Source organism: Bacillus sp. FJAT-26390, assembly GCF_001682865.1.
Lineage (GTDB): Bacteria > Bacillota > Bacilli > Paenibacillales > Paenibacillaceae > Pristimantibacillus.
In genome coordinates, this window is sequence record NZ_MAQX01000032.1 from 288,356 (window position 1) to 346,026 (window position 57,671).

A 57,671-nucleotide genomic window follows, 5' to 3' on the forward strand; every position below is an offset into this window, starting at 1 on the left:
TTCCGTCCCAATGGTGGCAGGCTTAAGGAAATAGCTGTCTGCCGACGAAAATGCCGCGTTTGTGCCATGCAAGGTTGAGAAGTAGCGTTCATACACGATGAGCGCTTTAAAAGCATCTGCTGCCAGATCCAGCTCTGCCTGTGCAGATGTAATTGCTGGCCGGGTAGCGGACAGATTGTCTGCTGTCTGCTTGGCTTTGTTGATGGCTGCAAGCAATGCTCCTTTTGCAGCTGCAAATGCGGCTAGATCAGCGCTATCAGCTTTGGTAGCCGTATCATGAAGTCGCTTGTACTGGGCAAGAGAAGACTGCAATCGTTCCAGCTTTTCAACATTAAAGCTAAGATACACATCGCGTGTTACGCCGTTGATGTCATAGCTGATATAGCTTAATCCCTGCCAATCCTCGTCACTCGAATCCGTACCCCGCGGGCTTAGCTGATAAACCTGGCCATCGGCATTGGAAAGCGCAGAAGAACGATTTGCGTAATGGGTATACGCTTCGGACTTAATAATTTGGAAGGTTCCATCCGCATTCGGCCAAGATTGAGCTACCTTCGCATTTGCAGGAGGACCTTTTAGCGCTACATTCGCTAGAAAGCCAGATAAGCTTTGTGCATTTATGCTGCTGACGATCGTCGTAACCGTATTGCTGATCTCATTTGCATATACCGATTGCGTATTAGTAGGCTCCAGCGTATCAAGCGCATAAATCTTCACCGGCTTGGCGGCTAGATATTGGCTATCTTTGGCTCTTTTATAATTATTGGCGAGCGTTGTCAATGAATTCGATAATTGCTGCGGCGTAGATGAAGGCGTGTTTACCGCAGTCTTTGCTTTGCCAAGGTTTTTGACTAAGGTGTTGATATCGGAATGATAATATTCCCCTGCCGCAATCGCGGCAGATGCCGAGCCTGGAGAGCCTTCCGCCGCTCCGTTTACAGCAATATTGTTCGTAAACTCGGTAATAATTTTAATGAAGCTCTCAAGCTCGGTTCGATCCGCCAGCTTTCTGCGCGATTCAAAAAGCTTCATAGCGCCTTTCAACGTGTTGTAAATATTGCCGTAGGCTTCCAGATCGCCAGTCGGCGTTAGGCCGAGCATCGTATCGGCATAGTCGATCACTGACCAAAGAGCGGCTTTACTACCGATCGGATAGTCGCCGTACGCCGTGCCTTCCGAGCTTGAATAATAGACAGAACGGGATACCGTAATAAACTCATCCAACTGGCTGTATGTAACCTTCGTGACTGTTGGCTCCTCCGGCTCTACTCCCCCATTCCCGCCGCCCGGAATGTCTGGAAGGGTGCTGGTATCGATGCTTAAGCGCACATTATACCAATGGTCATAGGAATATTCGGGAATGAAAATATGCATGAGGACATCCTGCTTCTGGGTAAGATCGGCAATGACGTATTGCAAGATATAACTGCCGTTCTCCCCAGGGACAGGTCTTGTGGAAACTGCTTGGTAACCCTCTATACCTGAAACGACTTCATTGTTGATTCCTGCTTTGGCTTTGCCTGCGAGGCGATAGCCTAAATAAGGAAAACGCGTATAATTAACTGCCGTAAGCTTATGTTCGAATTTCACGGTACCATTTTCAATAATCAACGACCCTTTTTCGCCGTTTGTTTTCATATAGTCATTTGCCACGGATGTGGAAGCATGCTCATCATGGAGAATCGTGTAATCGACGGCATACACGCCGTCGGGGACGTTAGCGGCAGCCGCGGCGACCGCGCTGGCACCTGTTTGCAGGGAGGATACGATTAGACCTATAGCTATCCAAAGGATAGCTGTTTTTTTTAGCCATCTACTCAATTTATTACGCTCCTTAAAAAATAATGGCGACAATCGTACGGGCTTAGCCGCCGATAATCGCGCAAACGAAGAGCGTGTCGGTAAATTACCGACCGCTCTTCGCCTGTCTGCCAACTGCTTACTCAGCAGCTCCTATCTAATTAAAGCCAATCGATGAACAGGCTGTACGTTGTGTTGTGGAATCCTCCAGCATTAACTTGCAGCTCAACCGGCAGGTTATCCGTGAGGTTGTTTACGCCGCTGAATACAAAGTAAGTGAAGCCGCCGGAAACCGATTTGGTTGCCGATACTTCGTATGTGCCATCGCCAGCAGGCGCACCGTTAACATCCACGTTCAGGAAGCCGTAGCTTACTGGAATCGTTGGGAACGGAGGGTATGTGTTTTTCAGCTTAATCGTAACGGTATAATTGCCAGCAGAGCCTGTCACATCAGCGCTGTCGATAAACGCGCTTGCATGGGTAGAATAAGCTCCATTCTCATCAAGGAATTGCAGGTTTTGAGCAGCAGCCGAAGCCGGTACCGCCATCGCTAGAGCAAATACGAAAGTGAGCAGCATAAGAAACATCGTTTTCTTGAAAGATTTTTGCGAACGCAACATAGTGATCAACACTCCCTATAATGGTTTTAGAATATGTTCTTGCAAATAAATACGATGATTGCTCCGTCCGATAAGAGTGACGCTATTCCTCCCTTCTACTTTGCGGATATCGTCCACAGAAAAAAGTATGCATGAAGACAATGATTATCATTATCATCTAAGTTGCAAAAAAATTTCTGTGGCAGAAGCCTATGCCAGCCTTTGCAAGCAGCACGCCTCTTCTCTTCAGAAAATCGATAACGTGTACATCGCCCATCGACAGCTTGATTTTATAGTTATACTCTAAATTATGTCAATCGTATAAACGGCATTATTTATTTTTTAAATAGTTGTTCTATCGTTTTTTGATTCTTTTATTTTTATAATTAAATACAATCACAATTGTTATTTTAGATTATATTCTCGATAATTTATTTTTTATTTACAAATAAACATTAATTACAGTTTCTTCTTAATTGCTTTATCAATTATTGATAACGATTATCATTATTATTAAAAGGTTTCTTATTATTGTTTTCTTAAAATAAATCCCTTTTGCGTCCGCTTGAGTTTCTTCGATATTTGTATCCAATTGTTTGTTATTGAGCGTTCAAAAAGCAAAAACAGGAGCCCCGAAATACTCGATTCGGCTGCTCCTGTCATACTAAGCTATTTATCAAAAAGCAATATGCTAGCTCTCATCACCATGCCAAAGCTTATGAAACGATTCGCTCGAAGCAAGCAAACTTTCAGCCGTTCCCTCCGCCTCGACGCGTCCATCCTTCATCACGATAATATGATCAGCCTGCGCGAGGGCTGTCTTGCGGTGTGAGACAACAAGGCATGTCGCATCGCCGCGTTCACGGAATAGGCGAGCCCATAGCTTCTGCTCCGTCTCTACATCCAGCGCACTAGAGAGGTCATCAAATACGTAAAGCTCGCTGTCACGGACCAGCATGCGCGCCGCAGCCGTTCGCTGTGCCTGACCGCCGGACAGCTTCACGCCGCGCGGACCGATAACCGTATCAAGTCCCTCTTGAAAATGCACGAGATCGTCCTCCAGCACCGCCGTATGGAGCGCTCTAGCCAGCTGACCCTCCTTATCCGAATGGCCTAGCAATATGTTTTCACGCAGCGTGTCGCTGTAAAGCCTAGGCACTTGTGCCGTATAAGCGCTCCGCGGCGGCACAAAAAACGATCCGGCATCCTTCACCTCAGCTCCGTTCCAGCGGACTGTCCCGCTATCTTGCGGAAGCAGCCCAAGCAACGCCCGCACCAGCGTCGTTTTGCCGGAGCCGATCGGACCTGTAATTACAGTGAATGAGCCGCGCTTCAGCATCAGATCGACAGAAGCAATCCCTCTGCCGGTCTCCGGGTACGTATACGACAGTCCGCTGACCTCCAGCTTTTCAAGCCGCTCGCTGGCAGGCGGAACAGAAGACGCTGCATCAGAGGCATCCTCACGCAGATGCAAGTCATTTGCAACCGTTAGCACATGGGCCGGAGCTCCTTGCAAAATGCCCGTCAGACGAAGCAGGGCAACGGTCATTTGTTTGAAATAGGTCAGAAACTTGCCGAAGTTCGAAATAAACTGCGTCACAAAGGTCAGGTAGTAGACAAATAAAGAGAAGTCGCCTACCGTAAATTCTCCGCCGCGCATTTTCTGGCCGGCAAGAAGCAGAATGAGTCCCGTGCCAAGATTCACCGAATTGGAGAAGATGGAATCCAGCACCTCGGTCATCAATTTATCCTTCAGCATCGTTTTGCGGCGATTGTCGTTCAGCTCTCTAAAGCGTGCCATTACGCGTTTCTCTGCGCCAGCTACTTGAATAGCCTGGACGCTGCCGAACATCTCGCTAATCGCCCCGGTCACCTTTGCCGTAGATTCACGGCTCTCCGAACGATACTTCTGCAGCCTGGTCGTCGCCAGCTGCGCCGCGATCACGACGATTACTAGCGGCAAAAAGACAAGCAGCGTCATTTGCGCATCAATTCGTATCAATATAAAACAGGATACGAGCGCGAAGCAGGTCATGCCGAATACATCGACGGACCAGCTAACCGCTTCCTCGGACTGGTCAACATCGTCTCGGAAATGGCTGATCGCCTCGCCCGGCGAGCAAGGGATTGCTCTTGCTCCCGGCTCCTTCAAAATATGCTCTAGCAGGTTCCGGCGCAGCAGCATGCCCATCCGGAACCGGAAGTTCACATCCGTTATAAATCCGATCAGCACCGTAGCGCTGCGGGCAAGTGCAGCTCCTATCAGCAGGGCAATCAGTCCCCATGTGCCATAGCCGGCAGCCGATTCGATCGTTAAAGAATCAAAAAAAGCTTTTGTAATAAGTCCCGGAAAAATCGGCATTAAATAAATAACCGTCCAGACGAGCGCATTGGTGATGTACCACGCGGGGCGGTAGCATATTAAACGCCACATATACGTAAACGTGCTCATGCCAGCACCTCCTCTAGTCCAGCCGCAAGCATTTGGCTAAACCTCGATCCCGGGTCGGAAGCCAGCTTGAGCCTCTGCCCGCTCTCCACGATGCGTCCTTGCTCCAAAATAACGATCTGGTCAGCACGCTGCACCGTAGTGAGACGATGTGCAATAATGATGCAGGAGCGATCGCTGAGCAGCTTGCTAATTGCCTGCTCCATCCGATACTCGGTAAGCGGATCAAGCCTAGATGAGGCTTCGTCGAGTATGACGAGGCCCGGATTCGTAAGGAATACCCTCGCAAAAGCAAGCAGCTGCGCTTCTCCCGCCGACAGGCTGCCGCCGCCCGAGGCGAGCGGCGTATCCAATCCTTCCGGCAGCGACTCGTACCAGCTGCGAAGCCCAAGCTCTCGCAGCACGAGGATGATGTCCTGATCAGCTATGCTCTCGTCATAGAAGGTCAGATTATCCCTTACGCTTCCTTGCAAAATCTCGATATTTTGCGTGACGAGCGCAACTCTCGAGCGAAGCTCCATAAGCTTGCACTCCTTAATATCCGTTCCGCTCAGCTTAATGCTGCCCTGCTGCGGATCATAGAAACGAAGCAGCAGACGAGCAAGCGTCGTCTTCCCGCTCCCTGTCCGCCCCAGCAGCCCCAGCACCTCTCCCGGCTTCAAATGAAGCTGCAGCTCCTCGAGTGTCGGATAGTCGTCATAGCCGAAGGTGACGCCGTCCAGCTCTACCGCCAGCGGTCCTGCCGGAAGCTTAGCGCCTGGCCCATCCTCAATTCTCGGCTTCGTAGCAAGCAGCTCCCGAATGCGCAGCAGGCTGGCGTCAGCCTTTTGCAAATCCTCGAATTGCGTCCGGATTTTTTCAATTGGCTTCGCTAACAGCTCCGTATAATAGAAGATTAGATAGACCGTTCCGATGGAGAGGCTGCCCGCCTTCCAAAGATACGCGCTAATGGCGAATGCCATCGCGTTGCCCAGCGCAAACACGATAATGGTCGTGATCCACATGGAGGAAAAACCGAGGAACGCCTTTCTCCGCAGCGGAAGCATCCGGCGCAGCAGCGAGTAGAACCGGTTCATGACAAAGCCGGTCGCACCGTTCGCCCTCGTGTCCTCCGTTCCTTCCAGATGCTCGCCGATAAAGCCATAAAACTCAGCATTGATTTGGCGCCATTTTGCCCATACCGGCACTGCGAATTTGCGAATCCATTGAATGACAAGCATCGCGAACACAACAAACAGCAGCATCCCTGCGCCGATAAGCGCATTTTCACGGAATAATAAAATGATGATGCCAAGCATCAGCAGCAGATTGCCTGCCAAATGAATAATGAAGCTGGAAAAAAAGTTGGCGAGGGCGTTAACATCCCCGTCGACACGCTCAATAATGGATCCCGATGTGTTCGATTTATGAAATGACATATCCAGCTTTAGACAATGCTCGGCAAGATCGCCGCGCAGCTGGTTCGTCGCTCTCCAAGCGAGATTTTCGCTCACGTAGGTTGCAACAACAGAAATAAGCTGCTGGATTAACGAGAATCCTATAAACAGCGCGGCTGCGTAATAGAGCGGCTGCAGCGCTTTATCCGATTGGGCGGTATCAATAAAATACCGGATGATTTGCGGATTGATCAGCTGCAGTCCAATCGAGGAAAAAAGCAGCAGCGCCAGCGCAAACAATGACTTCTTCCGAGGAAGAAGATAACGGCTCAGCATTAGTTTATAGTGGCTTAACGAATTCGTCTTCTTGTTCTTGCTCATGTCCTTCCCCTTCCTGCCTAAAACTAGAGTTAACAGGTGATTCTATTTAATCATGTTAGCGCTTAACGATATGAAGCTTACACTGTTCAATGCGATTGAAGATGTGTCATCATCCATATCCATATGTAGCTTTTCCCGCTCGTATTTATACACTCTCCCATATACCTTTATATCTGTTCCGAATTCTAATCGAATGCCCTTCCGAGACTTGGCTAGATATGTTTTTAGTTCGAACATAGTAACTCCTTTATGCTAAACTAGTAAATAAACGATAGAAAACGCAAGGAGATAAATGATGATCAAGCTGGTATCCTGGAACGTAAACGGACTTAGAGCATGCGTCACCAAAGGCTTTTACGACTACTTCAAAGAAACAGACGCAGATATTTTTTGCCTGCAAGAGACGAAGCTGCAAGACGGCCAAATCAGCATGGAGCTGGGCGAGGAGTATTTCCAGTATTGGAACTATGCGATTAAGAAAGGTTATTCCGGCACTGCGGTGTTCACAAGAATCAAGCCCATTTCGGTGCACTACGGCATTGAAGAAAATTCGGAGCCCGAAGGGCGTGTCATAACGCTTGAGTTCGACAGCTTCTACCTCGTCACGGTATATACGCCTAATGCCAAGCGCGACCTTACGAGGCTGGATTATAGAATCGAGTGGGAGAACCGTTTCCGCAGCTATTTGCAGGAGCTGGATTCCTTGAAGCCCGTACTCGTCTGCGGCGATTTGAACGTCGCGCATCAGGAGATCGACCTGAAGCATCCGAAACCGAATCTAGGCAACTCTGGCTTTACGTTAGAAGAACGAGGCAAGATGACGGAGCTGCTGGAGGCTGGTTTCCTCGATACGTTCAGACATTTGTACCCGGATCGTGCAGATGTGTACAGCTGGTGGTCTTACATGCCGAAGGTGCGCGAGCGGAACGTTGGGTGGCGCATTGATTATTTTCTAGCATCATCAAGGCTTAGCCCGCTGCTTATCGATGCGCAGATCGATACTCATATTTTGGGAAGCGACCATTGCCCAGTTCTGCTTCTGATGGAAGATATTCAAGCTGAGGTTTCGAAATAGGCAGCCTACCCTGCAAAAAACGAATACGGATTTCTTTTCATGCGGCTCCTTTGCTTGAATCATTTTATTTATTCGAAGTGGCTGCACCAAAATAGGCGGACAACACTCAAGCTTGAGCGTTGTCCGCCTATTTGAATGGTTAAGTGGGGAGCGTCTCAGTCAAGGCTTCCTTCTCGCGCAAGTACGCTAGCGCCGTCTGCATTTTATCGATATACGCAGGCTCGTTGCCCGAACACATAAATTGAACGTTCCCGCTTCCGCCGCCCCCGGCGATGCCGTAGCGGCTAAGCAAGGCTTGCAGGCGCTTCACCGTTCCGGCATTCCCGTCCACAATTTCGATATGGGCCGGAAGCAGCTCTCGCAAAATATCCTTATAGAACGGATAATGCGTGCAGCCTAGCACAATGATGCCGTAATCATTCAAATCATAATTAGAGAGCTTTGACCTAAAATATTCATTCATAATTTGTTTATTGAATTGCAAAGCTTCACAATAATGCACAAGCTCCGGAAGCGGCAGTGAGTCCACGATCCCCATATCATCCACGCGAGAGACGAGCGCATAGTACTTAGGCATCTGCAGCGTTAATGGCGTTGCGAAGACGAGCACTCTTTTGCCCGTTGCACGGTTCATCTCCACCGCAGGCTTAACAGCCGGCTCCATGCCTACGATCGGAAGCGAATAACGTTCTCTGAGCTCTGTAATCGCAATGCTGGTTGCCGTATTGCAAGCTACAACTAACGCGTCCACTCCCTCTTTCATCATCGTTCCAACCGTATCGAAAATATACGCCTTTACGTCTTCCTTCGGCTTCGTGCCGTAGGGAACATGAAGCGTGTCCGCCATATAAAGAAAATCCTTGTCAGGGAGCCTTCTAAGCCCTTCCGCCAGCACGGTAAGTCCGCCGATCCCTGAATCAAAAAAACCAATTCGCATGTCTCATCGATTCCTTACGTTTAGTGAAATAGAATAATGAAATAGAATATTCGGATAGAGCTAATTCCATCTTAACTCATTCCCACCTTCCATTAAAGCTTATAATTGTATCTTTAAGAAAAAAGCGCCCCTCGTCCTAAAGGACAAGAGGCGCATGGCTGTTTTTAAGGCGCTCGCTTCGGCAGCAGACGGACATATTCATCCGAAAACTTCATGAGTTCCAATATATAATCGTAGTCCCCGCGATATTTGCTGAAATCCGCTACGGGCTCCTTCGTTCTAATATCGATGGCCGTGCCGTCCTCGAATCCCTTGCCGGGCACGAACAAAATATCGTTATTGAAAAATGATCCCGTCGGCAAATAGTAACGCATACCGACTACATTTTGGCTGGTATTAAGCAAATCATGGCCAAAAGCCGTATAGCCTTTATCCTTGAGCGATATGCCTAGCAGATTTGAAAGTGTAGGCATGATATCCACTTGACCGCCTACCTGATCAACGACCTTACCCTCTGCGCCTGGCACATGGATAAATAGCGGAATGTTGAAGCGGCTGACTTGTCCGTCATATTTAATGCCCAACTGCTCGCTGACCCATGCGGGATCATTATCCTTCGCCTGCAGCCCGGAGTGATCGCCGTATGCGACCAGTACCGTATTTTCCCACATGCCGCTTGCTTTGAGTCCATCTATAAATTTCCCGAGCGCGTAATCGGTATAATTGATCGCTGTTAAATAATCGCCCAGCTGCGTATCCTTCAGCGATTCCGGCATCTTAATCCGCTGGAGCTCGCTCGGCACCTTGAACGGATGATGGCTGGATGCCGTTACAAACTGCGCATAAAAAGGCTTATTTTGCTGATCGAGCGCTTGAAGCTTCTCTAATCCGACCCGGTACAGCTCCTCGTCTGAGGCGCCAAAGGAATTAAAATGGTCATTTTTAAAAGAAGGCTTATCATAGTATGCTTCAAAGCCCAATGCAGGATACATCCGGTTGCGATCCCAAAACGTTACATCGTTAATATGAAACGTGTTCGTGGCATAACTTTCGTCTCCAAGCAATCTCGGCAAGCTGGGCACGACTCTGTCGCCGTAACCGGTGGACATCGCCATATCGCCGGTCGGATAGATCGAGGTGTTGGACATAAACTCGGCATCCGACGTGTTGCCCTGCCCGATCTGTTGGAAGAAATGAGGGAAATAAAAGCCCTCCTTCGCAAGCTGATTCAGTGTCGGGGTGACCGCTTGGCCGCCGACCGATAGGTTAATCGCAAAGTTTTGGAACGCCTCCATCTGCACGACAATGACGTTTTTCCCTTTGGCAAAGCCATAATAGCTTGGCGTGCCCGCCGTCACCGCAGCCCCGGCTTGGTCAAAATAAGAGCCTTGAAGCGCCTCGGCGCTCGCAGCCGTTTCTTCCATACTTCCGTTTTTAATCGCGTTTTGCACCTGATTCGCTTTTATCGCAGCCGCTACCTGATAATCTAAAAAGCCTAGGTTTTCGGCTTGTACAATCTCATTTGGGATTGAGCTCCCCGACCAGATGTAGCCGCCCGAAACGGCAACGCAGAGCAGTGCAGCAACACCTGCAACCATTGGCCTCGCGACGCGCTTTCGCCCATCGCTGCGAGTCCCCCGGACAAGCTTAACGATATAAAGCAAAGCAAATACGACCACGTCAGCAAAAAATATATAATATTTCACTTGGACAATCGAGCCTACGCTCGTCCGAATTTGCAGCACCTGGTCCAGTCCATGCAGCGCCGTATAGGTCGGAACCGTTCCATAATAGCTAAAATATATGGTTGAAGCGAAAAGGAGAAGCGACAGCACCGCATTCAAAATTCCCAATACCGTCCCTCTCCATCTCGCCGAAGTTATGAGGTCAACTACCAGCAATAAGGTTAGCACAGCTGCCGCATCTGCCAGCAGGCGATCCGCCTGAATGCCGTTAAAGACGAATTGGCGGAACAGAAGCATTTTCAGCATCAGCATAACGAATAATAAAATAAACGGCGACCTGTCGTACTCGTAACGTGTAGATATAAGCTTCAAGATCCTTCACTCCTTAGAGATCAACGCTTGCTCAGAAAATAGAAATAAACCGTCAAGACATGACGGCTTACTTAAGCATTAATGTTAAGGCAATATGAAGGCAAATGCAACGGCTAATATAGGAAACAAAAAGGAATCGAATTAGGAAACGAAACTCTTGCATTTTTTTAACAAGGATTACACAGGCTTAACTTCAAATATACAATCGACGATGACGGGCAATTGATCTCTTAAGGAGCTCGCTCCCAGTACGGACCGGGCGTGGATGCCCTTGTCGCCAAATACTTCTATCATTAAATCCGAGAAGCCGTTAAGCACCTTATGAGGCTCTTCAAAGCTCGGGTCGGCATTTACGAAACCTTGAACCTTCACCACCCGCGTCACGTTATCCAAGTGCATCAAAGCGCTTTTGAGTACTGCAAGCACCTCAATCCCCGCCTGCCGAGCGAATTGATACCCCTCCTCCGTAGAAAATTGCTGCCCCAGCTTTCCCTTAACCGAGTCGGTTGGTCCTTTGCCGGAAACAAACAGCAGTCCGTTTGAATATACGCAATTCGTGTATTTGGCTGCTGGATGGCTTGCCTTGGGAAGCACAATTCCGAGTTCCGTTAACCTTCTTTCAGTGATTCCTTCTACTTGAGACATATTACCCCTTCTCTCTATTTGTATTCTGCAGTTGATGTAAGCTTATGCCAAAGTTTATACTAGGTTTGACCTCTGCAAAAGGATCAGATCTTCATTAAATTTAAAGGTCAGATTGTGTGGGCAAACGATGGACATTGTACTTTCTGGAGATGAAAAAGGACCCCTGTACATGTCGCTATACCGGCATATTCGTGGACTTATACAGGATGGCTTTTTGCAAAATGGAGCAAAATTGCCTTCTATCCGCTCTCTCCAAGAGCAAACAAAGCTTAGCAAAACGACAATCGAGACCGCATATCATATGCTGCTGGAAGAAGGCTACGTATATAGTAAGCCGCGTGCCGGCCTATTTGTCATTAATCCACAAGTGATGCCTGCTGCTGCGGGGAAGCTTAAGCAGAAAGCTGCGGCTCCGAATCGCTCGCATCGCCATTCAACGCCACAGCCGCAGCATAATGGCCAAGTCCTACTAGATTTCAGCCTGCTCGCGGTGGACGGGGAATCCTTCCCGGTTCGCCCTTGGAGATCCGTCCTTCATGATGCCCTCTCCCTTCATATTAGCTCCGTTCATCAGTATGGCGACCCGCAAGGCGAGCACGGCTTGCGCTTTCAGCTAGCCCAGTATTTGAAGCATTCTAGAGGCGTCAACTGCTTGCCCGAACAGATCATCATCGGCTCAGGCATCTCCTACAGCGTTCAAGTTCTCTCCAAGCTGTTAGAAGGTTTCACTACGATAGCGGTAGAGGAAGCCGGCATCGCTCAGGTTAGGGCTATTTTTCAGCAGCATCATTTCAACGTTGTCCCGGTTCCGCTTAACAGCCATGAGCATTTGATTGCTGCATTGAAAGAGAAGCGCATACCCGCACTCTATCTCACGCCATCACATCGTCCCACGGGAAGTCCTTTGTCTTATTCCCTAAGGCAGCAGCTGCTTAACTGGGCTGCCTCCAGCGGCGCATATCTGATTGAGGATGACTATGATGGGGAGTTCCGCTACTCCGGCAAAACCATTCCTTCCCTGCAAGGGCTGGATGAGCAAGGCAATGTCATCTATATCGGGACCTTTTCCAAAGCGTTCACCCCTGCCCTGCGAATGAACTATATGGTTCTCCCCATGAGATTGATAGACAAGCTGCCAACCATAGAATACGCGCTTACCAGTCCGTCACGCATCGATCAGTGGGCTATGCAATTGTTTATGGAACGAGGGCATTGGTACCGGCATATCCGGAAAATTCGCCATCTCTATCGGAAGAAGCATGCAAGGCTTAAAGCCAGCATTGAAGCCCACTTGTCTGAAAATGTACAAATCAACGGCGATTCTGCCGGACTTCATCTTGAAATAACCGTCAAAACGGCCCGCAGCGCCAATGAGCTAATTGAGCTGGCTGCCGCCGAAGACGTTCGTGTCTATGCATCACAGGATTCCACTGTTAAGGCTGGCGACGATCCAAAGCTTTATTTGGGCTTTGGAGGTATGAAGGAAGGAGACATCGAACGAGGCATTCGCATACTTGCGAAAGCATGGTCCGAAGCTACACCCACTCCTGCTCAAGTTCGGATAGAATAAAAGAATAAAGTTAGAACGATGTGATTAAATCGGCTGAACCTGGGAGGCGTTTTCTTTTGGCGAATAAACATTTCCTTACCGATCTCGACGGCACGCTGCTGCAATCGGATGCAACCTTGTCCGACTATACAATTAACGTCTTATGCAGCGCATTGAACGAAGGGGTCATCATCAGTTATGCGACGGCAAGAAGCTATATGAGCTCGAACAAAATCGTTTCCGTCATTCCGTGGAAATTCCCCATTGTTTTGTATAACGGAGCCGTTATATTTGATCCGATTTCTTTGAAGGTGCTAGGCGGGCATTGGCTCGATATCAAAACGACGAATGAAATTATTGGACTTGGAAGAGCGCAAGGACTGCTCCCTTTTTTATTTGCGCTGGATGAAGAAGACGAAGAACGCGTACTGCACGAAAAATTGCTTCGGACCGGGGACTTGAAGTTTTTCGAAAGCCGCCCTAATGATCCCCGCTTTGCAGAAATCCCGTTGCTTGAGTGCCCCGCTGCTTATCGTACGCTTATCGTCACCTATATTGGTTTGCTTGAAGAATTGGAACCCTTAAAGGAGAAGGTACAGGAAACGTTCGGTGATCAGGTCCACATCCACCTCATGAAGGATCAATACATAGAGAACCACTACTTTTTGGAAGTTAGCCATAGCCAGGCAAATAAGAAGGAAGGGCTGCTGGAGTGGGCCAAGCTTATGAAATGCGAGCCAGAGGAAATAACCGTCTTCGGAGATAACCTGAACGATTTGGGGATGTTTGAAGCTGCTGGGACCAAGGTCGCTATGGCTAACGCGCATCCCGCGCTCATCGAACGATCAACGCTAGTAGGAGACAGCAACGATGAGGATGGCGTTGCTGCATATATTTATAAGGCGACTGGCGGCAGAGCTTAAATCGATTGCTGCTTAAAATAGCCCCTACATTGCGCTTCGTGCAGTAGAAACTGAAAAAATACAATGAAATGGACTTTAAAGTAAAAGTCGAAGTCGAAGAGTCGATTCCTGCTGCTTTAACTACAATAGTAATAATGAAAAGAGTTAACGAAATGTCTTTCCTTGCACACAGTACAATTGAAACTTCACCTAAGCTGTCTCGATGAATTTGCGCCTTCTTCTTATTGAATGCTACGCCACAAAAAAAGGAGCCGCCCCAGGTCATCGACCTTGAGGACAGCTCCTACTTCCTTATTCCTGCTTGCGTTACTTCTTCGCAACGTATTTGCGAATATCAAACGCTACGGCAACGACGATGATCAAGCCTTTGATGATCAGCTGCCAGTTCGGGTTGATGCCGATGAAGGTCAAACCGTAGTTGATAACGGTGAAAATGAGCACACCCGCAATGATTCCCTTTACTCTGCCTACGCCGCCAGTCGTCGACACGCCGCCGACTACACATGCTGCGATGGCATCAAGCTCGTACATATTGCCGTAGTTGTTCGATGCTCCGCCTGTGCGCGCTGCTTCAAGCACGCCAGCCAGGCCATACAAAGCGCCGGCAATGGCATAGATCCACATCAGGTTGCGAGCAACGTTAATGCCGGATACGTGAGCGGCTTGAATGTTGCCTCCAATCGCGTACATGTTTTTGCCAAGACGCGTTTTGTTGAATACGACCCATACAATGAACGCTACGAATATAGCAATTAGAACGATATACGGGATCGAGAATTGACCGCCGCCAATGGCGCCTGTTCCAAGCTCGGTGAAATCCTTGCGCAAGCCGCCGATCGGCTGCGAGTTGTTGGGCGGCAAATCGAAGTAAAGCGAGTTCATCCCATACACCGCGACCATCGTGCCGAGTGTCGCTATGAACGGCGGTACGTTAAACTTTGCTACGATCAAGCCGTTTAGAAGCCCGACCAACAACCCCACTATAATCGCAATTGAGATCGGGATAATGATCGACAGCTGCGGCAGGTTAGGGAAAAACTTGCTGGCGTAATCAGGCATTTGCAGCATCGATGCGGATACGACCGCAGTGAGGCCGACTACACGCCCTGCCGATAAGTCAGTGCCCGCGGTAATGAGTACAAAAGCGGCGCCTAGTGCGATAATGGTCCTCGTAGAAGACTGCACCAGCATATCTCTGAGCGTCGTTATAGACAAAAAGTTGGCATCAATAATTGCGATTCCCAAAATTAATGCGATAAGAACGATCCAAATTGCGTTTTGCGAAAAAACGTGTTTTATCTTTAAGCCTTTAGCTGTGTCCATTTGTCGTAAGCCTCCTTAAATCCTTCATCATTAACCCGTCTGTGCCGCTAGCCGCATAATGCTTTGCTCGGTTGCTGATTCTCCGTCCAGTATGCCGGTTGAGCGTCCCTCCGACATCACCATTATGCGATCCGACATGCCAATAAGCTCGGGCATTTCCGATGAAATCATGATGATGCTTTTGCCTTGCTTCGCCAGCTCGATAATAATGCTGTAAATCTCGTATTTCGCGCCAATGTCGATGCCCCGCGTCGGTTCATCCAGCAGCAAAATATCCGGATCTGTCAGCAGCCAACGTGCCAGCAGCACCTTCTGCTGGTTGCCGCCCGATAAGTTGCGAATAAGCTGATCGACTGACGGCGTTTTGGTCTTGAACTTCTCGACGCCCTTCGCCGCTTCGTTCCTCATCTTCGATTCGTTTAGGAAGCCTAAGCGGTTCTGGTACATGTCCAGATTGGCGATTGCGGTATTTTCCATAACCGACAATACGGGGAAAATACCGGTGACCCGCCGCTCTTCTGTTAGCAGGGCGATTTTGTGCTTCTTCGCGTCAATAGGCGATTTCACCGTGATCGGTTTGCCATTTTTATAAATCGCACCCGACTTAACGGAACGAAGCCCGAACAAAGCCTCAACCAGCTCCGTACGCTGCGCGCCTACAAGCCCGCCAACACCAAGGATTTCTCCCTTGCGAAGCTCGAACGAAACGTCTTTAAATGAATGCGCGTGCGGCGAAGTTAATCCTTCCACCTTCAGCATGACCTCGCCTGGCTTGTTCGTCCGCTCTGGGAACCGATCCGATAGATCACGGCCCACCATACGCGTAATAATCGTATCAATGGTCAGCTCGGGAGCCGGCCAAGTGCCGATATATTTACCGTCGCGCATAATCGTTACATCATCGGAAATGCGCAATATTTCTTCCATTTTGTGCGAAATATAAATAATGGAGACGCCCCGCGCCCGCAGCTTGTTAATGATAGCGAATAGCTGCTCGACCTCGTTGCCGGTAAGCGATGAAGTTGGCTCATCCATTACGATAATTTTCGAATTAAACGATACCGCTTTGGCAATTTCGAGCGATTGGATTTTGGATACCGACAATTCGCCGACAAGCTGCTTCGGGTCAATCGTCATATTCAAATCCTCGAACAACGCCACCGTGTCTCGGTGCATCTTTTTATGGTCTATGAACCGGAATGGAGGAAAACCTCTTACCGGAAATCTGCCAAGCCAAATGTTTTCCATCACGCTGCGCTGCGGCACCGGGTGCAGCTCCTGATGGATCATGGAAACGCCATGGTTCAATGCGTCTTTTGAGTTTTTAATTTCAACCTTCTGTTCATCCAGAAAAATCTCGCCGGCATCCGGCTTATATATGCCAAACAAACATTTCATCAATGTAGATTTGCCTGCACCATTCTCTCCCATAAGAGCATGAACTGTGCCGGGACGTACCTTCAGCGTTACATCATCTAGCGCTTTGACACCTGGAAACGTCTTTGTTATCCCGTTCATTTCAAGCAAATAAGGATGCTGCTTTGCCATTGTATAGCCTCCTTTTATCCAGCCCACCTAGAAAGTGGGCGAAAAAAAACAGGGGCAACGCAAGTGACGTTATTCCCCTGCTTCTTGTTCATCCATTTCTGTACTCGTATTATTTGCTTTCTTGCGTTACTTTTTGGTACGGAATCCATACATATTTGCCATCCGTAATTTCAAAACCCGTATTTTCCTTCGATGGCGTTTCGCCCGCAGCAAGCACGCGCATAAGCTCAACCGTTGCTTTACCTTGGTTTGTCGCATCGTTTAGAACCGTTCCAAGCAATGTTCCTTCTTTCAACGCTTGGTTTGCAGGGTCTGTAGCATCTACGCCTACAACCGGCATAAATTTGTCGCCTTTGAAGTAGCCCGCAGTTTTCAAAGCTTCGATTGCGCCAAGCGCCATATCGTCGTTATTTGCTAGAACGGCTTCAATGCTGTCGCCTTTGGAAGAAAGGAACGCTGCCATTTTTTCTTGGCCTTTAACGCGGTCCCACATCGCTGTGTCTTCTGCCAGCTTCTCTACTTTGATTCCAGCATCTTGGATCGCTTGGATAGAGAATTTTGTGCGAAGCTCGGCATCCTGATGGCCTGGCTCGCCTTTTAACATAACGTATTGCAATACACCGTCACCGTTTTTATCCGCTTCCGGGTGTGCTTTCCAGTACTCGGCAACGATTTCGCCTTCCATCGTACCGGACTCCTCCGCTTTAGCGCCTACAAAGTACGCTTTATCCCATTTAGCCAAATCATCGGCAAGCGGTTCGCGGTTGATGAACACGACTGGAATGTTTGCTTTTTGTGCTTTGTCGATAATAATGCCTGCTGCCGTACGGTCAACCGGGTTGACCGACATCGCTTTTACTTTTTTCGTAATAAACAAATCGACTTTATCATTTTGCGTTGGCTGCGAGTTTTGGCTATCTACGATATCTACTGCCAATTTACCTTCTGCCGCTGATTCGATTGCGTTGCGCACGCCGCTCATGAATGTATCGTCAAATTTATAAATCGCAACGCCTGCCTTTGGCAACCCGCTTGTGCTTCCCTCTCCGTCTGAGTTTCCGCATGCCGCTGCCGTAACTGCAAGTGCTCCGATCATAATCGCTGCCGTCCACTTTTTCATTCTTATTGACCCCCTGGTGGATTAATTAACTACAGCTTCATTATGTCGCAAAAGGCGATGGATTCACATTTAATATCCTCATCACTTTTATTAATATCCTCATATCTTTCGTTTATTGAACGACGGGGAACAGCAGCTTTTGATTTTTTAGCCAAAACATGTTTTCCTCCGTAATAAACTCCATGCTCATTTCCACGCGGTTAGGAATCTGTTGTCCTTGCGCCGCGTCAATCGCATGCTTAACGCCGAGATACCCCATGCTGAACGGATTTTGCACGATCAACATTTGGAGCTGGTTCTCCTGAAGCAATTCCAGCAGCTCCGGCGAGCTGTCGAAGCCGACCAGCTTAATCTTCTCCCCAGCCAGCCTTCGCCTCAGCTCAAGCGCCGCGCCAATCGATGTCTCCGTATTTAGCGACAAAATGCCGTCTACCTTTTGCCTATCCAAAATACCGCTAACCGTTTGCTGGCATATGCTATATTCATCCGAACAAGGCTGGCTGTCTACAAGGCGGATGCCCTTATATTCAGCTACGGCATCGCGAATTCCCTGCTCTCGCAGCTTGCCGTTAATGCCCCCTTTGGTATACGCAACGATCGCTACGGCTCCTTTGCCGCCAAGCTGAGCTGCCATTTCGCGCATCGCTTCTTTGCCGGCAAGGTAATTGTCCATTCCGATATAAGAAGCCGTCGCGCCGGACGTAATCAAGCTGTCGATTGCAATAACAGGAATATGCCGCTTGGCTGCCTCCTTCAAAAAAGGCTCAAATGCCGCATCGTCATTCGCGCCAAGCACGATGGCATCAGGCTTCGTCTCAAGCGATTGCATCGCCGTTTGCAGCTGACCCTCTACATCTCCTTCGTCCGTTGGAGCGGAGACATGCAAATTGATGCCAAATTCCTTGACCGCTGCCTGCGCGCCCATCGTTACGTTTTGCCAGTAGTCGCCTTTGCTTGTGCGTAGAATAAGCTGGATGGTCTTCCCTGCTTGCTCCTGCTTCGGCTGCTGCTCATCCGGATAAAGCGCAGAATACAGCAGATAGGCAGCAACGAAGAATAGGAGCCAGCTAATGATGCTTCCTTTTTTCATTACCATTAGGATGGATCCCCTCCTTCGATTTGCTCAGGCTTTCGGGCAGGGAAACGAATGGTGACAGTCGTTCCGACTTCCAGCTCGCTCTCGAAATGAAGCCCATACTTTTCGCCAAAATAAAGCCGTATTCTCTCCTGCACATTCATGATGCCTACGCCTGAGCCCTTCGAGCTTACGACTTCTCCCGAAAGGATTTTGCCGAGCTGCTCCTCCGACATGCCTAGCCCGTTATCGATCACCTGAATGACCACATCGCTTCCGTCAAGCTTAGCGGATATTACGATATGCCCTTTATCGACGGAGGGCTCGATGCCATGCATCAGCGCATTCTCGATTAACGGCTGAATAATAAGCTTCAAGGTAACATAAGACAGCGCCTCTTCCTGCATATCAAAGGTATAGTCGAATTTATTTTTGAAGCGCATCTGCTGGATGATCAAATAATTTCGCGCATGCTCCATCTCATCTGCGATCGGTATCAAGCTTTTTCCTTTGCCGATACTAATGCGGAACAGCTTGGACAATGCCGTAATCGTCTTGATGACCTCTTCGTTTTTGTTCATGCCGACCATACGGACGACCGTATTTAAGGTGTTGTACAAAAAATGCGGATTGATTTGCGCTTGCAGCGCCTCAAGCTCATATTTTCGTTTGCTCTCCTGCTCCGTTACGATTCGGTTCATCAACTGCTTGATCGTACCGATCATAATGTTGAACCGATCCGCAAGATGCTTAATCTCAAGCGGTCCCTCGCCGCTGACCGTCAGGTCGAAATCACCCCGCTCCACGCTTTTCATCGACAGCTCCAGCCGCTTGATCGGCCTTGATATGCGGCGTGATACTAAGCTGGACAGCAGGAAAACGATGAGTGCCAGCGCAATAAGCAGCTTCAACATCGAACGGTTCAATACCGAGCTTGTCGTCATGACCTCATCCATATACGATACGCCTACAACCTTCCAGCCGACGTTGCCGATCGTTTGGACGCTGATCATTTTCGCATCCTCCGTGGATTCATCGATAAAGCTGCCGTAAGTATGCTTGAGCGCAAGCTCGACGTTCTCTTCTTTTAGACTCGCGTAAATAAGCTCGAGCTGAGGGTGATAGACGATATTGCCCGCCGACTCGTCGAGCATGTATACGTACCCTTTTTGCCCCAAGCTAACTCGTTCGGACAGCTCATCTATCGTATTGAAGTTCACATCGAGCAGCAATACGCCGTTCACCTGCTTGCCATTATGCTGAACGGTAATGCTCTTGCTAATCGATACGACCCAGCGAAATTGCTGCTTGTACAAATTTTGCACATGGGGAAGCGAAATGGATAAATGGCCCGTCGTATCAAGCGCACTGCGAAACCAGCTTTCCTCGGTCACCTTCAGCGTGTCCTTCAATTCAACATTCGGCAGGTCGAAGAGCAGCTGCCCCTTATCGTCAAAGAGCACAAGAGATACCGTATCCGTACGCGTGGACATCATCGATTCCAGCTGCCGGCGCATCGTATCCGACTTCACATTATCGCTTTGGCCAATGGCATGGTGCATCATATTGAACAGATCGGAGGTAACCTCCACATAATTTTCAAGATTGTAGCTGACCTGATCCACAATTTGCTGCGAGTTGCGAAAAGCGTTTTCCTTAGCGGTAGCCGAGAAGCGGCCATACAATACGACGCTAACGATTAAGATGATAAATACGGAGAATAGCGTGAACGCCACCGTCAAAATATATTGAATGCTTCTGCGCTGCATCACTTGCCCTGCCCCAACAAGCCGCTGCGGTATTCTTTGGCGGACAAGCCCGCATATTTCTTAAACGTGAGGCTAAAATAGTTCGGGTCGGCAAAGCCTACCTGATCGGCAATTTCGAACGCTTTAAGCTCCGTCGTCCGAAGCAGCTCCTTGGCCGATTCCATCCGCATCTGCAGCAAATAGGCGCCGTACGTCATTTTCAGCTCCTTCTTAAACAAACCGCTGAAATAACCCGTGCTAATATGCAGCTGTGCGCAGAGCTTCGCTATAGACAAATCACTTTCGTGAAAATGGCTTTTCGTATAGCTGATCGCATCCTCTACAATTTGCTTATACGTATGCTGCCTGCGGCTCGCGATACGGCTGCGCACCTTCGCGCATAGCTCACCGAACCATGCCTTGGTCTCCTGCACGCTGTTGAGCTTCTGGTATTGATTCAAAATGCCCCATCCGCCCCCAAAAATATCATCGGAGTCGCTTTCATGAATTTTGGTCAACTTGATAATGGCTGTAACCATTTCGAGCAAATAATGCTGATATTCATGCACGGGCGCTTGAACGCGGGCGATTTCGTCGAACAGCCCATCAACGACCTCCTCCAGCTCCTTCTCCGTGCCGAGCTTGACTGCGCTGACTAGATTTTGCTCCTTCCACTCGTCGAACAAAAGCTTCTCATGATCCCTGCTTTCCATATCGTCAATGCAAATAATCAAATTGTTGCCGAGAATTCGCCGGTAATCGAGCGCAACCGTAGCGGACTCGTAAGCATATTTCAAATTGCCGATATCCCGCGTAAACGTTCCGACGCCAATCATGACCGGGAACCGCAAAAACCGCTCGATGCTTTGCAAAATTTCTTTCAGCGCATCCTGCGTTTGCTCCATAATAAGCTCGGATTCCGGGCGCGGGCTCACAGAGAACAATACGACTTGATCCTGATGGATAAATACTTTGCCTAGCTCATGCCTCGCCCATATCTCACTTGCAATGTTGCAAACGGAAAACAACTTCAGATCGAGATCAGTTGACGAGGCCAGAGAGGTGGAGGAGGACTGTGCCCCCTTCTCACTCCCGTCATCGGAGTGGTTTACAGATATAATCGATACAACATAACCTTCGCCCTCAAGCTGCATGCCGTATTTGGCCGCTTTCGCCGAGATGTCCTTATGCTGCTGCTTGCGAGTGATCAAGGACGATAGAAACTTCTCGCGAACGATGGGCAAGCTGGTACGGTAATGCTCCTCAAGCAGCTCGATATTGCTCCGCATCTCCCGTTCCTCATCCATCCGCCTTGCAACCTCTGCAATGGTTTCGGTCAGCTGCTCGCCTGAGAACGGTTTCAAAACATAAGCCTCTACCTGCAAATGGATGGCTTGCTTCGCATATTCAAATTCATCATGTCCGGATAAGATAACGATTCGCGTAATCGGGTACATCTTTCTTGCCCATTCCGAGAGCTCAAGCCCATTCATATAGGGCATACTAATATCGGTAATGAGCACGTCGGGCTCCATTTTCTCAAATATCTCCATCGCTTCCTTGCCGTTGCTCGCCGTCCTTACTTCCGTAAAGCCGCAGCTGGCCCAATCTATTTCGACCATTAATCCTTCCGTAACTTCCGGCTCGTCGTCGACAAGCAGCAGTTTATACATAAGGCTCCCCCTAAAACATTGCTTTGAGCGCTACGCCTCCTTGCGGACTGCGTGCCGCCAATACCATTTTGCCATAAATTTTGTCTTTGTAAATATAAGTTCGTTTGATCCCATTATGGTTCGTCATTCGCCTTGTCAATTATACCTATTAAAACTCGGCTATAATAAAGCAAGGCTGACGTCCCTAAAGGGAGCTGCCAGCCTTGTCTCTTATTCTTATTTCAAACGCCGGCGCCGCAGCTGTATCGCTGTAACGATCACGGTCATAATGAAGAAAACGATCGCGATTATGCCGAGCGGCATTCCCCCTGCACCTTGCGCCCCTGTCGCCTGTACCTGTTCAGTTGGCATAGTTTTCTTTGAGCTAAGAGGCTGCGGCCCGTAACCGTCACCTAGCAGCTTGATCTCTTCCTTCGCCGAAGCAAGCGGCTTCGTTAAATCGCATATATTGGTTTCAAGCTTCACAGGCTTCCCGATTGCAGTAACGATATAAGCCTGACCCACTTCGAAGCCTTCATAGCCGCAGCTCGCTGAGCTCATGGCTGTATATACAGTTGTTTGCTTTCCCAGCTCGCCTTTCCATACCGTAGACACCTCGAAGTTTACTTGGACGAGATCAGCGCTCGACATCACTTTTTTCTCAGGCGGCTGGATGACCTCCGTTACTTTGCCTGCGAAGATGGATGTGTCGCGCCGAAGCGCCTCCTTCACTTGATTCTCAGGAGATGGCGACATCGCACAGGAGCATGCATAGACGGCGGTTGGCTTAGCAATAATCCCTGCACTCCATAGGATTGCGCAGCAAAGGACGAAAAAAAACGATTTTCGATACATAGGAATCACCTCTTAGGATAGACGTCGAAGCGATGATATTTGTTTCCAATTTTATGTATATTCATCACAAGATGCTGGCTATTTCCTCATTATATTGCTATATTACGTTAGATGAGTTAGATAGCTTATGCAATACGGGACTCCTTAGACTAAAGAAAACGTAGGTGAGCAACATGATTGAGGTAAAGACTTCCAAGCTTAGCGACGGAGAGTTCAATAGAGGGGTATTTGCGACGCAAGATATAGCAAAAGGTGATCTTATACACGAAGCACCGGTCATTCCCTTCCCAAATGAAGAGCATGAACATATAGAGAAAACGCTGCTTGCCGATTACGTGTTTGAGTATGGCGCTAACCATACGGCAATCCTGCTGGGTTATGGCATGCTGTTCAACCATTCCTATACGCCAAATGCGTACTATGATCTTAATTTTGACAATCATACCGTCGATTTCTTCGCTTATACGGACATCGCTGCCGGGGAAGAGATCCTCATTAACTATAATGGCGAAGTCGATAACGAAGAGCCGCTATGGTTTAATGAAGATAAAGAAAAAGAAAATAAGTAAGGCTTGCAGCATGCAACGAGGCCGTTCCGGAGAAAATAATCCGAACGGCCTCGTTTTTTATTTTATACAAATCCGCCATTTACGCGAATCGTTTGGCCTGTCATCCACTGTGACTCTTTACCCGCCAAGAACAGCACGACGCTCGAAATATCTTCCGGCTCGCCAAGTCTTCCAAAAGCGTTCAGGTTTACGATGCCAGCAATCTGTTCTTCTGACTTCCCTACCTTAAAGAGCTCCGTGTTAATCGGGCCCGGCGCAACCGCATTGATCGTAATGCCTTTATGCCCAAGCTCCTTGGCAAGCTGGCGGGTAATCTGTTCAACCGCGCCTTTGGTTGCTGCATACACGCTGTAAGTGGGGAACATTGAACCGTTAACCGAAGTCGAAAAGTTAACAATACGACCGTTCGCATTCATATGCATAGCCGCTTGCTGGCAAGCAAAATACGTACCCTTCACATTGATCGCGAATTGCTTGTCGAAGTCTTCCTCTGTCATGTTCGCTATCGGTTTATTAATCATGATACCGGCATTATTGACGAGAATATCTATTTGCCCGAAAGCATCCAACGTTTTCTGGAACATCATCTCTACTTCCGCTACTTTGCTAATATCCGCTTGTACGGCCACAGCCTCGCCGCCTTGCTGCTTAATGCCGTTAACCACTTCCTCTGCTTTGGCTGGATTGCTCGCAAAATTCACTACAACCTTAGCACCGTTACGGGCTAGCTCTTCAGCAATCTCACGCCCTATTCCTCTAGATGCACCCGTTACCAAAGCTACTTTGCCCGCCAATTTATGTTCCATGCTTTTTTCCTCCTCAGAATGTTTCTCTTATGGTTTGATTATATCCGCACCACAAACAAATATCAAGTGACATTATTGTATTTTTGTCATTTATTTTTCAGGCATCTTTTTTACCTTGTTAAAAAGAAAAAAGCCCTCCTGATGCCCAGCATCAGAGGAGCTTTCCTTGTATAACCTATGCAGCGATTCCTGTCAGCAGCAGCTTCCATACCATATCGAACTCCGCATCGCTTTTCTCAGCTGTCCACTCGTACGAATGGCCCGGATGATGAAAACGCGAGGTCGCGATGAACAAAGCTTTGGCAGTCTGCTCTGATTGCCCTGGCTTAAATTCCTTCGTTTTTATCCCTTCCTCGATGATCTGCGCGATCTGCGCAATCAAGCGGTCTACATGAACAGCAATCATCTCAACCGCATCTAACGTTACTGCGGCGTACATCGCAAACATCTCAGCATCATTGGAAGCGTAGTTCCGCTTGCTGCGGATAAGCGTCTCCAGCCACAGGCGCAAGCGCTCTGTCGAGCTGCCGCACGTTTGGCTCGCGATTCCCTCTAATGGCAAGGCGATGCAACGATGCAGCCAGCGCTCGGTTACCGCTTCCCGCAAGGACGCTTTGCTCGCAAAATGGCGATACAGCGTGCCGTGGCTCACTTTAAGCACCTTCGCTACGTCGACAACCGACGTTTTCTCAGGCCCAAAACGTCTAAGCACCTGTTCTGCCGCATCTAATATTTGTTCCTTATTTAATGGTTGATCATTCGTCATAATGGGTAGCAGCCGTTCATCCAAAATCAAAGGATTCTGAACGCGCAGCATTCCCCCCTCTCAGCTCTTTCACCCCATCATAGCACGGCGTAATTCTAATGACAATAATGTTATTTTGTCACCCGTATAATGAAAGCTTGCAAGAGCAACATCGGGATTAGTAAGTGCTGCGTTATAGATGTGTATAAGCATTATGCCTTACTTGCCATAAAAGCGATTTGATCAAGCCAAGCGCGGCGCGTAGCTTCGTCCGAGCTCATGACAGCGTCAAAGACCACATGATACAAAACTTCGAAGCCGCAGTATTCAAATATCCCTTTGTCCGAAGTTAGGCGAAGCGCTTTATCCAACCCGCTGGCTGCATACTCGGCATTCGATTTGCCTTGCGTGTGAATAATAACCGCTTTTTTCCCTTTTAATAGTCCCATCTGCTCGCCATTTACATACTTGTAAGCAAAACCATAGGTAAACACCCGCTCAATGTACCCTTTCAAAATAGCAGGCAATCCCGTCCACCAAATCGGATAAATAAACGTTACGACGTCTGCCCATTTCAAATATTGCTGCTCGAGTTCAATATCCTCAGAGATGCCTCCAAGGATCTCACTGCTGCTGACCACCGCGTTAAACCCAATTCCATATAAGTCACGAACAACGACCTCATGGCCATTCTCCTTAAGCCCTGCAACCGCTGTCTCCAAAATAGCATGGTTAAAGCTTTCTTTTCTCGGGTGTGCGTAAACGATAAGATGTTTCATATTCATTTCTCCTCTCGAATGGACAAGCTTATTTTTGAAATCTATATAATTAGTGATCAATCAATTACAAATGATGAAAAATGTGATTGATTGATCAATAACAATCCGTTATAAGCCAAGAATAACTCGGCTAATCATTCATCTCCATTAATTCCGGCAAGGACAGCGCCATCGAGATGTTGCACAGCATGCCTCTAGCTAGGAAAAGGAGTGTCTTCTCTTGCGGCCTCTCCAAACCCGCTTGCTTGAACGCATCATAAACGATCTGCTGGACCTCTCGGAATCCTTTCTGCATAACCTCAACGATGGAATCTTCTTTTATCGTTTGAGCTTGCATTTGGAGCAGAGTCTCGTTCTGGTAGCTCTTCATTATATTCGCATACACAGCAGTCAGCTCTTGCTCAAGCTGTTCAGGACCCGTTGTCGAAATAACTTGACGGAACGCATCAAGGATACGCGTCCACGACACTTCCAAAGCCGCTAGCAGAAGCGCTTCCTTCGTGGAAAAGAAACGGAATACGTACGGCTGCGAAATTTGGGCACGTTCGGCTACCTTCGCTGTCGTAGCTCGGTAATAGCCAATTTCCGCAAACACCTCAATGGCGGCAGATACGATATCATTGCGACGATTGACTGAGGTTGCTGGGCTTTTTGTCACTGTGTTTCCCGCCTTTAAGTTGCGATTCATATTTAGTGATTGATCAATCACTAAACTCATAGTACTTCAACTTTTGTTCATTTGCAACCTTTTGTTTTAAATTTGGCTCTGTTAGTGTTGATTGTTGATTATCCTCCAAACTAATCCACCCTCGTAATGAATCTCTTTTTCAACGTTCAATTCAACACTTTTGTTTGAACTTGGGAACCCTGGTTCATCATTTACAATGTATAGCGTATTCTCATTTTTCCATTCCATAGAAAAGTTGCTATTCGCATCACTATGATAAACAGTCTTTATTTTGTTATCATCATGATAAGTTATTTCTACCCATAAATTAACTCCACCAGCGGCACCTCCGTAATTCTTATAGTAAGCATTAGCAGTATATTTGTCTGTTGGCGAGTTCACGGGTCCTTTATAAAATTCACCTTCAAGGTTATCGAATGTAAAAAAGTATGTATTGTATATCACTTGTGTAGAAATCATACCCATTCCTATCAGAGTTGCAATTAACAGTTTTTTGGGAAATGGCTTCTTTTTGATAAAAAAAACAATTAGTTTGAAACAAAAGATAAAACCTATCAGAACAGTAATGAGAGAAAGGATGAAGAAGCCTAATAAGTATAAATAATTAATAATAATTCCTCCCGTCGATATGGTTTTCATATTCCTTGCTATCTAAGTAAAGGAACCATGCTAAATCATGTTGCAAATCCTTGGTTGCAACGCGATTAACATAACCTTAAATTTTAAAACGTTCATGCTTCGCCGCAGCGGCAAAGCATGAACGTTTTGATCCTATGCTTATTTGAAATAATAAGTGCGCAATGCATCCATAATGCCGAGCGGGTTTTTCCGGAGATCCTTTGCGCTGAAGAAAACATCACCCTTCACTTCCGGATATTTTTTATTGTATTCCAGCTGATTAATGATTTCCTGAGCGCTTTGCCAGCCCGCTTCCTTTGTGCCCAGCTTATACGGTGAATGGCCGATATACAGGTCAACCCCTGTCCCTTTCACCTCTTGTACCCACCAATCCACTAGCTTGTCATAGCGCGCAACGTTGAAGGAGAGGCTCCAATAAATTTGCGGATTGATATAATCGATCCACCCTTTTTGTATCCACGTCCTCACATCCGCATACATATTGTCGTACGCCGTTACGCCTGCATTCGTGTCTGAGCCGGTTTTGTCCACCGACTTATTCCGCCAAACCCCAAACGGGCTGATCCCGAATTTCAACTGCGGCTTCACCGCGTGAATGGACTCTCCGAGCTGGCGGACAAAATCGTTGATGTTGCTTCGGCGCCAGTCCGCTTTTGATGTTAGTTTACCGGCGTTGTAGCTCTTAAAGGCAGCATCGTCGGCAAAATCCACGTTCGACGGGTAGAAATAATCGTCCAAATGGATGCCGTCAATCGGATAACCGTTCACGACCTCCATGATCGTATCGATAATATGCTGGCGCGCCGCCGGTATGCCTGGGTTAATATACAGCTTGCCTGCCGCATTCACGATCCATGCCGGCTGCTGCTTCACTACATGATTTTCAGCCAGCAGCTCGGTTTTTGCGTCAACATTCGCCCGAAACGGATTGAACCAAGCATGGAACTCCATATTCCGTTTATGCGTCTCCTCGATCATAAAAGCCAGTGGATCGTATGTAGGTGCAAGGCCTTGTACGCCTGACAAATATTTTGACCACGGAACCAGCTTCGAAGGATACAAGGCATCGCCCGTAGGACGTACCTGCACAAAAACCGCATTTAATCCCATTCCCTGCAAATCATCCAATAAGCTGACGAACTCGCCCATCTGCTTCACTGCATTTTGATAAGAGGATTGCGAGGGCCAGTCCAAATTATAGACAGTGGAAACCCATGCTCCGCGCAGCTCCTTCGTGCCTGTTCCTGGATTCGGATCTGGATTCGGAAGCGGATTTGGATCTGGATCTGGCAGCGGTGTTTCACCCGTCGGATCTTCAACTACTGCTGTCAGCAGCGTGATCATCTGCTCCACTTGATTCCAATTGACGGTTAGCCCAAGCTGCTCGCTGACGAACCTTAGCGGCACCATAGCCCGTCCTGCTTTCACCTGAACGGATGCATCCAGCTTAATGCTCTCCCCGTTAACGGTAGCAACCGTGCTGCCGCTCGTCATCGAAATCGCTTTATTGTCGCTGCCTTGAATCGTAACCGACTGCTCCTTGGCGTTCCAATTCACAGTGGCTCCCAGCTCTTCACTAATAATGCGAAGCGGTACCATCGTTACGTTAACCTTTGGAATGATATAAGGCGATACATCGCTCTCAATGGCCTTTCCATTCAAAATAATACGAATGCCAGCTTTTTGCGCCGCTTGGCTGATTGGTGCGGCTGCTGTCATGCAAATAACGACAAGCAGCAGCCCTATGGTCCATTTTCCCCATTTCATGCGTTCCAGTTCCCCTGTCTCCAAACAATGTAATTATGCATCCCAAACGTTAGACGCTTGTTCCTATTCTTTGGTTGCATGAGGACAAGGACAATTAACAAAATTTAATAATATATGCGAGACTAATCCAGCCTCGATTCGTGTCATTATGCTCTGTATTTGAAAAAGTGAGCATTATCAGTTATTCACAAACGGACATATCCCCTCTATCCTGCGGAGAGAGAATGATAATTTTTTCATAGTTAGGGGTTAGAAAAAATGATCGCCTTAAACCGGTTGTGGCATTAGTTTCTCTCAAACGTTGGAGTGGAAACAGCTAGAGGCCCTGCAGGAGAATAAGGTACATTTCGTTTCGGGCCATGCTTGGTTTGATTCTCCTTGGAATTATGCAGCCGATCATTACGACCGCTGGATAAAGGCGGATACGCGGGATAAGCTTGCTATATCGTTAATTTGAGCTCTTTAGCCTTCGTATCCAGCTGCCGCGCTGCCGCGCCAATGCTCATAAATTCATCGACGGCCCGTTGAATGCGCTGCTGGCTTTCCGCAACGACCTCCTGTGAGAGCTTCGTCCCTTTTACGACCTCTTGCACATGGGTTACGATACCTTCTACATACCCATTCACTTCTTTGGTCGCTTCCTGAACCTGCCCTGCCAGCTTGCGCACCTCAGTCGCTACCACATTGAAGCCCCGGCCATGCTCACCCGCATGCGCAGCTTCTATCGCCGCGTTCAAAGACAATATATTCGTTTGCGAAGCTACGTCGCGGATCGTACGGACGATTTTGCGGATTAAGCTTGTTTGTTGTTCCAGCAGCCCGAGAACGGCCATATTCTCGCTTGCTCCGTCTGCCACTCGTTCTATTGCCGCTTCCACTTCTTGACTGTGTGATATGCCCTCTTGGGCCCGGTCCAGCAGCTCCTCGGACATTTGCAGCAAGTTTTCTGTCATTTGAGCAGTCGCTTGCTCACGGGCATTAATATCCGTTGCCATTTTCAAAATCGCAATGACTTTGCCCTCTTCATCCCTGATCGGCATGTAAGTAGCCTCCAGCCAGATCGCAGTGCCGTTTTTGGTTAATCGCAATATTTTATTCTGAAATGGCCGTCCATTGCGCAAATCGTCCCAGAGCTTGGCGTACGCGGTGCTATTCACAAAATCCGGCGAACAAAATTGCTTATGCATCATGCCTGGCATCTCTGCGGAGCGGTATCCCATTGCCTGCGCAAAATTTTCGTTTGCCCATAATACCTGTCCTTTAACGTCGAATTCGATCATGGCAAGTGACTGCTCGATAGCTGTAAGAACAGCCCGCTTGTCCAATACCTGAGTAGTCATTTGCAGGACGGTGTTCCATTCTGTCATGTAAAGGTTCTCCTTCATCAGTTCGAATGTATAAAGCAAGCCTAATAGCCCACACAACATTCTACAAACATTATACAAGATGTGCAAGCAAATATTAACAACCGGCGATTTGCGTACCATACGAAAGGACCCGACCATAAATGGCCGGGTCCTTCTGCTTCTTACTTTGCTACAGCCGGTTTATCCTGCGATACGGCAATCTGATACGGATATAGATTTGTTCCATCGCCAATTGCATAGTTGAGAATGCGTTTGTTGACCGGAACGATAACGGCGCGGTACAAGGTCGGGAAGACCGGAACCTCGTCTACCATAAGCTGCTGCCATTCCTTATAAATGCCTTGGCGAACCTTTACATCAAACGCTTCTGCTGATATGCCCGCTTTTAGCAATCGATCCTGCTCATCGCTCGCGTACCGCGGGAAGTTATAGATCGCATCGCGGCCATACAAGCCTGCAGGGTCAACGTCAATGCCTACGCTCCATGCTCCTTGATAAACGTCTACTTTCGGATCGTCCTCGCCATTGGAGCCAACGCGGTCATAGAACGTATTGAATTCCAGCATTTCAAGCTGAACGTTTAAGCCGATAGCTTGCCAAGACTGCACGTAATACTGGGCAAGCGGCTGAGCGATATCGCCGCCGGTCATCGAAATAAAGTTAATGACCAGCTCGCTTCCATCCGGTTTCGTACGGTACTTGCCATTTAACTTATAGCCCGCGTCATCCAAAATCTTTTTGGCTAATTCCGGGTCAAAGGCAAGGCCCTTATTCGTTGCATCATGGTATTCAGGATGGGATGGCGGAATGAGCGTCGTCGCATTCCAGCGCAAGCCATGGTAGAACTTTTTGCCGACCTGATCGTTGTCAACGGCATGCGCCATCGCTTTGCGCAGGTTCAAGTCGCTCATTTTGGCTTTTGGATCAGGAGCAACCTTGCCGGCCGCTGCATCCCACTTGCCTAATTTAAATCCGATATACGTATATGCACGGTCAATTGCGCCTAAGTATTCCACGTTCGACATCGTCGCGTTATCTGGGTATTGATCAACCGGGAATGAATCAACTAAATCAACCCCGCCGCTCTCCAGCTGTTGAACGATAGTCGTTGGGTTAATCACTTTTAGAATGACTTGATCCAAGGCAGGCTCTCCCCGCCAGTAATCCGGATTTTTCTCAAATACAACCGATTCCCCGGGCACGATGCTCTTTACTTTAAAAGCTCCGAAGCCGATCGGCTTCTCGCGCACTTCTGGGGAAGAAGAAATTTTGGCTACATCCATATTTCCGAAAATATGCTTCGCTAACGGATAAGACCACACGCCGCCTGTCAACAAAGATGGCGATGATTGGATATACGTGATTTTAAGCTTTTTATCGCTAAGCACTTCGATACCTGAGATCGTTTTTGCTTTGCCTTCATGATATTCATTCATACCCACAATATTAGTGAAATTAGAGTCATAGCGCGGACCATCGTACTTGGGATTGCCGATGACTTCATGGGCAAATAACCAATCCTCCGCCGTTACGGGCTTGCCATCCTGCCAGTTCACATTGTCACGGATCGTAAACGTAAATGTCTTGCCGTCTTCCGCCACTTCATACGTCGCCGCTCCGTCATTCGTATACACATAGTTTTTATCCCATGTGAGCAGCCCTTCATCAAACCAGCCCAGCACCTGCGAATCCGGGTCGCCGGAATAAAAGTTATAGTTCAGCGTCCCTTCAAACGGTGTGTCCGATACGAGGCCAAACGTAATAGACCCGCCTTTAATCGCTTCGCCTTCATTTTTCTTCACGTTGCTGAAATCATCAATCGAATAAAGACCGTCATCTGCAGCAGGCTTTTCACTCTCAGTAGGAGCCGGTTTGTCCCCTCCGTCAGTCGGAGAAGGATTGCCCGCGCCATTCCCATTGCCATTGCCGGATGAGCAGGCTGCAAGAAAGACGAGCAGTGCCAGCATTAACGGCAGGAATAGGGATCTTGCGAAAAAAGACTTTTTCTTAATCATAAATTTCCTCCTCTATTATCCTTTTCTTTGCCTTGCATCCGTCGCACGCTTTAACGCTTGACCGACATTGTTTATACTCAACATCAATACTAGGATCAGTACCGATGCAGGTAACCATATCCACCATCTGGACTCTAGCGTTTGCGGGTCCTTGGCATAGCTGACTAAAGTGCCTAAGCTAGGCGTGCTCTCCGGAAAACCAAAGCCCAAGAAGGAGAGGCCCGACTCCAAGCCGATATTGGCCGCCAAATTCAACGTCATCGTAACGATAATGATAGAGCTTAAATTCGGCAGCACCTGAGACAGCATAATTTTCAGGTTGGAGGAGCCCAGCGTCTTCGAGGCTTGAACATAATCAAGCTCCTTCTCCTGCAGCGCTTTGGAGCGAATCAGCCTTGCGATCCCCATCCATAAAAAAGCGGTCATAATAAGCGCAAAGGAAATGATGCTATATTTAGGAACGGCTGTAACAAATGCGATAACGATCATCAACGTCGGCAAAATCATGAAGAAATCGACGAATCGCATAAAAATGTTATCTACCGTTCCCCCGAAATAACCGGAGATAAGTCCTATTGAAACGCCGATAATGCCTGTAAGCACCGTTACGATAATGCCGATCGATAAAGAATTGCGCGTTCCGATAATGAGCTGTCCAAAAACATCGCGTCCGCCATAGTCGGTGCCCAGCCAAAATTTTGCCGAAGGCGGCTGCTTCAGCTCGAACAAATCTATCGTGACGATCTGCGCCTGATCCAGAACAAGGGATATCCCATAGACGGATAAGATGACCAGGCTTAAAAATATTAAAGATATGAGCGCCACCTTGTCTCGAACGATTTCCCGCCAAACGATGCTCCAGCCCGAAGGACTTTTGTCCATTTGCTTCTGCGCGCTTATTGGGGCAGCTGTTTTCCTCATTTCATTCACCTCAACGTCTCGGGTTCTTATTTAATGCGAATACGAGGATCAACTAAACTTAAAATCATGTCAGAAATTAATGCGCCGAGAATGGATGCCACGCCGTACAGCAGAACCAAAGACGTTACGACACTGAAATCCCGCAGTGAAATGGAGCTTAAGAACAGCTCGCCCATGCCCGGATAACTGAAGATGCTTTCAATAAATACCGTGCCTCCGATAAGCCCCGTAATTTCATAGCCAAAAAGCGCTGCGATCGGCAATAATGAATTCCGTAAAATATGACGATTATAAACGCGGGATTCTGAGGCGCCCTTCGCTCTTGCCGTTATAATGAAATCCTTCTGCTTCGTATCAATAATTTCGCTGCGCAGCAGCTGAACGGTTGTTACCGTTGTAATTAAAGCCATAGATAACGCCGGCAGCAGCAAATGATAAAATTTGCTCACGAAGTATTCCAGTGTGCCGGGTTCCGTCCCTGGCGTGATGCTTCCCCCTGTCGGAAACCAGCCAAAATGAAAGCCGAACACCCATAACATCAATAAGGCGAAAATAAACAACGGAGCCGCAAAACCTAGATACGTATAGCCCGTTATCATCCGATCCGCCCAAGTGTCATGATAGCGCCCGCTAGTAATGCCAAGTGGAATCGCAATAAGGTAAGTTAGAATTAATGTCGCTAATGATAACCAAACCGTATTCATCATCCGCTGGCCGATTAGGTCTGATACCGGCATTTTAAAGCGGAATGATTGACCGAAATCGCCTTGGAAAGCACTCGTAATCCAGTCCCAATATTGCACATACCACGGATTGTTAAGACCGAGCCTCTCCCGCTGCGCATCCAGTGCGGCCGGGTCGATGCTCGGGTCGAGCAAGCCGGTCAGCGCATCTCCCGGCATTGCCTTAGCCATCAGAAATACTAGAATGCTCAATAACAGAATTTGTGGAACCATAATGATCATTCTTCGTAAAATTGTTCTCCACATCGTCCTCAACCTCTCTCAGGCAAAGCCACGAAATGTGTCTCTGATATTGGTTTTAATGGATAAGCCAAGCCATTCCCGTCAAAATATTTCCCATAGGCTTGTTCATATTCCGCCTTCACCGCTTCTCGGAATTTATACTTTTCCTCACGCTTAGCCGGATCAATATCAGGTATGGCTGATAGAAGACGCTTCGTATAAATATGCTGCGGATCATCAAAAATATCTGCTGTTGTGCCTTGCTCCACGTAACGGCCCTTATACATAATGCCAATGTGATCACACATATGCCGGATAATGCCGAGATCATGGCTGATCAATAAATAGGTAAGATTCAATTCCTTTTGAATGTCCTGCATAAAGTTCAGCACTTGAGCTTGAACGGACACGTCAAGCGCGGACACCGGCTCATCAGCGATAATCAGCTTAGGCTTGAGCGCAATCGCTCTTGCAATGCCGATCCGCTGCCGCTGGCCTCCCGAGAATTCATGCGGATATTTGAAAATCGATTCCGGGCTTAAGCCTACCTGCTCTAATAGCTGCTGCACCCTGCGTTTCTCTTCGCTTGCGGACAGCTTCTCGAAATTTCGCAGCGGCTCTGCAATAATGTCGAGTACGCGTTTTTTTGGATTTAATGAGGAAAAGGGATCTTGAAAGATCATTTGAATGTCTTTGCGGTACGCTGATTGTCTCTGCAATCCATGAACATCTAGCTGTCGCCCTTCAAAGAGGATGCTGCCCGAAGTCATTGTGTTTAAGCCTATAATAGCCCTGCCTGTCGTTGTCTTGCCGGAGCCCGATTCACCTACAAGGCCATAGGTCTGTCCCTGTTCCATCGAGAAATGTATGCCATCAACCGCCTTGATAGGCTCACTCTTTCTGCTGAAAAGGCCGCCGCGGTTTTGAAAATGGACCTTTAAATCTTTTACCTCAAGAAATGACATGATGGCGATCCTCCTCCTTTGGATCAGGGAAGTGAAAGTGCTTGTAGCAGCTGCATCTGACCAAATGGCCCGGCGAAATCTCATGCATGATCGGGTCCGCTTCATGGGCTGATTCGCTGATCCATGGAATTCTGGATTGAAAGCGGCAGCCCTGACGAGGCAGATTTTGCAAAGAAGGCACGATTCCTTGAATAACATGGAGCTTAGACTTCGCTTCGTTCGCGGTTGGTATGGATTGCAGCAGCGATCTTGTATAGGGATGCTTCGCATTCGAGATAAGCGTGTAAATATCGGCGATCTCGACGATTTGCCCCGCGTACATAACCGCTACGCGATCGGCCATTTCGGCAACGACGCCTAAGTCATGCGTAATTAAGACGATGCCGGCTTTGCTGTCCTGCTTCAGCTTCCTAAGCAATTCAAGAATTTGCAGCTGTATCGTCACATCAAGCGCGGTAGTCGGTTCATCGGCAATCAACAGCTTCGGATCATTTGCGATCGCGATCGCGATGACGACCCGCTGCCTCATCCCGCCGGATAATTCATGGGGGTATCGCCCGTATGTATGCTCTGGACGCGGAATCCCTACTTTTGTCAGCAGCTCGATTGCCCGATCAGCCCTTTCCCTCTTCGAAAGCTTCGGCTTATGTAGGAGAATGGCTTCCTCGATCTGCGAGCCGATAATCATAAGCGGATTTAATGCCGACAAGGGGTCTTGGAAGATCATGCCGAGCTCATTCCCCCTTAGCTTGTTGAGCTTCGAGGGAGATATATTGGCGATATTCTGGCCATTGTAAAAAATATTGCCCTCAATTCTTGCTCTCGTATGCAGTCCCATAATGGAATAGGCTAACGCGCTTTTTCCTGAGCCGGATTCCCCAACAATGGCAAGAACCTCATTTTCCCTCACCGTTAGCGTCACATCATCCACCGCTGCATAATAATGATCCGCAATTCGAAAAGAAGTCGTTAAATGCTCGATTTTCAGCAGCTCTTCATTCAATAGAATCCTCCTGACAGCGATCGGGACTATAGTCGCAATTATTTTAATATTCAGACAATTTTAGACAAAGTAAAACTAATACTTTTGAACGAAAAGCAGTAATTAATACACCTAAAGTATGACCGCTTTAATTTTAAATTTACTTAATTATGGTTATGAATCCTTATTTTCTACATATGTTAATGTGAAATTTACATTATGTCAAGTATTAATGTGGGAAAATAAATAATTATGTAATTATTTATTTAATATTTATTATTTTATTAATATACATTTTATTCAAACTTTTTTTACTTGTTTTCCTTCGAAAAATGTTCGTTTTTAATCTTTTTAATAGATTTTAAAAGATTGTTCATAAAATAATTTCATAACGTGTTTGATTCCGATTATTCATTTGCGCACTTTATTTCTCGCCAGGAAGGTACTTGCTCGCTTGAGCAGGCTATATCGAACATATATGTTACATGTAGGTTACATCTATCTGCCTCCATTCCTTTTCTCGTTTTTTTGATTTCCATATCCTTATAGGTATATGCTCCTAACTCGATTTTCAATTCACTAGCGCCCGCCTCCCCATTTCCACAATAAAATCCGGGATTCCTCAGTTGGAGGAACCCCGGATTCACCTGTTTATCCAGCACTAATCATGGATTTCCATTAATCCAATAGTCGATAAATTGCTGCCTTTCCACTGCGTCATCCTTCGCTTTCTCCCACCACCAAACGCCCGATCCGGCAACCTTCGCCCCGGCTGCAATCGCATCATTGACCGCAATAGAGTGGTTCATTGAATTCTCGTATGCCGGGTGGTAAATATCAATGGTATCTACGCCAACTCCGAGAGGGATGAAGGCGCAATTCGTATTTTTCAAAGCATTGCTGATGCGAATCGTATTATCTTTAATAGCGAGCTGATAGGATTCGGCATCCGTCGTGAATGGATTTGCCGGCCAAGGTATGCCTGGCACATCCCCTTCTGTATCGTCGCCTGTGTCATAATCCATCATAATGATCATATCCAGCAGGGCTCCGTATTGCGCGATCTCATTATCCGGCATGTACTGCGGGAACGGATTTCCGCAGATGGAGAGATGCTTGCCAGGGCCGATAGCTTCCCGCACCTTGACGATCAATGCCCGGTAATCGTTAGCCGACGCACCCGATCTCAGCGGTTCAAAATCGATATTGATACCGTCTAGGCCAAATGTCTCAACAAAATATTTTGCCTTGGCCGCAATATTATCTTGCATGGTTGCTTTATCTACCGCAGGGGTATGCACTTTGCCATTTCTGTCGGTCCAAGGCAGGTTCTGTATGTGCATAAAGCTGTTCCCGCTCAATGCGCCAATCAATTCAATATCCGGGTTGGTCGCTCTTGAAACGGTCACCCAGTGCTGAAGCTCGGCATAAGCGGCAGGATCGAGCGTTCCGTCTATTGCGCCGCCTTCTACTGTGTCCTCGAAGCTCGCCGTATTGGCGATACGGTCAAAAAATCCGACGTCAATCATTTGATATTTAATTTGATAGGAAGTCATTTTATTAACCGTCTGCTGAATGAAGTTGTCTGTTCGAGGGAACATCACCCATTCAGGGTTTAAGAACGTAACATTATTAGTCCGGTAAGCGGGCGGCTCTGCCCATGCTTGAACTTCAATATAATGATTGTACGGATTAACGTCTCCGTTTTGCTTCGTGCTTCCATTGGAATAGACTCTTAAATATCTTCCGCTAACCGCTTCAAATGAAATGGCTTTGCCTTCGCTCGTTTCCGCGTATTCCAAGTCCGTGCCGATTCCTAGCCCAGCTGAGCCGTCAGCATCATTGTTAAATACGGTTGTCGATTCCGCGAATGCAGGGTCATCCGACAGCTGAACGATAACGTCATGATAGGTTCTGCCGTCCCCGTAATAATGCCAAAGATTAACCGCATTAATTGGTTTGCTTGCGCCAAAGTCCAGCTGGATATAAGTTAACCCGGAGCCAGCGTCCGTTAACAAATCAAGGTTGTCCGTCACTCCGTCCGTCGCATAGACAGAATCAACGACAGTCCCGTTTGTAGTTAGCTCCACTCCGGCTGCCGCGTTTTTGAGAATAACCGGCGACAAAATCGGTTCCGGCGGCTTTGCAGGCCTTGTTGCACTCGTCCATGCTTCAACCTCCACATAATGGTTAAACACGCTTAAACCTCCGTTTTGTTTTGTAGCGCCGTTCGAGTAGACTCTTAAATATCTCGCATGAACTGCAGATACGGAAATCGCTTTTCCTTCCTCAGTCTCCGCATATTCAGCGTCCGTACCTGTGCCTAAGCCGGCTGAACCGTCCGTGTCATTGTTAAACACAGTTGTGGATTCCGCAAAGGCTTCATCATCGGAGAGCTGAACGATTACATCGTGATACGTTCTGCCGTCGCCAAAATAATGCCACAGGTAAACGGAATTAATCGTCTGGCTAGCTCCGAAGTCGATTTGAATATATTTAAGGCCGGACTCTGCTTCGGTAAACAGATCCGTATTGTCTGCTTTGCCGTCAGTCGCAAGCGTTGCGTCCATTAGAACCGCGTCGGAGGTTAGACTTTTTCCGGCAGCTGCGTTAAATGGAACTTGCGGTGTGGGAGCAGGTGTTGGCGACGTTGACGGTGCTGGTGATGCTGTTGCCGTTGGTGCTGGCGTTGGTGCAGGTGTTGCGGTCGATGGTATCGACGTGGAAGGGGCTGTCGAGACCGTTGGGGAGCCGGTCGATATCGTTTTAGGGCTGGTCTCGAATGTCGAGCCTTTAGCGCCTTCATTAATAGTGGCTTTATCCACATTGCCAAGTCCAAGCACTTTCACGATCTCATCCAGCACTAATGCTGTTATCTTGGACTCTTTGCCCAGGTTGATCGAAGTATCCTTCGCATCCTTTTGAAGATGAAGGCTGCGGATAGTCCCTTTAGGCACTTCGATAGCAAACGATTTGGCATATACGTCCAAATCCTCAAACGCTCCAAGCAAAGTTACCTTTGAGCGGGAAGGCAGCTCTTTCGGAATTTCAACATTTGCAAAACCATTTCCAGAAACATTCGCTTCCTCTACAATTGCCGAAGATAGCAGCGTAACTTGCTTAACTGTCGTTGTTCCTTCCGCAACGATGCGGACCGTGCCGTCCTTCTTATTTACAATGATCGTAAGCAGCACCGAGTCCTTGAAATGAATCGAGTTCTCGCCGCCGCCTTTAACGGTAGTGGTTCCGTTTACCGTGACATGATCAAGGGTTGCATCCCCGGCGCCAATTCCCTCCGTAAAGATAAGATTCCCTGTCACCGTCACATTCTGCAGCGTAACGCCTGCGGCGCTGATGATGACATCCCCGTCGATCGTTTGTATGCCAGACGCAGGACCGTATGTACCTGCCTTGTCATAGTCTGTCGGGCCTGCTGTCCCCTTTGCCCCGTAAGCCCGGCTTAAGGATACAACGGCTTCCGCTCTCGTTATCAATCCTTCTGGACGGTAGGTGCCGTCCTCATATCCCTTCATCAAGCCTTTTGCAGCGACTGCGGCAACTGCCGGTTTGCTCCAAGCTGCGATTTTATTCGAATCCTTAAAATCATTCAGGAGCGCAAGCTGCGCATAGTCCGCTTTAAGCTTAAGCAGATTAAATATCATCTTCGCCGCTTCCTGACGGCTGATTTTTTGGCTTGGACGGATCGTGTTATCCGTATACCCGCTTATATATCCCGCTTTCAAGGCTTTGCCGATCTCCGCGTATTCCGAGCTGGAGCTGGCTACATCCTTAAAGCTGAATGTTGCCTCTTCCACAAATCCGAAAGAGCGGTTGATCATCGTCAAAAATTCAGCGCGGGTCACCGCCTTGTCCGGCTTATAGCTGCCATCGGAGTAAGCTTTAATATAGCCATTCGCTATCCACTCCGTTAATTGCTGCTCCGCCCAGTGGCCGCTAATATCCGATGATTTAGCACCGAATACCGTTCCGTAAGAGAAAACCGTTGATAGTAAAATAAGGAAAGAAAGCGATAAAGAAGCTGTTTTTCTCAGTAACATAACCATAACCTCCGTTTTGTTAACGTTTGAAGCGAGATTGCTTGCAGGTTAATTGGATTAAATTTTGACGCCAGCAATCATTTTGATGAAAAGGCTGCCCAATGGCCCGCCAGACCTATTGAACAGCCCCTCTGCTTCAAGCTTCTAAACTAGTTGCCTTTCATCTTCTTAACGTTTTCCTGCCACTTCTCGGTCATGAACGCTTGCAGCTTGCTGTAACCCATAGCCTGCGCATCTGCTTCGGCTTTGTCGAGAATGGACAGCACGTCAGCTTCGCTCTTCGCCATAAGCGCCTTCGCACGCACTTCTTTGAAGAGATCGTCGAGCTGCTTCCAAACGATGCCTTCCTCCGAATCCGGCTGCGGATCTAAATTGATGAACGCCGTAGCATCCGACTGCGTTTTCCAAGTAATCTTAGTCTGCTGCTCCGTTGCCCAGCTGCGCTTATCCTCCGGCAGAGACATTTCGAACTTCGCTTTAGACTTATCAACAAATACCGTATTGCCTGCCCATTGGAAGTCGGTAATGGTAGCCATCAATTTATCTCGGCCTTCGCTGTCGGACGTATATTTCTCCGTAAACTTAGGGGCGCCATCGGCATCAAATCCATCCCAATACAAGCCTGGAGGTCCCCACATTCCAACGCTTTGCCCTTCAGGCCCCGTAAACCAATCGAGGAAGGCGAAGATCGCTTCCGGATCTTTGGCTGCTTTCGTAATGACACTGACATTCCAGCCTAGCTGATTAAAGGTGCCCGGCCATATTTTATTTTTGTCTAAGCCGGCCTTATGGATCGGCCAAATCATGAAATATCCCGCTTCAGGGTCTTCCTTTTTCAAGACCGCATTTCCCGGATCACCGTACTTCGTCGGGCTAGCTGCGGCAAATACGGCAACGCGTCCGTTCAGCACCTTCTCCTTCACTTGATCGGCCGTTTGGCTCATTACGTCCTGCGTCATTAGTTTCTCGCGGAACAACTTATTGGAATATTGCATGGATTCGCGGAAAACCGGGTCTGTGAATATCGATGTCAGCACATTGTCCTTTGGCACGCCGCGAATGCCAAGGTATTTGACTTGATAGTCTTCGCCAAAGGCGGAGTACAGAACGTCAAGACCGTCTCCTTGAGCGCCTAAGCCAACCTCAATCGGAACGACGTTCTCATATTTCTCTTTCACCTGCTTCAAATAGCTGTAAAGATCGTAGGTCGTTTCAAGCGCTGGCGAACCAAGCTCGGTGTAGATTTTTTTATTGATCACATATCCGGCATTCCCGTTTGGCTGGCTCGTATACCAGTTCGGGAATTGGTATAGCTTGCCGTCCTCGGAACGAAGCATGTTGATGCCGGCTTCTCCCAGCCATTTTTTCAAATTGGGATACTTCTCTAAATAACCATCGAGCGGAACGAGCATATCGGCTTCACGAAGCTTCTCGACATCGGGACCGCGCTCCATCCACATCACGTCAGGCAGCTCATTGGACGCAATCATCATATTGTATTTGGTTGCGGCATCGCCGCCAGATTGCACCGGCGTAACGTTAACCTTCAAATGGTCTTTGATCCAACCGGTTGCCAAGTCATTTCCCCATGGCGGCATCGTGTACCAGTCATAGTTGCCATAGAACGAGAACTCCACTGGCTTAGAGCCAAGCACGAACGGACCTTCACTTGGCGCAGCAGACTCTTCTGTTTTCGCGTTTGCAGCATAATTCTCTTTCTTGTTCGAATCATTCCCCGTCGAACAGCCGCTCAGCGCTGTCGCAGCCGCAAGCATTACAACAACCGAATTCAATAACAGCTTCTTCATGCACTAAAACCCCTCTCTCATCTTCAAAATTCAATTCTATGTTTAGAAGCCCCGAGGGCTGTAAACACCGCATTGCCAGCCAAGCCTTATTCCTTCATGGAACCGATCAAGACGCCTTTGACAAAATACTTCTGTACGAATGGATATACGCTTACAATAGGCAAGGTTGCGACCATCATCGTCGCCATCGAGAGCGATTTGGACGTTACGCTTTTCATCCGTTCTGCGGCGCTTTGGGCAGCGGAATCGAGCTGCGCCATCTGTTCCGACATAATATTGGCATTAAGAATTTGTTTGAGCATCGTTTGAATGGGGAGCCATTTTTCGTTCGTAATGTAAATGCTGGGCGTGAACCAATCATTCCAATGGTAAATGGCGGTAAATAGCGACAAGGTAGCAAGAACGGGACCTGACAGCGGCAGCACAATTCGCAGGAACGTGCCCCAATTGCTGCAGCCGTCGATCTTAGCCGATTCATCAAGCCCGGCAGGCAAGCCCATGAAGAAGGTTCGGAATATGATCATGTTCCATACACTAATGAGTCCCGGGATGATCATGACCCAAAACGAATTCGTCAATCCGATCGCTCGCATCAGCATGTAAGAAGGAATCAACCCGCCGCTAAAATACATCGTAATTAGTCCTAGAATCATGTAAAGCTTACGACCGGCAAGCTCACGCCTTGTCATCCCGTAAGCAAAAACCGCCGTACAGAAAATAGAGGTAAAGGTGCCTGTAACCGTTCTCACGATAGAGATAAGAAATGCATGCGTAATCCGATCATCTTGGAATACGATATCGTAGTTTTCCAAGGTGAAGGCGCGCGGCCAAAAAGTGACTCCGCCCAAAGAGGTGTCAAATCCGCTGTTAAAGGAAATGACGATTGAATTCCAAAATGGATAAAAGGTAACGAACGCAAGCAATACGAGAATCATATATATCGTCACCGACAAAATCCGATCACCCACACTATAGTTCATCGACAACCCCCGCTTTTGAGTTCTACCACAGGCTGTTCCCTGACCTGCGGGCAATTAGATTAGCCATGGTCAGCAAGCCGATGCTGATAATCGCTTTAAACAATCCGACCGCCGTGGCGTATGAAAATCTTGAGCTTTTGATCCCGACACGGTACACGTAAGTATCCAGAACGTCCGAAACATCTCTTAGCGCCGGATTGGATGCCAGCAGCAATATATCCTCGAAGCCGGCTGTAAGGAGATTGCCGACCGCCAGTATCATGAAGATGATAATAACCGGCATAATCGAAGGAATCGTAATAAGAAAGATTTGCTTAATCCTGCTGGCCCCGTCGATTGAGGCGGCTTCGTACATATCGGGGTTTACCCCTGCGATTGCCGCCAAATAAATGATGGAAGCAAATCCGATCTCTTTCCAGATGTTCGTGCTGATTAATATTCCCCAGAAATAGTCCGATGTCGAAAGCCAATTGATCGGTTCATCAATCAGATGAAGCGATTGCAGCAGTATGTTGAGGCTTCCGTTATCCGTTGAGAGCATGGACATCGTGAACCCGGCGACAATGACCCATGACATAAAATGAGGCAAGTAGCTGATTGTTTGCACGATCCGCTTAAAGGCTGCCTTGCGAACCTCGTTCAGCATAAGCGCGAGCAGAATCGGGGCCGGAAAGCCGGCAACAAGCTTTAGCACGCTGATCACGATCGTATTGCGCATAACGGTCCAGTAATCCGGAGAATGAAAAAACATTTGAAAATGCTTAAACCCTACCCAAGGGCTATTCCAAAAACCTTTAAAAATGTTGTAATCCTGAAAAGCCATCAACGTTCCGTACATCGGGATATAGTTGAAAACAATGATAAACAAAATTGCCGGAACCACCATCATTTGAATATCCCACTGCTTGATCAATCGCCTGATCAAATGCGCTCCCCCTTCACCGAAAATAAACGTTTTCCAACTAGCCGAGTATTTTGTCTCTAGCTTTAGTCGAGTCGGAATAGTTTATTTCGTACTGTGTCCTTATTAATTAAAACGTTTATTAGAGCAAAAATGTCATTTTAGCAATCCGATATCTGCTCCCTGTTTGTTCAACTAACCGCTATGCCGGTAAATTTCCGGGCAAATGCCTTCATGCTCTCGTCTCCTGAGGAACAAATCAGAACGACCGAGCTCGCATCCGGCAGCTCAGCGGCATCATAAGGATTTCGTAAAACAAGGCACACATGAGGCTTAGAAGCGGCGCATAGGCGAGCCAGCGACAGCTGGTTTTTGAAGATATGGGCATTCCTTGTCACTTGGAGAACCGCATCGGCTGACCGGATCTTCCTCTCTGCCTCCTCTTGCTCCGACTCCGTCGGATTCATAGAGGTGTATACCGTCTCCACCTGGATGCCCTTTTCCTTCAAATAGCTGTCCAGCTTAAATGGCTTATTGAAGGTCGTGTCCGCTTGTGTAAGCCGCTCCATCTCCGGCACGAACATCACGTATTTGAGCTGTTTAAGCGGAAGCAGGCTCGCCGGATCACGATCGACGACGATTGATGCTTCAGCGAGCCGGGCAGCATGGATCTCCCACAGGGACCTTGGAATGACATTCGCTTGCTTGCGATACTGCTTCATCTTATTTTGCAAAACCCGAATGCGTTCAACGGATTGGTCGATTCTCTCTTCCGAAATCACGCCCGCCAGAACCGCGTTCAAAATGCCTAAGTATACTTTCTCTTGAAAATCCCGCGTATGGCACATAATGATCTGGTCATTTCCCGCCAATACGGCAAGCACGCCGATTTCTGAAGGATCAAAGTTGTTCTTGATCGCATGCATTTCAATATCGTCCGTACAGATCACGCCTTCAAAAGCCAGCTTTTCCCTTAATAGATGAGTAACAAAAAACGGTGAAAGTGAAGCCGGCATATGATGCGATTGCGGGATATTCGGAAATACGATGTGCGCAGTCATGATCGCGCCGATTCCTGCTTCTATCGCAGCCTTGAAGGGCTCCAGCGTCTCTGCATATAGCTGCTCCAGCGTCAAATGGCAGGTAGGCAATTCAACATGCGAATCAGCATCTACATCACCGTGACCCGGAAAATGCTTGGCTGTACATACCATCCCAGACTCTCTCATCCCCTTTACGAAAGCCGCGCCGTATGCTGCTACTTGACTGGCATCTTCGCCAAATGAGCGTACGCCAATAACCGGGTTAAGCGGATTGGAATTAACATCGAGCACCGGTGCCCAATCCATCATGAAGCCTAGCTCGTATAGCTGGCTCCCGATTAACCTTCCGCTCGCATAAGCGAGCAATGGATCGTTCGCCAGACCAATGGCTCGATTGCCGGGCACATCCGTATAAAATTCCGTAAAATTCGCCAGAGAGCCACCCTCTTCGTCAATTGCAATCATGAATGGTTCTGGTGTCTCGTGATCGGTTCCAGCCCTCTGATTCAGATCGGAAATGATTTTCTTAAGCTGCTTTTCATTTTCGAAGTTATGCGGGAAGAGTCCAAGTCCACCAAAATGGTTGCGGGACAATGTCTCCATGACTTCCTCGTCCACTTGATTTGACGGCATTCCTACCACGCACATTAGCCCCACTTTTTCTTCCAAGGACAGTGCCTTCACTTGCATTCCCCTTCCAAATCGATAGATGCGGCACACCTAAATATTTAATTCGTACACTTTACAAATTAAATATACAACCAACTTAAATCGTTGTCAAACAAAAAAAACGGAGCTGTCTTCAGGGTCATTTCCCCCCTTGAAAACAGCTCCATTTTAGTCAAAAATAATCCTCGAATACCTTGTGAAGCATAAGCGTAGACGCTCCGATGATGAAGTTTCGCTCTTCAAAAGTTGCTGGCACCACCCGTTTCTCCTCGAACGGCAGCGGGAAAGGGAATGTCGAGAGTCCCTTTTTTAATTGGTTCATGAACTTATTCGAATGGCACATCCAGCCATGCAGCACGATAAGCTCCGGACTGAAAAAGTTAATGAATACCGACAATGTATTTACGAGCAAGGAGCTCACTTTAGTTAGAACCTCTTCGCCAAGCTCTTCTCCGGCTTCATACCTCTCAAGCAATTCATCGAACGTCTTCGGAACGTTGTCTACCTTCTTCAGGCGCGCGACTTCCTCTGCCCTTGCCAGAACGGCAGGCTCCGTCAACACCATTGCGATGCAGCCGTTTTGGCCACAATCCTCGCAGCGCTGACCGTCGGGATCAATAAGCATATGCCCAATCTCGCCAGCCAGCCCTTTGTAGCCGGAATAGACCTTGCCGTCAATGACCATGCCCATGCCGATACCTGAATCTATGGAGAGGAATAACAAATTATCCGTTCTAATGTTGCCTACAAAATACTCAGCGAAAGCGGCAGCCTTCAAGTCATTCACTACAACGACCGGATAATCGAATTCTCTGCGGAGCATTCTCTTGATCTCCAGATTATCGATTCGCAGGAACGTCGACCGGACGATAACTTCCCCCTGATCGTCAATGACGCCGGGCGTTGAAACGGCTACCCCTTTTACCTGCAAAGGATCTTTGATGATGCCGGACGCCAGCAGCCGGTTTATCGCGGCAACCATGAAGTCCAAAACCTCTCCGTTTCCTTTAACAACCGGCTCGGTAAACTCATAAACGATTTCGTTCCTGAAGTTCAAGAGCGCGCACCGGAAGTAATTGTTGCCTAGCGCGATCCCTATGATGTAACCTTTATCGCGGCTGATTTCTAAGGCGATCGCTCTTCGGCCTGCGCCTGGAGATGACTTCTCGCCAACCTCGTCGATTAAGTCCTGCTTAATCAATTCATCGACCAGGGAGGATACGGTAGTTGCACTCAGTTTTGATCTCTGAGCTATTTCAGCTCGGGAAAGGCTCCCTTCCCTAAGCAGCATATGAAGGATGAGTGAACAGTTAATTTTTTTCATCAATTGCAAATTGCCTTTTTGAGCCATCATACGTTCATTTTCCTTTCAAGATAAAGATTATTCGCTTTTTAAATTGCATTCTAAGTGTTCATAATTAATAAGGACTCTTTAATAATATCCACAAACTCTCAAAATTTCAACCTATCCCAATCATATGGGCAGCAAGTAAGCGTTATTTTAGGGTTGACAATTAAAAGAAAAATCGATTACTTTATTAATTAGTACAGTGTGCTTATTAATTAATGGGGGTACGCTGATTACAAATTAAAGGAGGACATTTATGAAAAAAGGTTCGTTCCGCTCCATTCTCATTACGACGATAGCCGTAGCGCTCTTCGCTACCGGTCTAATCGGGGATCAAAGAGCAAGCGCCGCAGCAGCCCAAAATGTTGCAGCAGGAAAAACGGCAACTTCCAACGCCACGCTGGTGAATGCATCGCTACTTACCGACGGGGTCAGCAACAACAGCAATTCGTTCACCGAGGCTGGTACAGGAAAGAAATACATCCAGATCGATTTTGGCGCGAGCTACTACCTAAACAAGGTTTTGCTCTGGCATTACTACGCGGATGGCCGGACCTACAAGGATGTTGTCGTTAAGCTGTCAGAAAACGCCGCTTTCAGCAGCTCCACTACCGTATTCAACAATGATGCCGACAACAGCTCCAGCCAAGGCGCAGGCACCGATGCCGAATACGCGGAGTCCGCTGCCGGCAAGACCATCACCTTTAATCCGGTTAAAGCAAGATACCTAAGAATCTACTCCAACGGCAGCTACACCAACGCCTACAACCACTATGTAGAGGCACAGGCTTGGACCGTAGACAATTCCTATCGCGAGAACAACGTTACCTTTACGAATCCGGAATGGGTGATGTCGCCCCAAACGAATACTTTTATCCAAGACGTGATCACCAAAATGAACAGCTACAAAATCAAATACCAAATGATCGACGTCGGCTTCTTCGATCGTGATTCCACAACCGGTCAATACGAGGATGTAGACGGGCAGCCGATTGACGGAACCATGAGCTGGTATGCTTACGACGAGCTTGAAAACTGGGTAAACAAATCCAGATTGTATGCTCCCAACATGAAGTTGATCGGTGTCGTTAACGGAAACAAGTCGCTGCATGTACAAAGCGTGCCGTATACGGACAAAAACAATGTCGTGCATACGCCTGCGGTTTCCAAAGCCACGATGCATGATAATATTGCGGCGCATTGCGCGTTTCTCGTCAACTATTATGGCCTCGACGGCATCAACCTCGACTTTGAGCCTGTCAGCGCGGGTACGGCAAGCACCGATTACAGACAACTGATCCAAAAAGTAAGAACAGCCATCGGTCCAAACAAACATCTTTCCATTGACGGCAATCCTTTCTCTGCTTATATGCCTGACAGCGAATTGGCTCAATTTGGCGCATTGCTCGACATGATCGTGATGATGGATTACGACACGGCTGATCTGAGCGCTCCCGCTTATCCCGCCAATCCTTCTACCACAAACGCAACAAATTATAAGCTCGCCATTAAAGAGAACACCATCCGTATCAGCAACGCCCTGCCTGCAACCTGTGCCTTTATTCCGCTCGGTCCCGGCGATTATACGCTAACTGACTACCATAAAACTTACGAGAATGCGCAAAACCATTCCGTTGCCGTCAACGATGCGATTTTGGAAGGCGCGCGAGTAGCAGGCTCCGGCGTTTGGTGGTTTAACAACTCCATGAATAACGCTACCGAAACGCAGCAATTTACCGACTACTGGATTAATGGCACACCCTAAACATAATTGATTCCACAGGAGGCACTACCATTGAATTATCAACCTAGCGAGCAACGATACGAGAACATGAAATACAACCGATGCGGCAAAAGCGGCCTTAAGCTTCCCGCTATTTCACTTGGCCTATGGCATAACTTCGGCGACGGGTATGTGTTTAACAACAGCCGTGAGATGGTCCGCCGCGCGTTCGATTTAGGGATTACCCACTTTGACGTCGCCAACAACTACGGCTGGCCGGGCGGTTCGTCGGAGGAAACACTCGGCAAAATATTAAAGCTGGACTTCGCTTCGCACCGCGACGAGACGATCATCTCAACCAAAGCCGGCTGGGACATGTGGCCAGGTCCTTACGGGGATGAGGGCTCCAAAAAATATTTAGTCGCAAGTCTTGATCAGAGCCTAAAGCGTTTAGGGCTAGATTATGTGGACATCTACTATCATCACAGACCGGACCCTAACACGCCGATCGAGGAAACGATGGGTGCGCTGGATTTGCTTGTTCGACAAGGAAAAGCGTTGTACGTAGGCATCTCCTCCTATGATGAAGCAGAGTCCAAAGCTGCGATTGAAGCGCTGAATAAGCTCGGCACGCCTTGTTTAATCCATCAGCCTTCGTACTCCATGCTTGATCGCACCATTGAAGACGGGCTGCTCGACTTGCTTGAGGATAAAGGCGTAGGCAGCATTGCGTTTTTCCCTCTTGCGCAAGGCATTCTCACGAATAAGTACCTGACAGGCATTCCGGCCGACTCCAGAGCAGGCAGCGGCATCCGTTTCCTGAAGCCGGAGCATATTACGGAGGATGTCCTCAATAAGACTCGCCAATTGAATGATATTGCTGCCTCAAGAGAGCAATCGTTGGCGCAAATGGCGATCGCATGGGTGCTGCGCGGCAACCGGGTCACCTCCGCGCTGGTAGGCGCAAGCAGAGTAAGCCAAATCGAAGAAAACGTGGCGGCACTTAACAATCTGGCGTTCACGCAGAGCGAATTGGATGCCATTGATCGCATTTTAAACGCGGAATAATTTATGTAAAATCGCTTACCGCTATTATTCGCTAGCGCAGCAATAAGAGGGGCTGTCTCAAAGGGTCATTGACCTTAAGAGACAGCCCCTTTTTTACGAGTTCCTTACACTTCCTTGTTCAAAAACGTCTTTAGCACCGAAATGACCAGCTCATGATCTTCTTGTTCCGAGAGGCCCGCTACCGTTATGGTTCCAATAAATCCTGCGCCATCTACCACGATCGGAAAAGCCCCGCCGTTCGCCGCGTAATGCATCGGGTCCAGCAGCGCGAACTCTTGCATCGTCATGTTCAGCAACTTCATTCTTGTACCGATCAAATAAGAGCTTTGGAAAAATTGATTCACTACCCGATTTTTTCTAATGATCCAGCTATTGGCGTCTTTTGTAGCCTGCGGCAATGCCGCGCGAAATAGCTGCAGCTCGCCTCTGGATATATCGATTGTGACCGGCAGCTTGCTCTCTAGCGCCGCCTCGACGAGCTTCGCCCCCAATTGCAAAGCCGTTTCATTCGTAAAGCTTTCAAAAGTTAAAACCGCTTCCTCTTTTTTCAATTGTGCCAATAACGCTTCTGTCTCTGTCATCCTTCAATCACTCTTTTCTCTTCAAAATAATTAATTCGTACACTGTACAAAATATATATAATCAGAGCTGCTCGCGTCAAGCATTATTTTCCAGCTCATCTGTTTAAGCAGTACTCAGCTCTGCTAGTTAAAAAGTACGTTACGCGATTGCCCCACATACAATGGTGGCAACGGAGGTGAATAGATTATGCTTCAAATGCCATGGTATTCGAAGGCTGCAGGACTCGTCGGCCAGCCAGTGGGTGTATCGCTTACGAACGGGCAAGGTGTAACGGGGGTATTATGCAGCGTCAGCGGGGGCAATGTGGTATTGCAGGAATATTTGTATCAAAGCCAATTCGCCACAAAGCAATACCCTTTCAATATGGTTCAAGATATTAATGCTTTCCCTGGGTGCGCTATGCCGGGACCATTCTTCTAAAACTCCCCCTATGCGCAAAGAAAAACGAACCGCCCAAAAGAAAACCGTTGGCGGCTCGTTTTTTTGTTTCATTCCTTCGGCGGAATCTCTGGCGGAATGTCCGGCTTGATCTCAGGGATCACGTCCGGTTTAATCTCGGGTGTCCTCTGCGGAACAATTTCCGGGACGGGCTGCACAGGCTTAACCTCCGGCGATGCTGGCGGTATGATCTCCGGTTCATTATTCGGATTAACCTCTAGAATGTCTTCCGGCATATAATCATCAATTAACATGGTTCAACAGCTCCCTTCGCTTATAAGTATTAGTACCCTAATCAGGCCCGAACATAACAATAAAGTAAAAAAGAGGAGCCTGGGGGCTCCTCTTCTCCTCATTCCTTTATGCTCGCTTGCCCTTGACTCGCGTCCGATCTAACCTTGATCCGATATTCCTGCGGCGAGATTCCTTCCAGCTCCTTGAACACGCGGGAAAACTGCTTGCTGTTCTCAAAGCCGATCGCGCTTCCTATCTCCTGCATCTTCTGATTCCCTTCGAGCAGCAGCTCCTTGCCCTTGCGAATACGCACTTTTTTCAGGAACAGCACAAAGCTCTCGCCTGAATGGGCTTTGAACGCTTCGCTGAAGTAGGAGTAGTTCAAGCCGACATAATTGCTTACGACTGCCATATTGAGCGGCCTGTAATAATTTTGTTCGATATAGGCAACAGCCGCCTTAATCTCCGAATGCTCGCTGTATGCGGAACGGATGCCTCTAATATAATCATTCACGCTCAGCAGCAGCAGCTCCAAGCTTCTGTAATAGTCATGGAAGCTGCGGAAGTTATCCATATTGCCTACTTTGCGGTACAGCTTCAGCACTTCGATCGACTCCTCGCCGTAAATACGAAATACCTCATCGAGCACCTGCTCGTTAATCCGTTTCCCGACAAGCCGCAAGTAATGAATATCAACGTCAGGCAAGTCCTCTGTATGGAAGATCAGCTTCAACAGCTCCTGCACCTCCCGCTCCCGGTCGGTTCCCAGCATATTGCCAAGCTTGCGAATCTCCTCATCCGGCACCTTGTAGTCCCGCCGTTTCTCCCGGATGTCCTCATGCCGCAGCATCCGGCAATTCGAGTACAGGAACGAGTATTGCAGCGCTTCCGATGCCTGCTTGTAGCAATGAAACAGTTCCTCGATTTCATTGCCCTCCGCACTGACCCCCATGCGAAGCCCATCAAGCTCCCTGACGCCTGCCTGCTTGAACAATTCTTCGAACTGCAGCGCGGGACTTCCAATTAGAACAAGCTTGCTCTCGCTATCTAGGAAAGAGACATCCAAAGCCCCGTTCATCGGCTCAAGCATCTTCTCTACGAGCAGCTTAAACTCTTCTTTGTTCATGGAGTCGCCGCTCTCTGATTTATAGTTCAAGACGGCAACGGTAAACGGCAGCGTCATCTGATCGAACCTGATTTTGGACTCAAGCTCGGCCATGCCGTCAAAAGAGGGCTCGTCTTGCCTAAACCATTCCTTCAGCAGATTGATGCGCAGCTGTTCTCGGTACGTATCGCTCACAGCCACTCTCTCGGCTAATTCGGCCTGCGCTTGCAGCGTATTCTCGCTTTTGCGCAGCGACTCAAACAGCTCGTCCCGCCGTATAGGCTTTAATAAGTAATCTTTAACCTGATATTCGATAGCGGCCTTTGCATAAGCAAAATCATCATACCCGCTTAGTATGATAAATATCGGCTTCTGCTCTGGCTCGGCCTCCTTGGTGATCCGTTTAATCAGCTCAATGCCGTCCATTATTGGCATGCGAATGTCTGTAATGACGATATCCGCCCGTTCATGATGATATTGTGTTAGTGCATCTTCGCCATGTATGGCTGTCCGAATATCGTATAATTCCGGAAACTCTCTTTCAATCATGGTTTTGAGCCCTAAGCGGATATTTTTCTCGTCATCGACGATTAGCATTTTCCTCATTGCCAGACCCCCTCCCCATTAACAGCACCTTTGGAAGAGTAATAACCACCTCAGTGAATTGCCCTTCTCTGCTGTGCACCTGTAATCCATATTGCTTTCCATAATAAAGCCGAATGCGCTGATGAACGTTGCGCAGGCCGATTCCGAACGCCTGCTTCCCGTTTTTAACCTGTTCGTCCGTAAGAGCGTTGTTCCAATTTTCGGCATGAATCATTTCATTTAATCGCTCTAGGCGTCCCGCCTCAATCCCCATGCCGTTATCTCTCAACGTAATGATCACGCCTGCATCCTCATTCTCCGAGACATCAATAATGATGGTACTCTTGCCCTCTTCCACCCCAAGCCAAGCATGCTTAACCGCATTTTCAATGATCGGCTGCAGAGACATCTTAAGCACCTCGATCTCCAGCAGCTTCGGGGGAATGCGCAGCTCAAGCTGGATTGGCTCGTCGAAGCGGATATTCATAACCGCAATATAATTTTGAATATGCCGAATCTCATCCCGCAAGCTGACATACTCGCCTGACCATTTGAAATTATAGCGCATCATTCCGCCGAGCGAAGTGAGCGAGTCGGATATCGTCCGCTGATTCTCCATCTCTGCCAGCATCTTAATATTCTCAAGCGTATTGTACAAAAAGTGAGAATCGATCTGGCTATGCAGCGTGCGCAGCTCAGCCTCTTTCGTCAGCGCTTGCTTCTTCACGCCCTGTGCAATCAATTCGTTAATGGTATGAATTAATTTGTTGAAATGATGGGCAAGCTCCCCGATCTCCCCGCCTCCGCCGAGCGGCAGCCCGGTAGGCATTTCCCCTCTTCTCACCTTCTTCATCGCCTCCGTCAGGCGGCTTAGGTTTTTGAGAATAAAGGAATTCATCATATACGTAATAATCGAAAGAAGGCCGATCAATATAAGGTTTGCCGCAATGATCTGCTTCTCCGCTGTAGATATGCGCTCATGCGCGGTCTGCAAGGACACGACATTCAGAATATGGGCATCTGCCTGCTCAATTGGCGTCGAGACGAGCAGATAAGGATGCTTATTCACGATGAAACGTTTCTCGTGTAATCCGCGCACGTTCATATCGGCGAATTGCTGCTCAATCGCTTCGCGAAGCTCCGGATTGTGGCCGGCAAACGGCTGGTTGTCGTCCAGATAGATAGCCCCGCTGCTGTCAGCAAGCATCATCTGCGAGCCCTCGTCCTTAATATTGGCAAAAGCTTTGGGCGAAAACTGCTTCAGCAGCATTTCCACTTGGATGATGCCAATACGCTTGCTCCCGGCATGTACGACGCGCACCAGCGAGACCTTCGGCATTTGGTCATTCACATCGGTCACATAACGGCGCAAAATATCAAAGTCCTTATCCTTGAACGTCCAAAGCTCCTTGCCATCCAATTGATCCAGCTTAGAGAACCAAGGCTCGTTTTGGATACGGCGCTCATGAAAAATAATCGGCCAAATTTCCGAAATATGCTCATTGTTCGCATAAAGCCGCAGATGGGCGATATTCGGATTATTGATTTGAATATTGATCATATCGGTAAGAGGCCCCCGGTACAAATCGAGCAGCTCCTGAATAGGCAGCTCTTCCTTCGTGGAGATATATTCTAAAACATCAGAATCCGATATCGTGAGCTGGGCGGCAAGCTCCATGGCTTCAATCTGATTCAAAATATTTATTTTTTCCATCTCCAGCAAGTACTGACCCTGTTTCAAGGTGTCATTGGTATAACTATCCCTAATTTGGCTGAAGAGATAATTGGATACCACGATGCTTGGAATTAACAGAATAACGATATATGCGGCTACCAAACGGCTCTGCATGGATCTGCGGCCCAGCCAATTCGAAAAAGATTGAAGGTACAACCGAAACTTCCTGCCCATTATTTACTCACTTCCGCTCCGTATATCATTCTGTGTTAACATTCCTCTATGCAACAAAAAGCACTCCAGTCCGTTTCCGGTTCTGGAGTACCTTTCGTTACGCGTTACTTCGTCGCTTCAGCCAATTTCGCTACGTTAATTTCGTATTGCTTTTGTTTATAAGCTTGTACTTTACTGAAACCAAGAGATTCGCGTTTTTTCAGAAACTCGTTCCAAATCTTATCGAATTCCGCATCGGATTTGGCAAGCACTAGCTTCGGAAGCACTTTGCCGAACTCTTGATCGATTTTCGTATTCATAATGCCTTCTTCCGATGTGCCTGTCGGGTTCAGCTGGTCAAACTCCGACAAGCTCTTCGCTTTGCCGCGTGTCCAGTCTTCCAATTGCTTGAATGGCTCAACAGCAGGAGGCGACCAAATTGGCGTCAGGTTCGTGTCCATCATCATCCAGAACGTATGGGATGCCCCTAGCTGCTTGTCGAAAGCGCCACGGTCTGTGTTCAATAGATTAAGCGCCTCCGGCAGGAACTGATCCTTGCCATCGATGTTATCCCAAGTTACGCCTTGTTTGCCGAAGAACGTATCATGCTGGCCTTCTTCAGAGATCAAATAGTCTAGGAAACGAATCGCGCGTGCTTTGTCTTTTACGTTTTTGGAGATCAATGTAACCGTCCAACCGGAAATCGATGGTCCAGCCAGTGTCGGCTGATCCAAGTTCGCATTAGCAGGACCGTCTACCGCGATGTAAATCGAGTTCGGGTCGTTTGCAAATAGCGCATTTTGTTGGTTGGCAAGGTCTGATCTGGAGTACAGCATTGCAAAGTAACGGCCTTGCGCGATTTTCTCTTCCATTTGCGGACGTTTGTCGATGAAGATATCTTTTGCCAACAAGCCGTTCTCGTTCGCTTGGCGCACCGTTTTAAGCCATTTCACATATTCAGGATCTGTGTTGCGATCATAAAGCTGTCCGTCTTTATCGTACGGAATGGCAAGGAAGTTTTGAATGTAGTGCTGCAGCGACGCATTGCCTGTATCGTTAAAATCGTACATGCCTAGCGGAATAAGCGGTTGTCCGTTAACGTCAGGGTACATTTTTTTGGCAGCCTCAAGCGTCTTCAAGAAACCTTCCGGCGTACGCATATCCGGGCTTCCAAGCGCTTCGTACATATCCTTGCGCACTAGGAACGTTTGTGTTGACGTAATGTTGTCTCCGAATTTCTCGTAATCCTTAGGGGAAGAAGAAGAGTTAGGATAGCCGTATACATTGCCGTCTTCCTGCTTGTACCACGAAAGCTTAGCCGGATCTGTTACTTTGTAGAAGTAAGGATCATATTGGTCAGCAAGCTCGTTCAACGGAAGCACAAGATCGCCTTCGATCATTTTCTTAACCGCTTCTTCGTACCAGCCTAGCGTAATAAAGTCAGGCAGGCTGCCCGATGCGATCATCGTATTCATCTTCTCTGCTTCGTTGCCGGCAGGAACGATAAAGTTAACGTTAACGCCTGTTTTTTCCGTAATGTATTTGGATGTAGCATCTACGCCCCATTTGTTAGGGAACCAGGAAAAGTTGATATACCAGTCAAATGTAATAGGGGTTTTATCGACTTCCCAGCCTTTATCATCCTGCGTAAGCTTCACTTGCTCAGCTGGCGCTTCGTTGCCCTCTTCTTTGTTCGCATTTTTGTTGCCGCCTGATGAGCAAGCCGTTGTAAAGACCAGAACCGTTGCAATCATCAGCATCAATAGATTTTTGAGCTTAGGCTTCTTGTTCATTTTGTCTTCCCCTTCTCTGTATGAATGATTATTATATATGCAATCCTCTGCCCGATAAAGGGCGGAATGTACTGCCGCAGATTAACCTTTGATCGAACCGATCATCATCCCTTTGACAAAATACTTTTGCAGGAACGGATAAGCGATGACGATCGGTAGCGTTGTAACGACCATCGTAGCCAGCTTGATCGATTGTGTCGTAACCGACTTGCCAATGCCCCCAGGAATAGCAGCCAGCATCTGGCTGGAGCTGGACTGAGCCACAACGCGGTACAGGTACGTTTGAACCGGCTGCAGGTCCATGTTGTTCATGTAGATAACGCCGGCAAAATAATCATTCCACTGGTATACCCCGTGGAACAGCGCGATCGTCGCGATAACCGGCATCGACACCGGAAGAATGATCCTAACGAAAATCGACCAGTCATTCGCCCCGTCAATTTTGGCTGCTTCCTCAAGGCCATCCGGAATATCCCGGAAGAAGGTCATGAAGATGATGAGATCGAAGAAGCTGAACATCGCCGGGATAATATAGACCATGAAGTTATCGAGCAAATGCAGATCTCTCATAAGCAGGTAAGTTGGGATCAGGCCGCCGCCAAAAAACAACGTTACGGTACCGAAGAGAATATAGATTTTGCCGCCAATGAGTCCTTTACGAGAGAAAGCAAAGGCAACCATAGCTGTAAAAAACACGTGAATCAACGTTCCAAGCACGGTTTTTGCAACCGTAATGCCCATAGCTGTCATAATGCCTGTGCTTTGGAAAACCGCGTCAAAGCTCTCGAAGCTGAAAACCCGCGGCCACCAGTAGATCCCTCCGCGCATGCCGTCTTGTCCCTCGTTGAAGGCGTTGACCAGCACATACCAAATCGGATATAACGTTGCGAAGCAAATGAGCAGCATGCCAAAGTTATTGAAGAGGTCGAAGAAAGCTTCTCCCTTTGTTTTACGTTTAATACTAAACACGGCTTGACTCCTCCTTTTCTAGAAAAGCGATGTATCGTTCATTTTTTTCGTTACGCGGTTAGCAATCAGAAGCAGAATGAGTGCGATAACAGCCTTGAACAATCCGACAGCAGTCGAATAGGAATAACGTCCTTGCTGCATACCGGTCTGGTAAACATA

At 48.0% G+C, this 57,671-nt stretch carries 46 protein-coding genes (2 of these 46 running past the window's edge); 7 read left to right on the forward strand and 39 right to left on the reverse strand.

Going from position 1 to position 57,671, the window contains the following annotated elements:
- The 4 genes from A7975_RS22135 to A7975_RS22150 form a co-directional block, all read right to left on the reverse strand.
- A protein-coding gene (locus A7975_RS22135) for an NEAT domain-containing protein (RefSeq protein ID WP_065386561.1) crosses the window boundary here: on the reverse strand, nucleotides 1-1,821 show its start. Its footprint begins 2,073 nt before the window's first position; only the first 1,821 of its 3,894 coding nucleotides appear in the window; it begins with the start codon at nucleotides 1,819-1,821; the stop codon falls past the left edge of the window.
- Nucleotides 1,822-1,961: 140 nt separating this feature from the next.
- The gene (locus tag A7975_RS22140) at nucleotides 1,962-2,420 is read right to left on the reverse strand and encodes a hypothetical protein (protein WP_053372799.1); all 459 of its coding nucleotides are present in this window, start codon (nucleotides 2,418-2,420) and stop codon (nucleotides 1,962-1,964) included.
- Nucleotides 2,421-3,090: 670 nt separating this feature from the next.
- The gene (locus tag A7975_RS22145; protein ID WP_065386562.1) at nucleotides 3,091-4,851 is read right to left on the reverse strand and encodes an ABC transporter ATP-binding protein; all 1,761 of its coding nucleotides are present in this window, start codon (nucleotides 4,849-4,851) and stop codon (nucleotides 3,091-3,093) included.
- Nucleotides 4,848-6,605: an ABC transporter ATP-binding protein gene (locus tag A7975_RS22150; protein WP_065386563.1), complete on the reverse strand. Its 1,758-nt coding sequence runs from the start codon at nucleotides 6,603-6,605 to the stop codon at nucleotides 4,848-4,850. The genes A7975_RS22145 and A7975_RS22150 overlap by 4 nt, the downstream gene beginning before the upstream one ends.
- 298 nt (nucleotides 6,606-6,903) lie before the next feature.
- On the opposite strand from A7975_RS22150, the gene A7975_RS22160 reads away from it, so the two are divergent.
- A complete protein-coding gene (locus A7975_RS22160) occupies nucleotides 6,904-7,680 on the forward strand; it encodes an exodeoxyribonuclease III (RefSeq protein WP_053377478.1) in 777 nt (258 codons plus the stop codon).
- 139 nt (nucleotides 7,681-7,819) lie between these two features.
- Here the strand turns inward: A7975_RS22160 and murI are convergent, their stop codons facing one another.
- From murI to A7975_RS22175, 3 genes are all read right to left on the reverse strand, one after another.
- The gene (murI, locus tag A7975_RS22165; protein ID WP_065386564.1) at nucleotides 7,820-8,617 is read right to left on the reverse strand and encodes a glutamate racemase; all 798 of its coding nucleotides are present in this window, start codon (nucleotides 8,615-8,617) and stop codon (nucleotides 7,820-7,822) included.
- A gap of 164 nt (nucleotides 8,618-8,781) precedes the next feature.
- Entirely contained in the window at nucleotides 8,782-10,674 is a 1,893-nt protein-coding gene (locus A7975_RS22170; protein ID WP_369688949.1) for an LTA synthase family protein, read from the reverse strand.
- Between the two features lie 177 nt (nucleotides 10,675-10,851).
- Complete coding sequence (locus tag A7975_RS22175) at nucleotides 10,852-11,319, reverse strand: RidA family protein (RefSeq protein WP_065386565.1); 468 nt, start codon at nucleotides 11,317-11,319, stop codon at nucleotides 10,852-10,854.
- 127 nt (nucleotides 11,320-11,446) lie between these two features.
- Between A7975_RS22175 and pdxR the strand changes: the two genes are divergently transcribed.
- Together pdxR and A7975_RS22185 are read left to right on the forward strand one after the other, a co-directional pair.
- Nucleotides 11,447-12,889: a MocR-like pyridoxine biosynthesis transcription factor PdxR gene (gene pdxR, locus A7975_RS22180; protein WP_065386566.1), complete on the forward strand. Its 1,443-nt coding sequence runs from the start codon at nucleotides 11,447-11,449 to the stop codon at nucleotides 12,887-12,889.
- Between the two features lie 56 nt (nucleotides 12,890-12,945).
- Nucleotides 12,946-13,791, forward strand: coding sequence for an HAD hydrolase family protein (locus A7975_RS22185; RefSeq protein ID WP_065386567.1), 846 nt, complete (start codon nucleotides 12,946-12,948; stop codon nucleotides 13,789-13,791).
- Nucleotides 13,792-14,097: 306 nt separating this feature from the next.
- On the opposite strand, the gene mglC is transcribed toward A7975_RS22185, so the two are convergent.
- The 7 genes from mglC to A7975_RS22220 all read right to left on the reverse strand — a co-directional run bounded on the left by mglC (nucleotide 14,098) and on the right by A7975_RS22220 (nucleotide 23,112).
- On the reverse strand, nucleotides 14,098-15,114 hold the full coding sequence (gene mglC / locus A7975_RS22190; protein WP_065386568.1) for a galactose/methyl galactoside ABC transporter permease MglC: 1,017 nt from the start codon (nucleotides 15,112-15,114) through the stop codon (nucleotides 14,098-14,100).
- A gap of 30 nt (nucleotides 15,115-15,144) precedes the next feature.
- Nucleotides 15,145-16,662 carry a sugar ABC transporter ATP-binding protein gene (locus tag A7975_RS22195; protein WP_053372811.1) on the reverse strand — a complete coding sequence of 506 codons (1,518 nt, stop codon included), beginning with the start codon at nucleotides 16,660-16,662 and terminating at the stop codon, nucleotides 15,145-15,147.
- 109 nt (nucleotides 16,663-16,771) lie between these two features.
- On the reverse strand, nucleotides 16,772-17,782 hold the full coding sequence (locus tag A7975_RS22200; protein ID WP_053372812.1) for a galactose ABC transporter substrate-binding protein: 1,011 nt from the start codon (nucleotides 17,780-17,782) through the stop codon (nucleotides 16,772-16,774).
- Nucleotides 17,783-17,894: 112 nt separating this feature from the next.
- On the reverse strand, nucleotides 17,895-18,878 hold the full coding sequence (locus A7975_RS22205) for a substrate-binding domain-containing protein (RefSeq protein WP_065386569.1): 984 nt from the start codon (nucleotides 18,876-18,878) through the stop codon (nucleotides 17,895-17,897).
- Nucleotides 18,878-20,626, reverse strand: a complete 1,749-nt coding sequence (locus A7975_RS22210; RefSeq protein WP_053372814.1) for a cache domain-containing sensor histidine kinase — start codon at nucleotides 20,624-20,626, stop codon at nucleotides 18,878-18,880. Before A7975_RS22210 ends, A7975_RS22205 begins: the two co-directional genes overlap by 1 nt.
- On the reverse strand, nucleotides 20,626-22,278 hold the full coding sequence (locus tag A7975_RS22215) for a response regulator (protein ID WP_053372815.1): 1,653 nt from the start codon (nucleotides 22,276-22,278) through the stop codon (nucleotides 20,626-20,628). Before A7975_RS22215 ends, A7975_RS22210 begins: the two co-directional genes overlap by 1 nt.
- Before the next feature lie 216 nt (nucleotides 22,279-22,494).
- On the reverse strand, nucleotides 22,495-23,112 hold the full coding sequence (locus A7975_RS22220; protein ID WP_053372816.1) for a hypothetical protein: 618 nt from the start codon (nucleotides 23,110-23,112) through the stop codon (nucleotides 22,495-22,497).
- A gap of 173 nt (nucleotides 23,113-23,285) precedes the next feature.
- On the opposite strand from A7975_RS22220, the gene A7975_RS22225 reads away from it, so the two are divergent.
- Complete coding sequence (locus tag A7975_RS22225; protein ID WP_053372817.1) at nucleotides 23,286-23,681, forward strand: SET domain-containing protein; 396 nt, start codon at nucleotides 23,286-23,288, stop codon at nucleotides 23,679-23,681.
- A gap of 62 nt (nucleotides 23,682-23,743) precedes the next feature.
- Here the strand turns inward: A7975_RS22225 and A7975_RS22230 are convergent, their stop codons facing one another.
- The 18 genes from A7975_RS22230 to A7975_RS22320 form a co-directional block, all read right to left on the reverse strand.
- Nucleotides 23,744-24,487: an SDR family oxidoreductase gene (locus tag A7975_RS22230; RefSeq protein ID WP_065386570.1), complete on the reverse strand. Its 744-nt coding sequence runs from the start codon at nucleotides 24,485-24,487 to the stop codon at nucleotides 23,744-23,746.
- Between the two features lie 175 nt (nucleotides 24,488-24,662).
- Entirely contained in the window at nucleotides 24,663-25,304 is a 642-nt protein-coding gene (locus tag A7975_RS22235; protein WP_255314440.1) for a TetR/AcrR family transcriptional regulator, read from the reverse strand.
- A 140-nt stretch (nucleotides 25,305-25,444) separates the two neighbouring features.
- Nucleotides 25,445-26,011, reverse strand: coding sequence for an NAD(P)H-dependent oxidoreductase (locus tag A7975_RS22240; RefSeq protein ID WP_053372819.1), 567 nt, complete (start codon nucleotides 26,009-26,011; stop codon nucleotides 25,445-25,447).
- 130 nt (nucleotides 26,012-26,141) lie between these two features.
- Complete coding sequence (locus A7975_RS22245; RefSeq protein WP_053372820.1) at nucleotides 26,142-26,669, reverse strand: TetR/AcrR family transcriptional regulator; 528 nt, start codon at nucleotides 26,667-26,669, stop codon at nucleotides 26,142-26,144.
- Nucleotides 26,670-26,780: 111 nt separating this feature from the next.
- Nucleotides 26,781-27,338, reverse strand: a complete 558-nt coding sequence (locus A7975_RS22250) for a DUF5412 family protein (RefSeq protein WP_176707783.1) — start codon at nucleotides 27,336-27,338, stop codon at nucleotides 26,781-26,783.
- A gap of 138 nt (nucleotides 27,339-27,476) precedes the next feature.
- Entirely contained in the window at nucleotides 27,477-29,105 is a 1,629-nt protein-coding gene (locus A7975_RS22255; protein WP_065386571.1) for a family 10 glycosylhydrolase, read from the reverse strand.
- Nucleotides 29,106-29,545: 440 nt separating this feature from the next.
- A complete protein-coding gene (locus tag A7975_RS22260) occupies nucleotides 29,546-30,472 on the reverse strand; it encodes a methyl-accepting chemotaxis protein (RefSeq protein WP_053372822.1) in 927 nt (308 codons plus the stop codon).
- 161 nt (nucleotides 30,473-30,633) lie between these two features.
- Complete coding sequence (locus A7975_RS22265; protein WP_053372823.1) at nucleotides 30,634-32,487, reverse strand: oligopeptide ABC transporter substrate-binding protein; 1,854 nt, start codon at nucleotides 32,485-32,487, stop codon at nucleotides 30,634-30,636.
- A gap of 15 nt (nucleotides 32,488-32,502) precedes the next feature.
- A complete protein-coding gene (locus tag A7975_RS22270; RefSeq protein WP_053372824.1) occupies nucleotides 32,503-33,408 on the reverse strand; it encodes an ABC transporter permease in 906 nt (301 codons plus the stop codon).
- Between the two features lie 26 nt (nucleotides 33,409-33,434).
- On the reverse strand, nucleotides 33,435-34,397 hold the full coding sequence (gene opp4B, locus A7975_RS22275) for an oligopeptide ABC transporter permease (RefSeq protein ID WP_065386572.1): 963 nt from the start codon (nucleotides 34,395-34,397) through the stop codon (nucleotides 33,435-33,437).
- 5 nt (nucleotides 34,398-34,402) lie between these two features.
- Nucleotides 34,403-35,338, reverse strand: coding sequence for an ABC transporter ATP-binding protein (locus A7975_RS22280; RefSeq protein WP_065386573.1), 936 nt, complete (start codon nucleotides 35,336-35,338; stop codon nucleotides 34,403-34,405).
- Nucleotides 35,325-36,341 carry an ABC transporter ATP-binding protein gene (locus tag A7975_RS22285; protein ID WP_065386574.1) on the reverse strand — a complete coding sequence of 339 codons (1,017 nt, stop codon included), beginning with the start codon at nucleotides 36,339-36,341 and terminating at the stop codon, nucleotides 35,325-35,327. Before A7975_RS22285 ends, A7975_RS22280 begins: the two co-directional genes overlap by 14 nt.
- A gap of 644 nt (nucleotides 36,342-36,985) precedes the next feature.
- Nucleotides 36,986-40,378 carry an S-layer homology domain-containing protein gene (locus A7975_RS22295; protein WP_065386576.1) on the reverse strand — a complete coding sequence of 1,131 codons (3,393 nt, stop codon included), beginning with the start codon at nucleotides 40,376-40,378 and terminating at the stop codon, nucleotides 36,986-36,988.
- A 149-nt stretch (nucleotides 40,379-40,527) separates the two neighbouring features.
- On the reverse strand, nucleotides 40,528-42,186 hold the full coding sequence (locus tag A7975_RS22300) for an extracellular solute-binding protein (protein ID WP_065386577.1): 1,659 nt from the start codon (nucleotides 42,184-42,186) through the stop codon (nucleotides 40,528-40,530).
- Nucleotides 42,187-42,272: 86 nt separating this feature from the next.
- Nucleotides 42,273-43,166: a carbohydrate ABC transporter permease gene (locus tag A7975_RS22305; protein WP_053372831.1), complete on the reverse strand. Its 894-nt coding sequence runs from the start codon at nucleotides 43,164-43,166 to the stop codon at nucleotides 42,273-42,275.
- Between the two features lie 22 nt (nucleotides 43,167-43,188).
- The gene (locus A7975_RS22310) at nucleotides 43,189-44,055 is read right to left on the reverse strand and encodes an ABC transporter permease (protein ID WP_082198431.1); all 867 of its coding nucleotides are present in this window, start codon (nucleotides 44,053-44,055) and stop codon (nucleotides 43,189-43,191) included.
- Between the two features lie 203 nt (nucleotides 44,056-44,258).
- Nucleotides 44,259-45,800, reverse strand: coding sequence for a beta-N-acetylhexosaminidase (gene nagZ / locus A7975_RS22315; RefSeq protein WP_065386578.1), 1,542 nt, complete (start codon nucleotides 45,798-45,800; stop codon nucleotides 44,259-44,261).
- Nucleotides 45,801-45,951: 151 nt separating this feature from the next.
- Nucleotides 45,952-47,133, reverse strand: a complete 1,182-nt coding sequence (locus A7975_RS22320) for an ROK family transcriptional regulator (RefSeq protein ID WP_082198381.1) — start codon at nucleotides 47,131-47,133, stop codon at nucleotides 45,952-45,954.
- 250 nt (nucleotides 47,134-47,383) lie between these two features.
- Here A7975_RS22320 and A7975_RS22325 point away from each other — a divergent pair, with 250 nt between their 5' ends.
- Nucleotides 47,384-48,892: a glycoside hydrolase family 18 protein gene (locus A7975_RS22325; protein ID WP_065386579.1), complete on the forward strand. Its 1,509-nt coding sequence runs from the start codon at nucleotides 47,384-47,386 to the stop codon at nucleotides 48,890-48,892.
- Between the two features lie 30 nt (nucleotides 48,893-48,922).
- Nucleotides 48,923-49,918 (forward strand): L-glyceraldehyde 3-phosphate reductase, encoded by a 996-nt coding sequence (gene mgrA / locus A7975_RS22330; RefSeq protein WP_082198382.1) that lies wholly within the window; start codon nucleotides 48,923-48,925, stop codon nucleotides 49,916-49,918.
- A gap of 104 nt (nucleotides 49,919-50,022) precedes the next feature.
- Here mgrA and A7975_RS22335 read toward each other — a convergent pair whose 3' ends face one another.
- On the reverse strand, nucleotides 50,023-50,499 hold the full coding sequence (locus A7975_RS22335; RefSeq protein WP_065386580.1) for a heme-degrading domain-containing protein: 477 nt from the start codon (nucleotides 50,497-50,499) through the stop codon (nucleotides 50,023-50,025).
- Between the two features lie 196 nt (nucleotides 50,500-50,695).
- Here A7975_RS22335 and A7975_RS22340 point away from each other — a divergent pair, with 196 nt between their 5' ends.
- The gene (locus A7975_RS22340; RefSeq protein ID WP_065386869.1) at nucleotides 50,696-50,920 is read left to right on the forward strand and encodes a hypothetical protein; all 225 of its coding nucleotides are present in this window, start codon (nucleotides 50,696-50,698) and stop codon (nucleotides 50,918-50,920) included.
- A 68-nt stretch (nucleotides 50,921-50,988) separates the two neighbouring features.
- Here A7975_RS22340 and A7975_RS22345 read toward each other — a convergent pair whose 3' ends face one another.
- From A7975_RS22345 to A7975_RS22370, 6 genes are all read right to left on the reverse strand, one after another.
- Entirely contained in the window at nucleotides 50,989-51,192 is a 204-nt protein-coding gene (locus A7975_RS22345) for a hypothetical protein (protein ID WP_065386581.1), read from the reverse strand.
- Nucleotides 51,193-51,290: 98 nt separating this feature from the next.
- Nucleotides 51,291-52,883 carry a response regulator gene (locus tag A7975_RS22350; RefSeq protein WP_065386582.1) on the reverse strand — a complete coding sequence of 531 codons (1,593 nt, stop codon included), beginning with the start codon at nucleotides 52,881-52,883 and terminating at the stop codon, nucleotides 51,291-51,293.
- On the reverse strand, nucleotides 52,858-54,753 hold the full coding sequence (locus A7975_RS22355; protein ID WP_255314442.1) for a sensor histidine kinase: 1,896 nt from the start codon (nucleotides 54,751-54,753) through the stop codon (nucleotides 52,858-52,860). The genes A7975_RS22350 and A7975_RS22355 overlap by 26 nt, the downstream gene beginning before the upstream one ends.
- 122 nt (nucleotides 54,754-54,875) lie before the next feature.
- Nucleotides 54,876-56,543 (reverse strand): extracellular solute-binding protein, encoded by a 1,668-nt coding sequence (locus A7975_RS22360; RefSeq protein ID WP_065386584.1) that lies wholly within the window; start codon nucleotides 56,541-56,543, stop codon nucleotides 54,876-54,878.
- An 81-nt stretch (nucleotides 56,544-56,624) separates the two neighbouring features.
- Nucleotides 56,625-57,449 (reverse strand): carbohydrate ABC transporter permease, encoded by an 825-nt coding sequence (locus tag A7975_RS22365; RefSeq protein WP_082198432.1) that lies wholly within the window; start codon nucleotides 57,447-57,449, stop codon nucleotides 56,625-56,627.
- Between the two features lie 81 nt (nucleotides 57,450-57,530).
- A protein-coding gene (locus A7975_RS22370; RefSeq protein WP_231637579.1) for an ABC transporter permease crosses the window boundary here: on the reverse strand, nucleotides 57,531-57,671 show its final stretch. Its footprint extends 795 nt past the window's final position; the window shows 141 of its 936 coding nt (coding positions 796-936); the start codon falls outside the window, past its right edge; it ends in the stop codon at nucleotides 57,531-57,533.

What these genes read in the sequence shown, in the direction of transcription:
- A7975_RS22140 (WP_053372799.1), bottom strand. Translation starts at nt 2,420, where the DNA reads ATGTTGCGTTCGCAAAAATCTTTCAAGAAAACGATGTTTCTTATGCTG.
- A7975_RS22145 (WP_065386562.1), bottom strand. Translation starts at nt 4,851, where the DNA reads ATGAGCACGTTTACGTATATGTGGCGTTTAATATGCTACCGCCCCGCG.
- A7975_RS22150 (WP_065386563.1), bottom strand. Translation starts at nt 6,605, where the DNA reads ATGAGCAAGAACAAGAAGACGAATTCGTTAAGCCACTATAAACTAATG.
- murI (WP_065386564.1), bottom strand. Translation starts at nt 8,617, where the DNA reads ATGCGAATTGGTTTTTTTGATTCAGGGATCGGCGGACTTACCGTGCTG.
- A7975_RS22175 (WP_065386565.1), bottom strand. Translation starts at nt 11,319, where the DNA reads ATGTCTCAAGTAGAAGGAATCACTGAAAGAAGGTTAACGGAACTCGGA.
- pdxR (WP_065386566.1), top strand. Translation starts at nt 11,447, where the DNA reads ATGGACATTGTACTTTCTGGAGATGAAAAAGGACCCCTGTACATGTCG.
- mglC (WP_065386568.1), bottom strand. Translation starts at nt 15,114, where the DNA reads ATGGACACAGCTAAAGGCTTAAAGATAAAACACGTTTTTTCGCAAAAC.
- A7975_RS22195 (WP_053372811.1), bottom strand. Translation starts at nt 16,662, where the DNA reads ATGGCAAAGCAGCATCCTTATTTGCTTGAAATGAACGGGATAACAAAG.
- A7975_RS22200 (WP_053372812.1), bottom strand. Translation starts at nt 17,782, where the DNA reads ATGAAAAAGTGGACGGCAGCGATTATGATCGGAGCACTTGCAGTTACG.
- A7975_RS22205 (WP_065386569.1), bottom strand. Translation starts at nt 18,878, where the DNA reads ATGGTAATGAAAAAAGGAAGCATCATTAGCTGGCTCCTATTCTTCGTT.
- A7975_RS22210 (WP_053372814.1), bottom strand. Translation starts at nt 20,626, where the DNA reads ATGCAGCGCAGAAGCATTCAATATATTTTGACGGTGGCGTTCACGCTA.
- A7975_RS22215 (WP_053372815.1), bottom strand. Translation starts at nt 22,278, where the DNA reads ATGTATAAACTGCTGCTTGTCGACGACGAGCCGGAAGTTACGGAAGGA.
- A7975_RS22220 (WP_053372816.1), bottom strand. Translation starts at nt 23,112, where the DNA reads ATGTATCGAAAATCGTTTTTTTTCGTCCTTTGCTGCGCAATCCTATGG.
- A7975_RS22225 (WP_053372817.1), top strand. Translation starts at nt 23,286, where the DNA reads ATGATTGAGGTAAAGACTTCCAAGCTTAGCGACGGAGAGTTCAATAGA.
- A7975_RS22230 (WP_065386570.1), bottom strand. Translation starts at nt 24,487, where the DNA reads ATGGAACATAAATTGGCGGGCAAAGTAGCTTTGGTAACGGGTGCATCT.
- A7975_RS22235 (WP_255314440.1), bottom strand. Translation starts at nt 25,304, where the DNA reads ATGCTGCGCGTTCAGAATCCTTTGATTTTGGATGAACGGCTGCTACCC.
- A7975_RS22240 (WP_053372819.1), bottom strand. Translation starts at nt 26,011, where the DNA reads ATGAAACATCTTATCGTTTACGCACACCCGAGAAAAGAAAGCTTTAAC.
- A7975_RS22250 (WP_176707783.1), bottom strand. Translation starts at nt 27,338, where the DNA reads ATGAAAACCATATCGACGGGAGGAATTATTATTAATTATTTATACTTA.
- A7975_RS22255 (WP_065386571.1), bottom strand. Translation starts at nt 29,105, where the DNA reads ATGAAATGGGGAAAATGGACCATAGGGCTGCTGCTTGTCGTTATTTGC.
- A7975_RS22260 (WP_053372822.1), bottom strand. Translation starts at nt 30,472, where the DNA reads ATGACAGAATGGAACACCGTCCTGCAAATGACTACTCAGGTATTGGAC.
- A7975_RS22265 (WP_053372823.1), bottom strand. Translation starts at nt 32,487, where the DNA reads ATGATTAAGAAAAAGTCTTTTTTCGCAAGATCCCTATTCCTGCCGTTA.
- A7975_RS22270 (WP_053372824.1), bottom strand. Translation starts at nt 33,408, where the DNA reads ATGAGGAAAACAGCTGCCCCAATAAGCGCGCAGAAGCAAATGGACAAA.
- opp4B (WP_065386572.1), bottom strand. Translation starts at nt 34,397, where the DNA reads ATGTGGAGAACAATTTTACGAAGAATGATCATTATGGTTCCACAAATT.
- A7975_RS22280 (WP_065386573.1), bottom strand. Translation starts at nt 35,338, where the DNA reads ATGTCATTTCTTGAGGTAAAAGATTTAAAGGTCCATTTTCAAAACCGC.
- A7975_RS22295 (WP_065386576.1), bottom strand. Translation starts at nt 40,378, where the DNA reads ATGTTACTGAGAAAAACAGCTTCTTTATCGCTTTCTTTCCTTATTTTA.
- A7975_RS22300 (WP_065386577.1), bottom strand. Translation starts at nt 42,186, where the DNA reads ATGAAGAAGCTGTTATTGAATTCGGTTGTTGTAATGCTTGCGGCTGCG.
- A7975_RS22305 (WP_053372831.1), bottom strand. Translation starts at nt 43,166, where the DNA reads ATGAACTATAGTGTGGGTGATCGGATTTTGTCGGTGACGATATATATG.
- A7975_RS22310 (WP_082198431.1), bottom strand. Translation starts at nt 44,055, where the DNA reads ATGATGGTGGTTCCGGCAATTTTGTTTATCATTGTTTTCAACTATATC.
- nagZ (WP_065386578.1), bottom strand. Translation starts at nt 45,800, where the DNA reads ATGCAAGTGAAGGCACTGTCCTTGGAAGAAAAAGTGGGGCTAATGTGC.
- A7975_RS22320 (WP_082198381.1), bottom strand. Translation starts at nt 47,133, where the DNA reads ATGATGGCTCAAAAAGGCAATTTGCAATTGATGAAAAAAATTAACTGT.
- A7975_RS22325 (WP_065386579.1), top strand. Translation starts at nt 47,384, where the DNA reads ATGAAAAAAGGTTCGTTCCGCTCCATTCTCATTACGACGATAGCCGTA.
- A7975_RS22335 (WP_065386580.1), bottom strand. Translation starts at nt 50,499, where the DNA reads ATGACAGAGACAGAAGCGTTATTGGCACAATTGAAAAAAGAGGAAGCG.
- A7975_RS22340 (WP_065386869.1), top strand. Translation starts at nt 50,696, where the DNA reads ATGCCATGGTATTCGAAGGCTGCAGGACTCGTCGGCCAGCCAGTGGGT.
- A7975_RS22345 (WP_065386581.1), bottom strand. Translation starts at nt 51,192, where the DNA reads ATGTTAATTGATGATTATATGCCGGAAGACATTCTAGAGGTTAATCCG.
- A7975_RS22350 (WP_065386582.1), bottom strand. Translation starts at nt 52,883, where the DNA reads ATGAGGAAAATGCTAATCGTCGATGACGAGAAAAATATCCGCTTAGGG.
- A7975_RS22360 (WP_065386584.1), bottom strand. Translation starts at nt 56,543, where the DNA reads ATGAACAAGAAGCCTAAGCTCAAAAATCTATTGATGCTGATGATTGCA.
- A7975_RS22365 (WP_082198432.1), bottom strand. Translation starts at nt 57,449, where the DNA reads ATGCTGCTCATTTGCTTCGCAACGTTATATCCGATTTGGTATGTGCTG.